The organism is Nostoc sp. JL33 (assembly GCF_017114985.1).
Classification (GTDB): domain Bacteria; phylum Cyanobacteriota; class Cyanobacteriia; order Cyanobacteriales; family Nostocaceae; genus Nostoc.
Window position 1 is genome coordinate 1 of record NZ_JABXKP010000098.1, and the last position, 57,671, is coordinate 57,671.

The window sequence follows — 57,671 nt, forward strand, 5'->3', positions numbered from 1 at the left end:
CGGCTCAGATCGTTGAAGCAGGAATCACGCGACTTCAAGTCGTGTGAGGTTCAATAGCATTCATCAACAATATCAAATAAAACTCACTGCCAAATATAAAAATTTCCTTAAAATAGTGATGATTACAATGCCTGCTCATGTTTCTTAACAGAGCAAAAGAGGTCGTCTGACCGTTGGGCATCTTATATTGAGTTTATTACGAGGTATGTTGACAGCTCATGATTTGGCCGTTTAAGCCCAAGTTTAGAAAACAAATTGCGCGGATTGAAATTACTGGTGCGATCGGCGGTGCTACTCGCAAACGCGTCCTAGAAGCCCTGAAAACTGTAGAAGAAAAAAAGTTTCCGGCATTATTGTTACGTATCGATAGCCCTGGCGGTACAGTCGGAGATTCCCAAGAAATCTACAGCGCCCTGAAGCGTTTGCGCGAAAAAATTAAAATCGTCGCTAGCTTTGGCAATATTTCGGCATCTGGAGGAGTCTACATCGGCGTGGGAGCCGAACACATCGTCGCCAACCCAGGTACGATTACGGGTAGTATTGGTGTGATTCTGCGTGGGAATAACTTGGAACGCTTGCTAGAAAAAATCGGTGTTTCCTTCATGGTAATTAAGTCTGGCCCTTACAAAGACATTTTGGCTTTTGATCGGCAACTGACTCAACCAGAAGAAAACATCCTGCAAGAGTTGATTGACACAAGTTATCAGCAGTTTGTTCAAACGGTAGCTGATGGTCGTTCTTTAACAGTAGAAGCTGTGAAAAGTTTTGCCGATGGCCGGATTTTTACTGGACAGCAAGCCCTAGAGTTCGGTGTTGTAGACCGCCTGGGCACAGAAGAAGATGCCCGCCGTTGGACAGCAGAACTGGTCGGACTTGATCCGGAAAAAACTCTCTGCTATACCCTAGAAGAACGTAAACCCTTATTGAGTCGCGTTCTACCAGGAAGTCGTCAGTTTTCATCAGGAATTGGGGCTGGCATTGATTGGCTGGAATTTGAAATGTCTACTAGTGGTTTACCGTTGTGGTTATATCGACCCTAATATGAGTTAGGAGGAGCCAGTGCGGTCTTCTCCCAAGGGGAGACGCTAAAAGCGATGGGGTTTCCCTAAGTGGAGCAACTGGCGTTTATGAGTGAGGAGTTATGAGTTAAAAATCTTAACTTCTCGTTCTTAACTCCTAATTCCTTACTTTTTTGTTTTAAGGAGGATTTTGGCGTGGAGTGGCAAATGCGGGCTATTCGCGGAGCAACAACCGTTTCAGAAAATACCGTTGAGGCAATGCGAGAGGTAGTAACAGAACTACTAGATGAACTAGAAAACCGGAATCAATTCCAGCCGAGGGACATGATTAGTGTGACTTTCTCAGTTACACGCGATTTGGATGCTATTTTTCCAGCTGCGATCGCTAGAGGGCGTCCTGGTTGGGATAATGTGGCCATGTTGGATGTGCAGCAAATGCACGTCGAAGGTAGCTTACAGCGCTGCATTCGCTTCTTAATCCACGCTTATCTGCCAGCTTCCGCCTCAATTCATCATATTTATTTACGCAACGCTGCTAGCTTGCGTCCCGACTGGAGTTTGCCCCAGTCTTTACAAACATCACAGCCAACAGTTAAGTCAAAAGTGTAAATTATTTAAATAAAATATATTTAACAAACAGCACAAAAATACCATTGTGTGCTGACGCGGCTGATCAACCTGCTGCTGGTGGGAAAATATTACTAAGTTTGCCGTAGTGATTTAAGGTCTATTGGTGAGGCGATCGCATCCAAAATCAAGATGTTGAGTTGTAAAGGGAGTTTGCAATGAATCATCAAAAACAACTCACTGCAATGCTTGTTCCGTTCTACTTAGGGGAGCAACGAGATTCAGAAGGTCGAACAATTCAAGAAATGTGGACTTGGGATTTTGAAGAATTGGAGTGCATCCACAATTACATTCAGTGGTTGTTTCCTTTGCCTGGGCGAAGTGCATTCAATCCTGATTCACCCATTGTTGATCAGGAAGTAATTCAAGCATTTCAAAGCAACCCACACCTAGGTCAAAATTTGCTGCACTCCTTCACTGTCATGCTTCAGTTTTATGGATTGCAACGCCACGAGAGTAATGACGGAAAAATAGCTGTCAGCCAGTCAGAAGACTATCCGAATCGTAAACGCGAATGGGTCTGTATATTTAACCACAATTATCTTCGCATCACCCGTATATTAAAGTGCTTGATGACATTTGGATTGGAGAATGAAGCCCAAGCATTTTATGAATGCTTGGGGCAAATCTACCGTGAAAATAGTGATCAGATTGGAAGTGAAACATTTCAGTATTGGACAATTGCAGTCAAACCCAATGCGATAATGTAACAATCTCCTTGAATGCCGATGGGATTGAGATGCTTTGCTCAGACTGAGAGCCTGATGTACTTTGAGGCTATCTAACAGGGCGCATCTTGGCTGCAAATCCTAAATCGGCTAGCCATACTTCACCAGATTCTTTTCTTGCACCACAATAATGTATAAGAACAGGAAAGAATGCGATCGCTGATGGAGCAATATCGAGATATCCCAATGGATTTAGCAGATGCTTCATTGGTAGCTACTGCTGAAACCTTAAATCAGAGACGAATTTTTACCCTTGATCGAGATTTCCATATCTATCGATTTCCTGGTAATCAATCTTTTGAAGTTGTACCTTGAGGGATAAATCAGTAGAAAAATAGCGATCGCAATTTACTACAAAAATAGATATTACAGTGAAATGGGTCTTTTAGATCCTAGACGATGAGAGCTAGGATTTGAAAGTAGTCTGTTGCAGACAAGCTAACTATATGACATCCACATCGCGTGTTGTTCATAGCGACCCCGATATATTGGGGGGAACCCCTGTTTTTGTTGGTACTCGTGTGCCGATAAAAACCTTGCTCGATTATCTAGAAGCGGGTGACTCACTGGATGAGTTTTTAGATCACTTTCCCAGTGTCAGCCGTGAGCAAGCGATCGCCGCTCTTGAATTAGCAAAGGAAATGCTGACCGCCTATGCGAATTCTGCTTGATGAGTGTGTTCCACGACCCTTGATGCGTGAACTCACAGATTATGAGGTACGCACAGTTGTGGAAATGGGATGGTCAGGTAAAAAGAATGGCGAACTGTTGCAACTGATGATGCAGGAGAGTTTCACGATTCTTCTCACAACAGACCAAAACTTACGATATCAGCAAAACTTGCAACAGACTGGAGTTGCGGTCGTTGTTCTCGTAGCGTCTAGTAATCGCCTCCCTGATTTACTTCCATTGATCCCCAGTGTTCGCAGTGTCTTAGCAACGATCGCTCCGGGTGTGGTTGTTGAAATCAAATAGCACTTACGCAAAACTACACGCGGTAGGGGCAATTCATGAATTGCCCCTACCTAAAAATCACTCTTTTCAGTTATTGTTTGCGTAAGTCCTGTCAAAGATTTTTGAGGCGTTGGCGCAGCCCGCCTTCTCTACGAGACGCTCCGCGAACGGCATCGCTTTCTCAACTCTATTCTTTTTGATGATGAAACCGAATTCCTAGAAAGATGTCATAAACAAACTCAAAGAAGTCCTTTTTCTGCAACAATCCTGAAGTTTGATAACACCCTTTTTCATCTAACAGGGGCTTCATCAGATAATATGCAGGCTGGTAATTATACCAAGGAATCGAAGGCCACAAATGATGAATTAAGTGGTAATTCTGTCCCATAATCAGAATATTCAGAATTGGGTTAGGGTAGACGCGAGCATTTTTCCAGCGATCGCGCTCTGCAAAAGGACGATGGGGCAAATAGTCAAAAAATAATCCCAGTGCTATCCCCACCACAAAAGCCGGTATAAACCAAAAATTGAGAATGTAACCCAAAAAGTGGTATTGCACTGATATATAAACAATTACACCGACAATTAAGCGGCTGATGAACCATTCTAATAGCTCATATTTACGCCACAGTTGCCGTTGAAAGAAAAATACCTCGTGGTACAAAAACCGCACCGCAATCAACCATAGCGGGCCACCCGTAGAAACATAATGATCTGGGTCGTCTTCGGGATGATTAACATGGGCATGATGCTGTAAATGCACCCGCGTAAACACTGGAAAAGCAAAAGCTAGCATTAATGCACTCCCATGCCCTAACATCGCATTAATCACCCGGTTGCGATGGGCAGATTGGTGACAGGCATCGTGAATTACCGTCCCAGCACAATGCAAGGCAATCGTATTAACGCTAAAGCACAGCCAGTGCGGCCATTCCCAAAGCCAGTAACCAAAGCTTGATAACACCAGCATTGCCACAGCTACCAAAAACAGCAGTAGCGTGCGATTGAAATCACCAGGAGGCGCTAAAAATTCCTTGGGTGGGATTATCAGTGGCTTTTGTGCCTCCGATGTGATCATTTTTGACATTGACTCCTTCTTTACCAAACATTACGAATATACGATAAAAGATTCGGCAATATTAAAGTTTTGCAAAGTTTTGTATAGGAAGATTTATCTACAGCTTTGCATATGACTAGATGAATAACGCTATGATTCCAGACGAGGCCAAGTCTTTACTGATAAGTGGGGTATGACAATTGGCAAGAAGTTGATCGGAAAAACTCCTTCGTGGGGAGGATCGATACAAGATTAATGTACTATATCTAGTCTATCCCACAGCCCCCACTCTCCCATAAACCCTCTCTAACTGCTTAAATCTATTAAACTTATCCGTAAATTAGGTTTTAGCCCCTGATTTATAAACCTTTGAGGTTAATTCGCGGATATGTCTATTGATATAGCAGTAACTGAAAAGGAGATGCCACTTAAGTTACGATGACTTCCCAGATAGCTCCCTAACTTCAGCCCCTATGCAATTAAGAGATTCTCTACGCCGGACAAAAATTGTCGCTACTATTGGCCCCGCCACTAGCAGTCCTGAAATGCTTAAGGCGATTATTGAAGCGGGAGCCACGACGCTGCGGCTAAACTTCTCCCACGGAACTCATGCCGACCATCAGCGTAGTATTCGCTTAATTCGGCAAACCGCCTTTGAATTAAATCAGCCAGTGGCTATTCTCCAAGATTTGCAAGGCCCAAAAATTCGCTTGGGAAAGTTTGATAACGGATTTATAGTTTTGGCAAAAGGCGATCGCTTCACCTTGACAAATCGCCCGATTGTAGGTAGCCAGGATATTAGCTGCGTCACCTACGATTATTTAGCCGAAGAAGTCCCGGTTGGTGCAAAAATCCTCCTCGATGATGGACGAGTAGAAATGGTGGTAGAGGAGATTAACCGGGACAAAGGTGATTTGCATTGTCGCATCACCGTGCCTGGGAAACTTTCTAACAACAAAGGCGTAAACTTTCCCGGCGTTTACCTGTCAATTAAGGCAATGACCGACAAAGACCGAGAGGATCTGATGTTTGGTCTGGATCAGGGTGTAGATTGGATAGCACTTTCCTTTGTCCGCAATCCGCAGGACATGATCGAAATTAAAGAGCTAATTTCCAGTACAGGCAAGCAAGTGCCAGTGGTGGCCAAAATTGAAAAGCACGAAGCGATCGAACAAATGGAGGCGATTCTGGCTTTGTGTGATGGCGTGATGGTTGCCAGAGGCGATTTGGGCGTGGAACTGCCAGCAGAGGATGTCCCCGTACTCCAAAAGCGGCTAATTGCTACAGCAAATCGCTTGGGGATTCCGATCATCACCGCCACCCAAATGTTAGACAGCATGGTGAGCAATCCCCGTCCCACTCGTGCTGAAGTATCGGATGTGGCAAATGCGATTTTAGATGGCACGGACGCGGTGATGCTCTCCAATGAAACCGCAGTGGGCAGCTTCCCTGTAGAAGCAGTGGCGACGATGGCACGGATTGCCGAGCGCATGGAGCAGGAAGAAGTCCAACACTTAAACTTACGTTCTTCCAGAGATGCCCGACGCTCTATTCCCAATGCAATTAGTCAGGCTGTAGGTCAAATTGCCGAACAACTAGGCGCGGCAGCAATCATGACTCTAACCCAAACCGGGGCAACAGCTCGCAATGTCTCTAAGTTCCGTCCCCAGACACCGATTTTGGCAGTGACACCCCATGTAAATGTGGCGCGGCAGCTACAGATGGTGTGGGGAGTAAAACCGCTATTGGTATTAGGATTACCTTCCACTGGTCAGACATTTCAAGCTGCGATCAACGTAGCTCAGGAACTTAAGTTACTGTCTCAGGGAGATTTAGTAGTGATGACTGCTGGCACACTCCAGGGAATTTCCGGCTCCACAGATTTGATTAAGGTTGAGGTGGTGACGGCAATACTAGGCCACGGAATTGGACTGGGACAAGGTTCAGTCAGTGGTCGCGCACGCGTGGCTAATACTGGCATGGATGTTAGTAACTTTAATCCTGGAGACATATTAGTTGCACCCCGCACTAGTGCCGATTTTGTCGAGGCAATTCGGAAATCTGCCGGAATTATTACGGAAGAGGGAAGTCTCACAAGTCACGCAGCAGTGATTGGTTTACGTCTCGGTGTGCCAGTGATTGTCGGCGTAAAGCAGGCAACGCAGGCGATTCGGGATGGGGCGATTATAACGCTGGATGTACAACGGGGTTTGATTTACTCTGGGGCAGTGAGAACGGCTTAGAAGTGGGGAGTGGGGAGTGGGGAGTGGGGAGTGGGGAGTTAGGAGTAGGGGGAGCAGGGGAGGCAGGGGGAGCAGAACAACCAATGCCCAATGCCCAATTCCCAATGCCCAATTCCCCTTTATGAAACAGTTGCGATCGCAACCCCAAGCCATCCAGCAAAGTTTTGCTGCTGTGTGGAGTCAGGATGCTCAACAGGTTTTACTTGATATCGAGTCGGATGTGGTGAGGCGAGGGTGATGGAATAGGTACGCAGTTCGTCTTGGTGGAAAACTGTGACTTCGATGGTATCGTTTGGTTGGTAATCTTTGAGGCGATCGCTTAAGCTATTCCCCGTTACCTTAATCCCATTAATTGCTAACAACTCATCACCTGCATCAATTCCCCCGACTTGTGCAGGTGAACCAGTCTCTACAAACTTAATAATCTCCCGCCCATTCTCAGTATTTATTCTCACACCCAGGTAAGGTTCTTCTTGCTGATCTGCTACCAACTGCAAACCAAAGGGTTCTAAGTACTGATTCAAGGGCAAATCCTCAGTGCCATCAATGTAGCGTTTAAAGAAATCAGTCAAATCGATTCCGGCAACAGATTCTATAACTTCCTGCAACTGTTCTGGGGTATAGCCAATTTCAGCTTGTCCAAATTGCTGCCACATTTTCTGCATGACGTTATCGAGCGATCGCTGATTGTCATGAGTAGAGCGAATCAGTAAATCCAGCAATAACGATACCATTTCTCCTTTTAAATAGTAAGAAATTTGGGAATTACCGCTATTGGCATCCGGGCGATAAAGTTTAATCCAAGCATCAAAACTCGACTCGGAAACAGGTTGTACCTTGCGCCCCGGTGTCATTTCATATCTGGTAATTTCCTTGCCCAAGTTATTTAAATACGACTTAACATCATAAATTCCCGCCCGCAAAGGAATTAACAAGTCATAGTAACTAGTAGTGCCTTCACAAAACCACAATGATGGTGTATAGTTTTCCTGGTCGTAATCAAAAACCTCTAATGCTTTTGGGCGAATTCGCTTGACATTCCACAAGTGAAAGAACTCGTGTGCAACTAATTGGATAAAGCGATCGTACTTATCCTGAGCGCGAAACCCAAAACGCTGGTAAATTAAAGAGCAAGAATTTTTATGCTCCAAACCGCCAAAAGCTTGGCTAAATAAATGTAGCAGAAACACGTATCGTTCATAGGGCAAACCGCCGAACATCTGTGCTTCTACCTGAACAATTTTTTGGATATCAGCAATCATCTGCTGGGCTTGGAAATTTCCCTGTCCCCAGATTGCCAGTTCGTGGGGTTTTCCCAAAACCTCAAATTTATACAATTGGTGACGACCAATCTCAAACGGAGTATCAACAAGAGTATCAAAATCACCAGCCAAGAAAGTATTCGTTTCCTCAGCAACGGGTGGTAAGGCAGTAGTTACCTGCCATTCCGGGTGTGGTGGTACGATGGTGACGCGAATAGGTTGGTTCTCCCAGCCCGGTATTCTAAAAAATAGTGCCGCACCGTTAAAATAACCGTGGCTTGGATCTAAGTGATTTGTCCGTACCGATAGCTCATTCGCAAAAATGCGGTAACGTACAGTTAATTCTGAAACACCTATTTTGTCTACCTGCCAGTGATTTTTACTGATCTTCCGCCAAGGTAAAGGCTTATCCTCCGCAAAAGCCCCAAAATCTTGTAAATTCTTGGCATATTCCCGGACTAAGTAGGAACCGGGTGTCCACACCGGCAATTTTAAATTCAGAATCGGTGAGGGGTAATCGACAAGGTGTAAAGTCACCTCAAACAGATGGGTTTCTGGTTGGGACATTCCCACCAGGTAATGAATCGTTGGCCCGGTTTCCTGGACGTAGATGTTGGGACGAGCTGCTGTTGCTTTAGTCATCTTGCGTGCTGAGTTAATAGTCGATAGGTAATTTCTCCCATCATGACAAATTTTGCCTTTTAACTTTTGACTTCAAATGGAGACGGGGGCTATTTGCTGCGGTTGGTAGTCAGAACCAAGTTTGTTGGCACAAAAGCCGGTATCCCGTACTTGATTTGGTTCAATTGTTTTTCCCCAGTCTAAAGGAGTCACTAGATACTGTATCGCTCCTTGCTGCTTAAAATCTGCGTTCCAAGAGTTATTAATCTGAGCTTGATTCATATTAAATGCCAGTTGCCAATTGCTAATCTTGGTATTGCCCTGATTTGTAATTTTGAAACTGACACAAAATCCAGTTTTCCAATTGGAATTGATGTCAGTACTCACTTTTAGTTGGGCAGTGGTAGTCGGAGTTGGGGAGACAGAAGGAGTCGGAGATGGGTATACAGGAGGATTACTCGGTTGGTCTGTCGGTTGAACTTGTAGAGGTGAGAGCAGTTGCGACAGTAATTCCTGCTTGGGTAGATCAACACTTTGCCAATCATCTAGTAAAATTCCGCCTGTATCACTACTATCAGGATTCCAACTCCAGTAAGTAAAGCTCAAGTTATTTTTTTGAATGTATTTCACCAACTCATTTTGCCAAATTCCTTCTTTGGAATTTAAGTCTACTTTCCGTCCGCCAAACTCCCCAATCAAGATGGGAGCAATATTCTCACTAGCGATATAGTTAAATCCTATTTGCCAGCGTTCAATTAGATTTTTAGGAAAGTTAGAGGCAGAAAAGTAGGGCTGATTGTACACCCCAGCGCCGTACTCATGAGGAGAATAGACTAGCTTGTTAGAACGAGATAAACGTACTGGGTAACGCTTTACACCTTCTAAATTTCCCCCATGCCAATGCTCTAGCAGTTTTTGACCGGGGACATTCTTTTCTACTCCTTCAACGACAATCAGCCAATTAGGGTTGACACTGAGAATGGCATTACCTGCGCGTTCTGCTGCTAGTCGCCAGTCGGTATTGATGTTGTTATCACCCCAGCTAGCTTTGCCGTGAGGTTCGTTTTTTAAGTCTGCGCCAATGACGTTAGCTTGATTTTTGTATCTGATGGCTAACATTTTCCAGGTATCGATCCAGTCTGCTTCCGTAAACCCATCTCCATACCATAATTCTGGAATTTGCTGGTCGTTGAGGCGGTGGCTGTCGAGTAGGATTAGTAATCCTTGGCGTCCTGCTTCTTGAATGATTAAGTCCATTACCTCTAAAGGGCTTTTAGCTTGGAGTTCTATGTTGCTGCCAATTCCAAAGTCAATGCCACTTACATTAGGCGATCGCAATCCTGCCACAGAATAAGGTAGCCGGATCAAGTTATATCCCAAGCTTTTAATCTGCGCCAGCATTTCTTTATAATCTCGTTTCCATAAACCATGAGGCGCGTGTGTATCAGTTTCCATACCAAACCAGTTAACACCTCTGGGCAATACAACCTTGCCTTTCGCATCCACAATTGTTTTACCAATCGTTGAAAGCGGTAACTCTATGGGCGTCGCATCCACAATTGTTTTACCAATTGTTGAAAGCGGTAGCTCTATGGGCGTCGCAGCTGTAGAAGCATCTAGCTGGATACTAACAGGTGCTTTAGTCAAAATAATTACTAAAAATACCACTAAGCTTAAGGAAAATATCAGGAATTGCTTGTGTAACCTGAATGTTATTGGTTTACTTTTAAAGATCAGTCGCATAATTTTATTACCTTTCCTGAAGATCAATATCTAAGCTTAATTACTTAAAAAAATCTGTAATTTTTTTAAGTAAGACTATATATTCACAGTATCTTCACTTAAATATTATTTTTATATATCTAACTATTTCATCAAGCATAAATTTTCGTTCTCTGATTAAAATCATTTATTTTACAGCTTTTTAGTTATTAAATTAACATTCCAAACATCTAACTATCCTATAGCAATCCTAAATCATTTATGAGACAGAAAAAGACTGAAAAGCCGATAAATAGGTACTTTGAGCCTCCGTATTTTCTCGCGATTCAATTCGGATTGCGATAGTAAGCTTAGAGCAATATTTAGCTACTATTGTTTCTGTATCCGTAAAAATTGGCTAGTGCAAGTCAAGAGCGCTAAAATCTTTACCTAGTAATACGTATAAACTTCTGTCTATATTTTGCATTTCCCTTTATATAATCTACGTTAGTTGCTTAATTTACACAAAGTTTACGTATTTTACTGACTTCTTCATGAGTTTTATATTGAAAAAATCTTGTATAGAGAATAATTTAGATACTAAGGCAGTACAGATATTGAGTGACCGTGAAAACTCTAAACAAGATTAGATGTTACAAGCGGTAATTAGATCTGCTGCAATCTATCCATAGTCTTTTATTTGACAAAAGTTTTCTGATTATGACACTTTCTGCACTGCAAAAATTTTTACTACCACCTGCGATCGCTTCTCTAAGTGTATTTTCTTTAATGGCATTGCCCCTTGCAACACTAGGCGATAAACAAATTGCCATCAAATTCCAGGAAGAACCTATTTTTTACGGCAAACTTAGAGATATTGCTATTCCTTACGTAGTTTTTGCAACTGTACTTAGTATAGGGTCTGGAATTTCAGCACTCGCTCTCTGTGGTTGGCGAAATTCTTCTGACAAATCAGCGAAAATTCAGGAGGAATTATCTAATCTAGAGCAACACCTAGGGCAAAAAGAAGCATTACTAAAAGAATGGCAAGTGTCTGAGCCTCGGCTGCAAATTTCTGGATTGAGCGCTTTTTTAGATGACGAGATCCCTTTTGACCAAGCTCTCAGTTCAAAAAGCTCTGCAATAACTGCATCTCAACCTATTGCAGCGCAAACCCCGACATCGATGTACACACAGCCAGTAAATCCTGTACCAAAGGTTGCAACTCAAAAAAATACCACTACGACTATGAGAAATGTTGCTGCTACTTCTGCATTTGCATCTGCTCAAGCTTTCCTTAGCTATGCTCAAGAAAATCCTAATAACATCAAACAAACTACTCCTGATGAAGTGAATCAAACAGCAATCATGTCATCAGAATTTGAAGAGTTGCAAAAACAAATTAAAGAGATGATGTTACAGATGCAGGCAATGCAGAACAATTTGCAACTAACGCCCCAAGCAACAATTGCTGAGGTGGAACCCACAGCTAAATTTCAGATTTACTACAATACGGTTATTTGAAATCTACTCAAATCTGTTTATCAAAGAGCAAAATCTGAAAATAAACAGGTTTAATATTCATTACTTACATATTCGCTTCATTTAATATCTGGATGCCAGCACTCATATTGAGGCTGGTATTCCAGTTTTTATCTATCAAAAAGAGAGGATGGAGGGCTACACTACCCTCCTTCTCAATCATGAATTGTTAAGGGTTTGATGCCCATCTTAATTCTCACCTAAGAAACTCTGAAGGAGTCACAGAGGCATTCGTCTGCCTATTTTTAGCCGGTGGAAGTAAGGTAGTTTTAGAAGCTATAGATTGCGGCGGGATTTGATATCGGTTTCCCCAGCCACCATTCAAGTCTTCCGGTTGCGGACGAGGTGGTATTGTTTTCCCCGTAGGTAGAGGTATTGTTAAGCTTTGGCTAACTTGTAAATACTTTTCACCTTCGTTAGTAAAGCGAATCAACTTACTTTCAAGCTTTTCAAGCTGTTGATTTTCTGACTTTAACTTTTGAGGGTTTTGATTATCTGACTGTTCCCACTGACTAGCAGGATCGAAAATAGCTACAAATGTAACGCCATCTTCTGGAAACAGTCGTATTTGTGCTGGATTTCGTTGCCAGGCTTCCTGAAAACTACCATTGGGTGAAACTTGCCAGAGATTTAGCGCGGCCTCCCATTGTCCCTGTTTCACTTCCACAATTTGACGAGCCAGAATTGAACGGTTAGTATTCGTGTCTGAGTTGGGCAAAGTTTCTGCTTGTCCTGAGACTGGACGCAAATAACGCACAGCCGCCACTGTAATCTTACTAGACTCAGGCAGATTGCTACTACCGACGACGTTGTATACGCCTTTACTTGATATAGGTTGTACATTTTCAATTTGCATCTCCACCTTTTCTTGTGCTTTTTGAACACAACCATAACTGGCAGCTAAAAGCATTAGGCAAATGGCTACCTGGAGATTAGCAGTAGTTAAAGCTTTAAATTTGGGAATAATAGTCTTTAAATGAATATTTTTCATGATAAAAGGCAATATTTTGGGCTTTTTCTAATTAAGTCTAGCTTTTTACCTATTATGCCCAATTTATTCTTATAAATAACAAGTTTTATGACTCTTAACCTAATTAATTGGAAATTACAAAGTTTATGTAATCTAGTGGCTAATACTCATTAGGTTTGCTAAAGTTGCGACAATGAATCACCTAAATATGTAGTTGTTACTCAACTAGGCTGATGAGGCAAACAGTACTCGATTGTTATAAATTTACTTTTCCAAGCCAGTACCACAAGGTTTATCCACTGCTTTGCACTGTCGCCATTTCGATTTGCTGGGTACTGGCAGTGAGCGAAAAGTCTTTAGCTCAAGTCAACCCATCTCAGGTACAGACTAGCGAGTACCAATTGGGTTTAACAGAACCGCTACCAGTACCTCAATCGCAGTCAAGGTCGCAAACATTGCCTCCTTTACCCGCGACGACTGGTGTAGCAGTTGCACCGATCGCTAATCCAGTGCCGAAATTTGTACAGCAGAAACCAGCCAACGATCTCCAACAACTGGAGAGTGTCTTCATCCAGCAGCAAGTGACTGGAAAAGCCCCGCCAGTAGCACGTCGTTCTGTTGCCCCACGAGTGGTAGGAGGTGGGGACACTTCTGACAACTCGTCTGCAACCCAAGAATTCACTGCACCAGCAGCACCAACTTTTAATCAACTACTCAGTTCTCAAGCAGATCCTTCGCCACCACTGGCCAACTCGTCTGCAACGCCAAAATCAACTGCACCAACTTTTAATCAACTACTCAATTCTGAAGTAGCTCCGCTGCCGCCACTTCCTAACTTGCCTGCAACGCCAGAATTCACTGCACCAGCAGCACCAACTTTTAATCAACAATCACTCAATCCAGAGACAAAACCATCAGTCCCTAGTACTACTCCCACTCCAATCACAGCACTACCAGTTACGCAATCAGTAACTACTCAACAACGCCCTCAGCTTACTAGCAATAGTTTAAGGGAACCCTCTTTGCAATTCCAAGGAGTTTATATCAACCAAGGCGGTGACACTACAGCACGGGCGAGAGTCACGGGAGTCTACCCACTTTCTCCCCAAACTTTGGTTGGAGCAACCCTGGATTTAACCAGCCAAGGCAGCTTGTTGGATGACTCTCGAAACGACGGTTTAAACCTCAACGAGCTTTATTTGGCGACTTCTCTGCCAGGAGTGCCTAATCTACGGTTTGTGATCGGTCAAATAGATTTAACGTCTTACTTCGATCGCAACAGCTTTGCTAAAGATGGGGCAAGTCAATTCTTTAATCCGGTGTTTCAAACTAACCCAGCACTGGCGGCGACGGGGATTAGTTCACGCGCTAGTTTATTAGTCGATTGGAGTGTCACCGACAATATTGAAGCCAAAGCAGCTGTCTTTTCATCAGCCAACAAAATCGGTGACTTTTCCTTAGATGGATTTGCTGGAGAAATCGGTATCCGTTACGGCAATGCAATTATTCGTGGTACTTATGCCAGCGATCGCGATGCTGGTGTTGGTGATAGCTTCCTTGAAAGCTACAGCATTCCCAGAGGTAACAATCAATTTGGCACTCAGAAAGACGATCGCGAAGAATCATATGGCCTCAACGCCGAAGTCTTTATTCCTAATCTGAAATTAGGTTTGTTTGGGCGCTATGGTCACTACGAAAATAGTACATTACAAGAGGGTGGAAATACTTATCTACTGGGAGCCAGCTTATTGGATATGTTTACCCCAGATGACCGACTAGGCATAGCTTATGGTCGTCCTCTCTCCAGCGATAGCCTCCGTCGTGGAGACCGTCCAGATGTATTGGAAGTGTATTATGATTTTAAGTTTCTTGATAATCTACGGCTAGGCTTTTCGATTCAGGAACGTGATAATTTCTCCGATACAGTCTTCGGTATCAGGGTGAAATCAGAATTTGATCTGACTCCAAGAGGGAGAATTGCTCAATGAGTCAAAACAATATAGATAAAAGCCAAAAGCTAAAAGCTAAAAAAATTAAATATCGTTCTCTTTTTACTTGTTCATTTTTGCTTTTTACTTACTTGATAACTGTGCCACCTTTGGGTAGCATTGCCCCTGCTCAAGGACAGAACATACCTGCATCGGCACAAAAGGGTTTTGCATTGTTAAAAAAGGGCTTAATTAATGATGCGATCGCAGCCTTCCAGCAAGCCCTGAAAAGTCAACCGCAATCTTCGCAAGTTAGGTTAGGATTAGCGATCGCTTATCGCAAAGCCGGACGTATTCCCGAAGCTTGGAGTGCTTATCAACAAGTACTGGCGCTAGACTCCAACAACCAACTAGCTTTAAAAACGGTTGGTCTATTGGCAACTTATCGTCCTGAGTGGAATTTAAAAGGAATTGAGGCCCTGACAACTTTATTAGAGTTGAATCCCAATGACTCAGAAGCTCGCGGTTATCGTGCTCTACTCTACTCCTATCAAGGACAATTAACCGAATCCCTGGCAGACTACCAAATTCTGTTGAGCAACAACCCGACACCAAAGGCAGTCCTTGATGCAGCTCAAACTTATAGTTACAGTGGGGATTTTCCGAAAGCACTGGAGTTGTTTAACCGCTACCGCACTACTGGCAAAGCCATTACAGGGTATACAGCACTAGCCTACGGTCGCACCTTACGAGAAACAGGTAATCCTGCGGGCGCAGTACAGGTGTTAGAAGCGCAGTTGCAGCGCTCCAATAAGCTTGACCAAATCGGGATTGAAACTCGTAAAGAACTGGCTGTAGCATACCTTGTCAATCAACAACAAGCCCAAGCATTGGCGGTCTTAGATGTATTACAGGGAAGACCAGATGCGATTTTGCCCTTAGCGCGATCGCTCAATGAAATTCGCAAGTACACTAATAACCCCACCATCACCCAACAAGTTTTCAATCTCTATCGTCAAGCCCTGCAAACCGATCCCAACCCTTCCCCAAAATTGCTGCGCGAAGTCGCTGATGTCTTTAGTGGGTTCCCCGAAGGACGGCAAACAGCACTGCAACTATATCGACGGGTGGCGTTAGAATTTCCCAACGATCAAAGTTTGCTAGTGCAGCAATTAGCTTTGGAAAATCAGCTAGGTTTACTCGGTAAAAATGACTTGAAACAGCGCTTGGCGATTGCAATCCAATCACTACCGAGCGATCGCGTACAGTTACAACAGCTAGCTAATGCCTTAGTAAACATTGATGCTCCCGACCCAGAATTTTTACCTGCATACCAAAATATTTTGCAAACAGGGGTCAACGTACCGTTTTTGAATTTCCGGGTGGCGCAAATGTATGTGCAGCGACAAGACTTGAATGGCGCAAGGCTTGCCTTGGCAGCTTACACAGCTACCCCCGCAGCTGCTAAAGACCTCGCACCCCAGTTACTAGCAGCAGAAATTGAGCGTCGTGAGGGTAGTCTCGAACCTAGTGCCCAGCGTTACCAAGCTGTGCTTGCTAGCAAGCCAAATAGTAGCGATATTATTGATGCTGCTTTGGGCGGACTGGCTGGAGTGCGACTGCAACAAAAGCGTTTTGATGAGGCTGTGACAGTTTATGACCAGCTAATAGCTCGTAATCCTGAAAATTTATCGATTCAACTAGGGCGTGCTAGTATTGCCTATCAAGCCAAGCGGATCTCCCAACCAGAAGCAGAGGCAGTTTTAAACAATTGGTTAGCTACACAACCTGCAACCAATACTCCTCCAGAACTATACAGTTTGCTAGGAACGCTGCCTACAGATCCGCAAAGAGAAGCTTTATATAGTTACCTGCTAGAAACTGACCCTAGTTCCATACCATTACAACTGCGCCTATTACAGGTGATCGCAAAACGTAATCCAGCCCAAGCACGAGCGCGGATGAAGCAGTTGATTGCTCGCATTCCCAAGACTTCTGACTCATACCAATTGCAGGCAGAGTTGGCTCGATCTGTAGGTGATTTTAATTTGGCTAGCAGTACCTATGAGAATATTTTGGCGCAGCAACCAGATAACATCGATGCCCTAGCCGCTTTGGGCGGAATTCGCTTTGAACAGCGCCGCTTTGAATCGGCACAGGAAATTTATGCTCAAGTGGTGGCACAAAAACCAGAAGATAAAGGCGCACGCCGCGCCCTCGCTGGATTGAATGCGATTTTAGATCAGCCTTTGACGGCGTTGGCACAGCTAGAGCAATTGCAACTAGAAGCCGCCGCCGAAGGAGGAATTGATCGTGATGCATCTCGGCAAATACAGCAAATCCAAACAGACTTTCTGCAACGACGAGGATTTCAACCCCCTTGGGAAGACTATCAACGTCGAAACCGGAATTAGCGATCGCCTAAATTGCTTCATGAAAGTTAATTTTCAACAACAACTCGGCTAATGTTTTACAAATCAAACTGTTCTTAGGATGTGGCACTTCCCAAGAGTGGCAGCTATTGCCAGCCTGATCGGTTTATCTGCCTGTATCTCTAGTTATTCGGCAGCAAAACCCAAAACACCGGATAATCTAATTCCGGTGGCAAACCTTCCCACTGAAGGTAGTAGTCAAAATCTCACTAGATTTTTAGCGGATCTTCCTGAATCCACCCCTAACCGGGAATTACTAGCCCAAAGCTGGGATAGCTACCGCCAAAGATTTATTCAGTCAGATGGGCGGGTGATTGATTATGAAGCAAGCGATCGCTCAACTAGTGAAGGTCAAGCTTATGCTTTATTACGAGCAGTACTGATTAATGATCCGGCAACTTTTGCCCTAACCTTACACTGGTCGGAAAATAACCTCCAGCGTCAAGCAGGCGGTAAACGCACAGATAGTTTGTGGGCTTGGAAATGGGGACAAAAGGAAGATGGTAACTGGGGTATCATCGATACCAACTTTGCTAGCGATGCAGATATAGATGCGATTACCGCCCTGATTTTGGGATCACGGCGTTGGAATCGACCCGAATACTTGGAACTGGCAAAACTTAAATTGCAAGATTTATGGAACCTGTCCACGATCTCAGAACCCCAAGGTAAGCGTTACCTGTTACCAGGGTCTACAGAGGCATTTGTCCCGAATGCATCTACCTTTTACCTCAATCCCTCTTATTTTGCTCCCTATGCTTTTCGCATCTTTGCACAAGTTGACCCCCAACATGATTGGTTGAGTTTGGTAGACAGCAGCTATCAAGTGCTAGAAAATTCCGCAAAGCTTTCTAGCGTGGGTTTACCCAGTGACTGGGTAGCTCTAAATACCAAAACAGGACAATGCCAAACCTTACCAGCATCTAGCACCCTGAAAAGTTTGTATGGCTTTGATGCCTATCGAGTCTGGTGGCGTTTGTCATTGGATGCTGCCTGGTTTAATTCACCCCAAGCGCAGCGCTATCTAGCGACATCCACTCAGCACCTACGAAAACTGTGGAGTAAACAATCGAGTTTACCAGCCCGCATTGATCTCCAAGGGAAAGCATTAGTGAATTACGAAGCTACATCCCAATACGCCATGTTGTATGCCGCTATGCAATTGGTAGAACCAGCAACAGCTAAAGAACTGCTTGTGAAAAAAATACTGCCTCAATACAAGCAGGGAGTTTGGGGAGATCAATCGGCTTATTATACCCAGAATTTGGCTTGGTTAGGATTGCTACCTCCAAAGACAATACCCCAGCGACTGCTTATCGGCAAATGACATCCTCCGATGCTGAATTAGAGTACGGGCTTGCCAAACTCATCATTGAGTATTTGGCTTTTATTCCCGGCAGACTGACTCCGATTGATTTCCTTTAGAAAATATCAGGAGATGATTTTTAAGTTCTAAAAGCAACTAATTATTTCTCGTTTTTACGTAAAAACCCTGAATAAATTAACATTAAAATCACGCTCTACCATGAAGCAGTTGTTTCACCTTTCCCAAATTAGTAAAAAAGCAATTATTGTTACTTCTTGCTTTTTTTTGTTCCCTAGTTCATTATTGAGCGCCCAAGCTCAAACCAAAGGCGAACTGCGACAGCAAGTAACCTTATTAGCTCAAGCAACAACATCAGAAAAAAGTAATAAAGCAGACTTAGAAACTGCTAGCGCCAAAAAACTAGCAACCTACATCCTAGAATTTAATCGTAGCCCGATTGTGGGCAACCGGATGCGCTTGCGCGGCGTTTACTCAGAAGGTCGTCTTGCTTTTACCCGTCCGCGTGGCTGGAAACTAGATCGGGGTAAAGTACAAGCTTTAATCCGCTTTCAACACTCACCAGCACTGTATGCCAATCGCTCCAACCTGACCGTGCTACTCAATGGCACCAGTGTTGGTAGCGTACCACTCAATCGCAAAGATTCCCAAGTAGGTCAAGTACTGTTCAATATTCCACCAAAGCTGGTTCAAGACTACAACGAACTCGTATTGGTGGCACAGCAGAATAACACTCTCGAATGTAGCGACCCCAGTAGTCCCGACTTGTGGACAGAGATTCTGCCAGATTCCAAATTAATCTTGAACTATGAACGGCAGTCGATTCCCCTGAATTTCAGCCGCTATCCTTATCCTTTCTTTGACGAACTCGGCTTAGAAACTAACCAAATTGCTTACTTACAACCGAGTCAAGTTGATCAATCCTGGCTGACAGCAGCAGCTCGTTTACAAGCCGGATTGGGGAGAATCGCAGATTTTCGCCCGATTCAGACGAGCTTGGTGTCTGATGTGGCAAATGTGAAGGCAAGCGATCGCTTGGTAATCATTGGCACTCCCACCGAGCAACCAGCCCTAAATACTTGGAAGAATTTGCCCCTGAAAGTTGTCAGTAATCAAATTCTGGATCGTGATAACAACCCCGTACCTGATGAAACAGGGGTGTTGATTATAACTAAAACTGAAAAGAGCGCGGTTCCGGTTTTAATTGCCACTGGCAACAGCACAAAAGCTGTGGAAAAGGCCATCCAATTTTTATCACAGCCAGACTTACGGAAAATGGGAACTGGTCAAGTAGTTTTTGTCAATACCCTCAAAGAAGGCTCGACACCAGGACTCCGCCAATGGCCTCGTTATTTGCCAGAGCAAAATTCTTTTAAACTCAGCGACATCAAAACCCAGGTAAATGGTGAGCCGTTTAATGATGTCACTGTACGCGGAATGGCAGCACCGCCAATTGAAGTTGATTTTCGCGCTTTACCGGATGATCGATTTCTCCGGGGTAGTTCGATGAATTTGATGTACAGCTACGGGCCGCAGCTTAATCCCCGAACTTCTGCGCTCGAAGTTTTACTGGATGGAGTTTTCATCGGTGGGGCACGTCTTGATTCTGAGTCGGGAGAAACTCGCAAAAACCTCAAAGTCAATTTGCCGGAAAACTTGATCAAACCTAACTCGAAACTGCAAGTTTTCTTTCGGATGAGTCCCAGAGAACCGTTTGATAAACAGAACTGTCTTCAGCCACCAGATCAACAACTCACAGGTACGGTGCATTCTGATACTAGCTTCGATCTAAAGCGGGAGATATCTACACAACTACCAGACTTGAACCTGCTGAAATTTGGTTTTCCCTTTACTGCACCACAGGATTTATCCCAGACAGCGATTGTCGTGCCACAAATCCCCTCAAAGACAGATATTTTGACCTTGTTAGCTTTTAGCGAACGCTTAGGCAGGCTCAGTCAAGCAGATGCCGTCAAACTAGAAGTTTATACACCGGATGCTTTGCCAACAAAAGTCCGCAAAAATGACCATTTGGTAGGAATTGGCACGCGGGAGGAGTTTCCTTTCCCGGAAGTGTTTAATTCCAGTGGCTTTAACTTGAATCAAGCATTTTCCCGCTCCTCTGCCTCTGCTGCGGTTCAGACCCCGCAGGACACACAAGGGATGATTAAACAAATTATCTCTCCTTGGAACAGCGATCGCGTCGTTCTAGCTTTAACATCTCAAACCGAAACTGGTTTAGAGCGAGTGCGGCAAGTCCTTAATCAAGACTCGTGGTTCTTCCAACTCAAAAAGGATACGGTGCTTATTAGTAGCGATCAAAAAGACTCAGTTTCTTACGATGCTGATGCCTATCAACTACAGTTTTTTGAAAGCGCCCCGAATAGTCGTCGCTGGGAAAATACCAGTCCCCTCAGTAAAGCATCACGTTTTTTACAAGAAAATTGGCTATTGCTACCTGTAGGCATTTTGAGTGTTTCTCTAATTCTTTACGGGATTGTTCAGTTGTATCTGAAGCGGCTAACTGCTGACAAAAAGTAGACACTTTTCGTCAGGTATCGCCAATCTTAAATTTAAATTTCAAAATTGAGATCCAAAATGTCTTCTTCCCCCGACACATTGCCCCGGAAATCACGCGATCGCCAGCGCTTAAAATTGAGCAATTGGCTGATTGATATTACCCCCCGATTTTTTGACCGCACTCTCCGAAGAGTGGGTGTGAAACAGTTTAAATGGTTTATCCTGCTGCTATTGGTGCTATCAGTCCCACTGATTGTTACCCCGATAGAAGTTTGGCAGCAAGGATTGGTAGCAGTATTTCTGGTGCTACTCGGTCAACTGATCATACACGCAGAGTTTCAAGAGGACTCTCCAGAAATCAGCCAGTATTACCACTTGTTTATGGTGTGGCTGAGTATGATCACAACGCTGCGTTATTTATTCTACCGCACCAGTTACACCCTCAACTTTGATGGTTGGCTCAACAGCATCGCTTGCGTATTGTTGTTCCTCGCCGAACTCTATGCCATCCTCACCTTGGTATTGGCATACTTTCAAACTCTGAAAATTCAAGAACGCCAACCAGTTAATCTCGCAAACATTCCTGAACAGGAATGGTTCAAAGTCGATATCTACATCCCCACTTATAACGAAGACGTGGAGATTGTGCGTAAGACTGCCGTCGCAGCCTTAGCCTGTGATTATGCTGCTGATAAAAAAACCGTTTATGTTCTTGATGATGGTCGTCCAGAAAAGTATAAAGAAAACGACCCACGCCGAGAACAGTTTAGTGCCAGACGGGAACTGCTACGGCAAATGTGCGAAGAACTCGGCTGTATACACATGACGCGGGACAGTAATGACCACGCTAAAGCGGGTAATATCAATACCGCCTTTGAGAAAACCGACGGCGATTTAGTATTGATTTTGGACTGTGACCACATCCCATCGCGGCAAATTCTCCTGCATACAATGGGTTTTTTCTTCGATCCCAAAGTATCCTTTGTGCAAACTCCCCACTGGTTCTATAACCCCGATCCCTTCGAGCGTAATTTGGTCACAAAAGGTAGAATACCCGCAGGCAATGAACTGTTTTATAAGGTGCTGCAAAAAGGTAATGATTTTTGGAATGCTGCCTTTTTCTGCGGTTCAGCAGCATTGATCCGTAAATCCCACGCTTTAGAAGTTGGGGGAATTGCGGTGGAAACAGTGACAGAAGATTGTCACACCGCCTTGCGATTGCATTCGCTGGGTTACAAGTCTGTCTACTACGACAAAATTATGGTGGCTGGTTTAGCACCAGAAACGTTTTCTTCTTATGTGGGGCAACAAGTGCGCTGGGCAAGGGGGATGGCGCAGATTCTGCGATTGGAAAACCCCGTTTTTAATCGGAAGTTGAACCTGACATTTGCCCAGAGGATTTGTTATTTTAGCGCGACTTCGCACTTTTTGTATGGCTATCCTCGACTAACATATGCGATCGCACCGCCGCTATTTTTATTATTTGGCGTTAACTCTGTTCAAGGTTTGGGTTTAGAAACTCTAGCTTATGCCCTACCCCATATTCTCCTCTCCCTTTTTACTAACTACATCATTTACAAAAACGTCCGATTCTCCTTCTGGAACGAAATTTTTGAATTTGCGATGGCTTTCCAGGCTGGGTGGGTGACGATGTTGGCGCTGTTTAACCCCAAGCTGGGTTCATTTAACGTTACCGACAAGGGAACATCTATTAGCAAACGCATCTTTGATTGGGAATCAATGCGTGGTCTTTTGGTAGTGACAGCATTTGTAGTCTCTTCCTTACTGGCTGTTCCCTATTGGCTGCTGCTACGTCCTGAAGATTGGCAGGCGGTCTTAGTCAACACCATGTGGTCTATTTTTAATCTGGTTTTGCTCTCAGCTGCTTTGCTGGTTGGCTTTGAACAACCCCAAGTACGTACTGCCCACCGTTTACAGCGTCGTCTGCCCATCTTAATTACCAGTAACGGTCAAACAATCATGGGCAAAACCGTGAATATTTCCGAAACTGGCGCCTTAATTTCTTTGGAAACCTGGCCCAATTTACTCGATGAAGTAGAAGTTGAGGTGATGGGAGATTATACTGCTAGCGCCTCTTTAACGGCGCAGATTGTCCGAGTTTCTCCGATAAATGACACACAAACGCTTTTGGGTGTTGATTTTGTGAAGCTCAACAGTGCCCAACGCGATGCTTTAACTATAGTTTTATATTCTGATGTCCGCGAGTGGTATTCTCAGAAAGCCCAGTACGTAGACCAGCCCCTAGCTTCTCTGGGATTTTTAGCCACCAGTCTGACTCGGGCCTTGCGTGACCTCAACCAAACTAGCCGTAAAAAGGTACGCAAACAGGTAAATACCAATAGTCAACTCTACTGGGATGGTAACTTCTTCTTTGGAGTAGCCACAGAACTAGGAACAACGGGTTTACGCTTGGAAATAGAGGATAAAAAAGCCGTGTCTTCTCACAAAATGATCGGAGAACAGGATTTGCATACGATGCGAACTGTTAAACCACTGGTTGGTTTACTGTTAAATCAGGATGCCGATAATTTGTCATCTAACCGATTTGTTGCCGAAATTTATGCAATAGAAGAACAGGCAAATGGCAAGATTGCGATCGAGTTAATTTTTCCAGAAAAATTCAAGGAACGCCAAGACAGCAAAATTAAACAACTGTTGCAAGTTCTGTAACAACATTGGTGTCAATTTTAGCTAAAACACTTTGAAAATCTAGTTTCCAGATAGAACCTGGAAATGCTCAAATATAGTACCCAGAACCCCGACTTTTCACCAGAAGTTGGGGTTCTATATCCTAAGCGTTTATCAAAAATCGAAAATCCATGACACCTTCTAATCTAAAAGCATATTTAGACAACCTTATCCGTAAAAACTTGCAAATTAGTACGATGATTTGGGGACCTCCTGGCATTGGCAAATCAAGCATCGTCGGACAGATAGCTCAAGAGTATGATATGGACTTTGTGGATGTCCGCCTCAGTCAACTCGCGCCCACCGACTTGCGCGGTTTACCCGTTGCCGAAGATGGTATCTCCAAGTGGTATCCGCCAGAATTCCTCCCCCGTGGCGGTAAAGGCATCCTGTTTCTAGATGAACTAAATATGGCACCGCCAGCAATGCAGGGAGTCGCTCAACAGTTGATTTTAGATCGAAAAGTCGGTTCCTACGTTGTACCATCAGGTTGGTTTGTCTGGGCTGCTGGCAACCGTAAAGAAGACCGTGCGGCTGTATTTGATATGCCTACACCGTTAGCAAATAGGTTTTTACATCTGGAGGCACTAGCTGATTTTGACAGCTTTAAAGCTTATGCTTTAGAAACAGGAGTACACGAGCAAATAATAGCCTTTCTTTCCTTTCGCCCCACATTGTTGCACAAAATCGATCCCCAGCAACCCGCTTGGCCTTCACCTCGTTCTTGGGAAATGGCAAGTGCGCTACACCATGCAGAATTAGATATTACTCCGGCGGTAGGGGTTGCTACAGCGACTGAGTTTCAGGCTTTTATTCAGCTTTACAAGACACTACCGAATCTGACACCTATTTTGACAGGTAAAGGCGATCGCATTCCTTGGCCTCAAGAACCAAGTACTAAGTATGCCACAGCAGTTGGTTTAACAGTGCGGGCTGCTGATGCCAACCAAGCCTACAACGCTTTTATTTGGCTCAGTCAAGTTGCAACAGCCGAATGGGTGCAGTTGTTTGCTGTGGATTTATTTCGAGTCATGCGGAGTAAAGGACATCTGGGTGTTTTAGCGCAATTAGTCCAGAAAGACGCAAAATTGCAGCAGTTTATGAAAGATTTTCAACAGCTAATGGGTTTGTGAGCGAGACAAAACAGATGAATAATGAAAATAGCTCCCGGATTATCAGTGCTTCTGTGCTGCGTTTGCGGATGAAGTCGCCATTTTTCGCTACGCTGGCATTGTTTGCTCGCTTCGTTCCTTCGCAGCAATTACCAACTGCTGCCACTGACGGCAAAGATATATTTTTTAATCCAGAGTATTTGCTTTCTTTACCCACCACTCAACAGGATGGACTGCTACTGCACGAAGTTTTACACGCTGCACTGCTGCATGTGCCGCGTCGGGGTGTGCGAGAAGCAGAACTGTGGAATATTGCCGCAGATATTGTAGTCAATGGCATTATTAGCCAACAGAGTGTATTTGAACTGCCTCCGGGAAGACTGCGAGAACCTAAGCTGGAGCATTTGAGTGTAGAAGAAATTTATGAGTTGCTGTTAAAAAATACGAATAATTCCGTAAAACTACTGCATCCTGATTTACTCAATGAAGCCCCTTTTGATGTCTCATCCTCTACTACTCCTGATATTAGTAACAATCAGACAGCAGAGACTCAGGAAACAGGTAACAATCAGACACTCTTAAACTCTGAAAAAGCAGACGAAAAGACAGCACACCCTAACGAATTTGCTCGTCCGACTGCTGAAACTTCTTCCACAAACAGCGATAGTCTGTCAGAAGCAAGAAAAGCAGCATTAGAGGCACACTGGCGCAATGCTTTGCAACAAGCTGCTGTTATTGCTCGTACAGTTAATCAAGGCTTACTACCAGCCGGGATAGAACGGGAACTGGGAGCATTAACCACTGCTCAAATTAATTGGCGTAGTTACCTTTGGCGTTATTTGGTACAGACTCCTACAGACTTTGCAGGCTTTGACCGTCGCTTTATTGGGCGGAAACTGTATTTGGAAACTCTACAAGCAGAAAATGTCGAGGTATATGTAGCTGTAGATACTAGCGGTTCTATTGATAATGAGCAAATGTGGATGTTTTTAGGCGAGGTGCAGGGAATTTTGAGCGCTTATCCTCATTTAAAATGTGAGCTTTATTACGTTGATGCAGAAGCTTACGGGCCATACAAACTCAATCTCGATTTGACCCTGCCAAAACCCCAAGGTGGTGGTGGCACGTCATTTGTACCGTTTTTTGAGAAAGTCGCAGAAAGTTGGGATGGACAAACTCAAGGCGTTTGTATTTATTTAACAGATGGTTATGGTACTTTCCCTGATAAAGTACCGGAATTACCTGTGTTGTGGGTGGTAACTCCTGGTGGTTTGACTTTGGCGGAGTTTCCTTTTGGGGAAGCGGTGCGGTTATTGTCGGTTTGAAAAATGCCTATAATTGCGATGTTCGCTTTAATTTCCACAAACGAATGCTGTTTTTGTTACTACTGGCTAACAATTTTCCGTCTGGACTAAATTTTAAATTGATTACTTCTTGTTGATCGGTTTTGAAACTATGAATTTCCTCCATTGTCTCTAAGTCCCAGAGTCTGATTGTATTGTCTTGATTGGCACTAGCTAAAATTGGTTCTAAAGGGCTGAAAGCTAGAGCTTGAATACAAGCATAGTCTCGCAAAGTTTTTATTTCACAATTTGCTTGCAAATTCCACAGCTGAATTGTCTGGTAATTACCCCCACTGGCAACTATGCGATCGTCTGGGCTAAAGACAATTTGCTTTATCCATTCAGAATCATGTGTAAAACTATTAATCATTTTGTTTGTTTTTACATCCCACAAGGCAATTTTTCCCCGATCCACAGCCGCAAGCATAGTTCCAGTAGAATTGAGTGCCAGTGGAAAGCCATAATCACCATCTAAATTTACAACACCTAATTCTTCGCCCGTTTGTAAATTCCACAATTGAACTGGTTGCTTGTAATAGCATCTTGCTAGTACTTTTCCATCTGCACTCTGGGTAACGTCAGAGCCACAAGACCAACCCGATCCTCCAGAGTTCCACTTCTCTCGGTCAGTTTGACCTCGTGCAGCTTTGCGTTCTTCAAATGAAGCATAGAAATCGCTGCTAATTAACGCTGGATTTGATTGGTGATTTGCCTGGGTAAAAACAATATTAGGGTAGTTCATGCGTTGCGATCGCAAACAACTATATGTTTCCTTCTTGATGCTAACTCTCCACAGCTTGAAATCTTCAGCACTTTTGCTGGCTAGGGTCTGACTATCAGAGCTAAAAGCCAAAGATTGCACTGCTGCTGTGTGTCCGGTGAGAAGGCAAATTTGTTTACCAGTTTGTCTGTCTAGCAGTTCTATCTGACCGTTTACATCCGGCGCACTTCGGGCGGTGAATTGCCCATCTGGGCTATGTGCTTGAGTGAGGATACCGCTCGAATAACCCTTTAATGTTCTTGTCTCATGACCAACGTCAAAAATCTCGAAAGGTTCTCCTGTACCCATCATGCCTACACCTTTAGCATTGCCATCAAATACAAAAGAGGCATCCAATACAAAAGAAGTATAATTGGCGGAGTGGTTTTTGAGATTTTGAATTAACGCCCCCGTTAAGGGATTCCATAGTTTCAACTCATTCACATATAAACTCTCACAGAGAGTTTGTCCATCTGCACTGAAAACGACTGAGACAACTGGTTCTGATTGCAAATCTATTTGATTAATTTGCTGACCAGTGTTGGCATTAACCAAGATAATTTTTTCATTCCAGTCAGTATATACCAGCATCTCACCATCAGGACTGAAGGCAAAAGATGACCCCCATAGCTTATTTAGCTCTAAATGTAGAGACTGTTTAATTACTTCATTCAGTTCGCCCAAAATTGCCAATTCCAAGTTAGCCTGCTTTGCCTGAGCAATTTCTGCTCCTCGTAGGTCAGCCCGTGTTAAAATCGCTCCTTCTAGTTCAGTCTTAGACAAATCAGCTTTCTGCAAATTGGCATCTGTGAGGTTTGCTGCTTGTAATTTACCTTCCTGCAAATAGACTTTTTGGAGACTGGCTTGTTGTAGTCGCGCTTTTCGTAGTCTAACTCGCTCTAGATTAGCCCGATCTAAAACACATTGTTCTAAATTAGCTGCTGTTAAATCGGCACGCACTAATTCAGCTTTTTGGAGGTCGGCCTGCACTAGCTGGACACGAGGCATATAAGCATAATTGAGATTAGCTCGTGTCAAAACTGCACCTTTCAAGTTAGCTGCATCCAGCTTTGCTTCGTTGAGATTGGCCTCACTCAGATTAGCTGCACTCAAATCAGCGCCTTGCAAATCAACTCTTGCTAAATTCGCTCCTCTCAAGTCTTGTTCGCTGAGGTTTGCCCAACTGAGATTAGCTCGATAAAAATCAACCCGTTTGATTACTGCTTGTCGTAAATCACTACCATTGAGATGAGCGCATCTTAAGTTGGTTTGAGTCAGGTTTGCACCACGCAAGTCTGCTTCTATCAAATTGGCTTCGCTCAGATTTGTCTCTGATAAATTTGCACCTTTGAGGTTAGCTTTTTCTAGGTTAACTCCTGTTAAGTTGGCTTGACTCAGATCAGCATTTTCGAGGTTCACCTGAGTGAAATCACGCTCTCCAAGTTGATAAGCTGCTAGTAATCCCTCAGCACCGCCAATTTCTCGGAATGGTTTTAAGTCAGATGTTTTGGTAGTTTGCGCCTGTTTTTCTGGAAGCATAATTATGAATCTTTAATTGCGAATATCAGATTAATGGTATTGGTGATTAAGAGGATGAATTTAAGTAAGTCGGCGTAAATAATTAAAGGTTTGTAGTGAGGACTTTAGTCCTCAAATGAGGGCTTCAGCCCTCACTACAAACTAATCTCAATATTTTTTACATTACTTAACCTAGTTTGATTTATTCTCGCCTACTTACTTACTCTCACGCAGAAGCACAAAGAAGATTTAGAAAACGCAGAAGGAATTCTAATCTAAAATCTAAAATTGATGGTATGAATTTTAAGATTGGGAGAGATTCTGCAATCTATCTTTTGCTGCTGCCCGAACTAGCTGATTGCTATCTTGTGCCAGTTGAATAAGGATTTGTTGAGTAGCTTGAGGATTTTGAGCTATGGCTAGCCGTTCTAACCAAGAGATAGAAAGGCTTTTTTCTTGTAGTAATTCCTGGGAAATCTGGGGTTGATTTAAGGCAATAAAGCTAACTAAGGGAAATTGGGACTTGGCATAATGATTGAGCGTCATAGCAAGGCTATCAGGATGACGTGATAGAAAATCAGGATTCAGTTTCAAATACCCTGTAGCATATTCACCACAAAGAATACGCTCTACAGCCTCTTTTGGCAAACTCGGATTCAGCATTGCTTTTTCACGCACTTGGTCTGATTTACTACCCGCCAGTTCTTCTAAAATCTCTGGTGATAGGTTAGTTTTTTGTGCAATGTGTAGCAAAACATCATAGTAATTATCTTTGCTTAGTTGTTCCAGGATACTTATTGGCGTATTCGGGTTTTGGGCTACTGCTTCACGAACTTTTGTTTCTGGTGATTGAGCTAGTTTTTCCAAGCTGCTTACAGGGGTGTTGAGGTTTTGCGCTACACCCTCACACACCTTCACTTCAGTTGATTCAGCAAACTGTGTGAGAAAATTAGCAGGCAAATCAAAGCGTCGAGCCAGAAAAAGACGAGCCGCTTCTCCTCCATCCTGTGATAATCGCTGCAAAATGGTTTCGAGGGGACTGGTACTTTCTTCTGCTAGGATATCTAAGATACTCTCCGCTTCAGGGTAGTTATATTTTTTGCTGGACATTTGATAAGCGATCGCACTATTTACCCATGTGTCTCTAGCTAATTGTTTAAAGAGAAGGCTTATTGGTACATTAGGATTTTTGGCAACCCCCCGACGAACTTCCCAAGATTCATCATCAGCCAACTGTTCTAAAATTCTGACTGGTGCATTGGGATTTTTAGCCACAGATTCACGCAGTCGTTCATCAACGCTTTTGGAAAATTCTAAGAGCAGTTCTGGCGGTGTATTTGGGTGTTCGCCAACAGTCCGGGGGTCTTTTTGTGCTAACTTTTCCAACACATCAGGAGGGGTTTTAGGATTCTTCCTAACCGCTTCGGCAGTATATTCTCCTTTTTGTTCTGCTATTAGCGTAGCCGCAGTCTGAGCAACATGTATATCTGTATCGTTTGCCAGTCCTTTCACCACATTTAGGGGCGTATTGGGATTTCGGGCGACCCTAATACGAACTCTTTGGTCTTGATTTGTACTCAAACTCTCCAAAACATCAGTAGGTGTATTTAAATTACGAGCAAGAGTAATTGAAGCTTGCTTTTCAGTGAACAATTTTCGTAGAGTCTCTGTGGGAGTATTGGGATTTTCGGCTACTCCTAGCCATGTCCAACCATCAGTATGGTTGGCTAGGTGTTTGAGAACATTGGGAAAGGTAGCAGGAGAATAAGCAAGCTTTCTACAGAAAAAGTCTTTGTAGCTTGAGTCTTGCACCCAATGTTCAACCATAAATTCTGGAACAGGGCAAATCTGAGTTAGAACTGCTAAAGAACCAGTACCAGCTTGGCGAGCAGAAGGAATTATTCCTTTAATCACCTCTTTAATTCTTTGTTCGTATTTCTCTGTTAATTCTCCAGCCAGATTGATGTGTAGACGTGCAGATTCCACAACTTGAGGATGTCGGCTTTGAGTTAATCGATTTAATACACCTTTGGGAGTTTGGACATTTTTAACTAAGCCCAGTTGCACTTCCAAGTCCGCCTGATCTGCTGCTTGTTCCAAAATATATACTGGAACATTTTCCTGCTTGAGAATGCTTCGCAAGGTAGGTAAAGGAATATCTGCAACTAGATTGAGATTTTCCAAAAGCAGTAATGGAAACACAGGATTATCTAGCAATTGGGAGGGAAATTCTGCTCCCAAACGCAACAGGACATCAACTGGAGTGTTAGGATTGCCTGCAACAGACTGACGGGTTTGTTGGTCGATAGATAATCCTAATTCGCGCAACAGTTCCGGATCAGTACTAGGGTCTGCTGCTACTAATTGTGCCTGTGTGACGTTTTTTATCAGCGCAGTGATAGAGTTATGGGGTGTAGTGATATTATCCATTACGGGGTCTAAATTCGTGAAGTTAGTTGTTAAATATACAACTTGCATTATTAGGGCGGGCAAGATGCCCACCCCACAATCAATCATATTGAAAAAAATATTAGTGCAAATTAAAGGCGCAACAGCTTACCTACATATCTAATAAACAAGTCAACCGAAGCGTATTGTCAGTTGACTTACTTAATACCAAAATTTGTATCGCTGAATAAATAAAACAATCACAGTTTGCCAGCTAAGTTCATCAACTGTTTGAAGTTGACAAGATAAGTGATGTTGTTGGCGCTGTCAATTTTGATCCACCCTTTCTCATGTAGCTTTTCCATGATTTTGGTGGTTTCTTCAACGCCGATTTCTGTCACCTCTGCTAAATCTTTAAAGGGAATGTTAAAAATTTCCTTCCCCAAATTTGATTCCTGACCATAACTTTCGCCTAAAGTGACTAGGGTATGGGCGAGTTTGACTGCTGGTGGTGAAGACCGCATTTGTAAGCGCACGTTAATTTGCCGCAATCGCCGCACCATCAGTTGCAACATCCGGTGATGTAATTGCGGGTCTTTAAATAATATTTGAATAAAACGCTCTCTGGAGATACTAAGCAACTTCACGGGTGAAAGGGCAATGACATCCGTTGAACGTGGAGATTCATCCAAAATTGCCATTTCTCCAAAAAAATCGCCACGGCCAAAAATTGCCAGAGCCACTGAATCTTCACCCACGGTACGCCGAACTTTAACCCAACCAGAAACCACGAAGTAAACGGCGTTACCCCAGGCATCTTCCATCACAACAGCTCGCCCAGATGGGTATTCATGTTCAATTGCAACGTTGAGCAGCCATTCCAAAGTCTGGGGAGTGGCTGTACTCATTAAGGGGAAAAGTTCACTAAAAACCTCAGTTAGCATGAAATATTTGCAACAAATGGATTCAAGAGTGGGAAACTAACTTTGCTACTATAAGTTTGTTTAAACCGTAATCTTACTCAGATTGCGATCGCAAAATTTGTATTTATTTGAGATGAACCTAATCAGGTTGATTAGTCTAGGGTTCGATTACAACATAACAATTATGTATGCGATCGAAATCAGCGTTTTCACTGACAGACCTAAGCAATTCAAAATGAAAAAACACAATCTTAGCCAGCGTTTTGGCAATTACTAATATGCAAGTTGAATACATGTTAGCTTATGATTTGCTGTTTGTTGGGGGATTGCTTTCCAGTACCAGTATTTTGATCTGTTGGTCTAAATTTTTCACTAATTGATTCAGGGCTACCATTGCCTCTGATTGCTGGGAGTCAAGGCTGGAATTCAGTAAAAACCGTTCTTGTAGTTCATGCAACTTGAAGCTTAGTTGCTGAGAAATTCCTAAGGCATCGCGGCTCAAACGCGCCAACTGTTGTTGTTGATAGAACTTTAATGCTGCTCCCCGCAATACTTGGAGTGTTGCCTCTTCGCCGTAGATTCCCGGTATGACTCGCAAGCGTAATAACAAGCGGTTTTTTTGATATACGTATTCCTTCTCGACCTGTTTTGGTTCTCCAACTGTGGTCAGAGGCAGGGAGGCAAAGCGCTTTAATTCATTAAGTACTCCTTGGAAAACCGAGAGGGGCAGTTTGTCTAATACAGACTGCAAGACTCCATTATCACTCCACAGTATCCTGCCTTCGTAAGCTTGTCTTTCTAAGTACAGCCGACCAATTCCCCCAGCCAGAATTCGCCCTAGTAATTCTTCTAGTAATTTCTTGGGTGGTAGTGTTGGCAACACCTCAATCGGACTAAATAATTCGGGAAGTTGTGTAGACAAAATAGGTAAATTGTTTGGTGCTGCTTGGGAAGTCTCGCCCTCTTGACCTGTGGAAATAGGGGTGACGAATGTCGTAGTTTGAGATAATTTATCTAGCTCTGGGATAGGAGGCAAGTCTACGCGCTGCCAAGAATGTTGACGCTTTTGTGCCTGAAACACCATCGATATTGGTTGGTGATTTGATTTTGAGTCGGCATCTAGAGAGGGAGTAGATGTGTCAGCAATACTAGCTGCGCTATTTGTTGGGCGATACACAAGTTTTGCATCTAGCTGAGATGTATTCTTATAGTTGAGGTAGGCTGACAGTATTCTGCGGTGAGCGTCGGCTGCGATCGCCTGAGTTATCGTTGTGCAATTGATATAAGATAAGATGCGACCAACGTAATCTAGTGCCTCGCTATCTTGTAGATGAACCATACCTAGCAACAGGTTGTTGTCTTCTAATTCAAAAGGCAAAATTTGGTGGTAGAGGCAAGCTTCAAAAGACAAAGGACTATCAATCAGCTGGAATATTTGCTTGCGAATGTCTACTCGCTCCCAGTGGCTTTGTGTAGCAGTTAGCACTTGCTTTCTATTTCCTGCTGTATCTGTTAGTTTGCCCTTTGAAGACAACATAGGTTTGATTTGCTTGGTGTTTGCTTGTATACTATCTTTCCTCTAATTTAGGAAATCAAGATCCTTTGTTAAATTCTTAAAAATTAAATTATCTATACATAAAATAATGAATTTTGGATTATAGTTCAGTGAAAATACTGAGTTAGGGATGAGGGGGATGAAGAGGCAGAGGGGAAGAACTTGTATCTTCTCCATCTCCTACTCTTCCCCACGATCTCAGTAAATTAACTAGATACCTTACAGCTTACTCCTGGGTTCTTAAAGCTTGGGCTGCAAGATAGACTTTTGTCCATTCGCCTAGCACTTGATGGGTTTTGAGTTTTAAGTGTTGAGCTATTGCTTCTATTGAGTTACCTGTTCTTTGTAAATTTACGATCTGCCGCCCCAGAGGAGTCAATTGTTCATCAAGTTGCTGCCATTGGTTTTGTGTTAATCCCAAGTTATGTTCTTGCAAGGAAATTGAGAGCCAACTGTCTACAAGTTCTGGTTTTCCTTTCAGGGCAAAAACACGTACAGCGTGGTAACTAATTTTTTCTCGCAGACGGTATACTTCCTTAGTCTGCTTATTCAGTCTCTGGGCAATCTCTTCCTGGGACTTACCTTGCAGATACAGCCGTAGCCATTCCACTGCGTCTGTTCCCAGATTTTCTTGTAAATAATTTTCAAATTCTTTTTGTACTGACTGGCGCAGTGCTTGTTGTTCCTCTAGTTGTTGTGCTTCTTGATATTCTGCGATCGCCTGACTATCGACTAAGTTAACTCGATTATCACTGTCGTCTGTGAGAAATTCTTCCGACACCAGTCTAATCAAGTCACGGACTGGCACTTGGGTTAAGCCACCGCGCTGAGTGCGACGCAAGTAATTCACAAATCGGTAAGCTAATAGGGGTTGATTGCGTACTGGTCGCAGAGAATATTCTTCTACACTGGCAAATAGTAGAGCATCCCTTAATCGTCGATCGGTTGTATATTTGGCAATATCAGCCATTTGCTGTTGCATGTGGCTATCGCTTTGCAGTAATTCTTGGAGTACTTCTTGTAACACATCCATCACACTGCGCTGGCGATCGCGGCTAAGGGCTACCCAAGTCTGAATCTTATTCCGTAATGTTACTAAACTCCCCAGTCGCATTATCAAGTTGCGATAAGCACGTTCTCGCCCTAGCCCTAAGTAGCGTTGACGTAAAATTCTCCAGCGATATTCCATCGCTTGCTTGGCAATATCGAATTCCTTAGCGTTAAACAGATCAAACCGTTTTGAGTCAGATCCAAATAGCCAGAGAATAATACTTTGCCTAGCAGCTTCATTTTGGTCTGGACATTCCGCAGCCAAGCGCTTTCGCCAATCTAGAGCCAGTTGTTCTACATCCTTTGTCATAGTGAGATTGCGTTCCTCGAAACTCAATTTTGAAGTTTGCATCACAACCCCCATTCGTCCCACCTAATTGTTTAACTGGCAACTTCCGCGGATTTCATGAGTTTCATGAAAATAGCTCAGTGATTCCACTTTTATTACGTCTTAATTCACTAGAATTATGCAGAAATTTCTATATTGATGTTTTGCTGAGAATTTCCAAATGCCCTAAACCCATACCTATGAAGCTTTTGGGGCTATTTCTTAATTTAACCTTTTTGTAAAGTTATGTTTTCTAACTGAGATAGAAATCTGCCTAGAGTCGTGGGGATACACCTTTGCACGAGATGGGTTGAGGAAATCTGAACATTTTGTAACCGAGCCGAGGAATGAATATAATTTAACTCAATATTCAGACGTTATTTCAGCCGTATAAGTTTCAAGGCTCTACAAGCCCTTACGTAGAAAAATACTTAGTTAAATCTCAATACGCTTGCTGTTAGTGATATTTTCCCCCGGAAGATTCCCCCAACCCACGCCACCCGCTCATGGGGCAGCCCTGCCGTGGACGGGTTCCCCAGAATAAAGTAAGTGCGTGGAAACCCCCAGAATCATATTAAGTTAAACTTCGTAATATATTTTTAGTTTATTAAGCGTATATACGTAAATTAGCGTTTAAGAGAATGTTTGGTAAGCCCTTATATAAAACCTTAAATAAATTCTTGGATAAATACTATCGCTATAGCGTGGAATCAGACGCAGTATGCCAGATGGCGATGTCTACTTTAAGGGGCTACGCTTACGCTATTCTGGATAGTAGGGATTGATAGGTAAATTTATCGTTTCTAAACTAGCTTCACCGACAACTGTGCCTCTACCATTGGCAAGTTATTCTTAAAAGTTTTACATTTCTAAAAATGAATAGTCAACAGTCAATATTAATTTTGACTATTGACTTTGACTGTTGCTTTCCCTCTGCTTCAAAATCAACTTATGCAAAATATAAAAACAGAAAAGTTTGCAACCCTCAAAACATTTAATGGTCAGAAGCCTTACAACAGACTTCTCTTTAAATTCATTTATGGAGATTCTTCGTTTGGAATTTTGAATTCTCCCGCAGGGGGTTGACTCTATAGACCATTCGATGATCTAACAATGGGATTTTCTACAGATTCTCGATACCCTTGGACTTGTTCTGTGTAAGCAATTGGCAGAACAGCTTCAACGTTTTCATGGGGACGAGCAATAATCACCCAGGATTCTAGGGTACCGCCATAAACATTTTCTGCGGCTTCAATACCAGCAGCCATAGCGGCTTTTACTTCAGAAACATCACCACGAATATTAACTGTAAAGCGAGCACTACCTACTCTGATATAACCAACCAGGGTGACTCGACCAGCTTTTACCATAGCATCTGCTGCTGCTAGCACCGCAGGAAAACCTTTGGTTTCAAGTGCTCCAATTGCCTGTAATGACATTATTAATCTCCTGTATGAATAAACATGGGGGGTACAAATTAGTTGTACGAAGCTTCGCTACAGATTTTAATAGCAAAATTCGTTAGAACATGCGGTAAGGTTCTGATGCTTCAGTGAAATGGATTGGTAATATAGTTTCTACATTTTCCGGGGGATTGGGAACGATGTAGTACGTGATTACTGTACCAACCTTTACTTGCTCTCCAGCAGCGATTCCGGCTTCAACAGCTCTATTTACCTCAGAAACGTGTCCCCGGACAGCGACTAACAAGCGAGCGCTTTCCGCTTGACCATAATACACAATTGTGACTGCGGCAGCTTTGACCATTGCATCTGCTGCTGCTAAGACACTAGGAAAACCTAAAGTTTCAATTACGCCAACGGCCATTGGCATGGCATTAGCTCCTGGATTAAGGGATAGGCGATATTAATTGTACGTGGCTTTAGTCCCAATTGTGACATTTTGCTAAACTTTCTTTGATGCCATAATTTTTAGGGGAGTGGGAAGAGACGCGATTAATCGTGGGAAGAGACGCGATTAATCGTGGGAAGAGACGCGATTAATCGCGTCTGTACAATTAGGTGTTGGGAGTTGGGAGTGGGGAGTTAGAATGTTTTGATAGTCGCTGGACTATGTTTTATATATTAAAATTAATACTTTAGGGTGTTAGTTTGTGTAATTTTGTTGTTTAAGAAAATCAGCGATGCCTGGAAGCAAGCTAGTACGATAAACTGAAATTTATGTTTCCGAATTTTCTTCCTACATCTGTTGGGCAACTGACAGAATCTGCCTCGATCGCACTAGCTCAAAGTATTCAAACAACTGCGCTCGCTACTCCTTTAATTAATCAACCACTTACCACAACTTATGTCAAGCAAGGGAGTGGTGGAACTCCTATTTTATTAATTCACGGCTTTGATAGTTCTGTATTAGAATTTCGGCGGCTTTTGCCACTACTGTCTGGAGATAATGAAACGTGGGCTGTGGATTTGTTGGGTTTTGGGTTTACAGATAGACTCTCAGGAATTGCCTATAGCCCAACTGCGATTAAAACCCATCTTTATTATTTCTGGAAAAGCCTGATTAACCAACCTATAATTTTGGTGGGCGCTTCGATGGGGGGTGCGACGGCAATTGATTTTACGCTGACTTACCCGGAAGCAGTAAAAAAGCTGGTGTTAATTGATAGTGCTGGGTTGGCGGGTGGTTCCCCATTAACTAAATTAATGTTTCCCCCCTTGGATTATTTAGCAACTCAATTTTTGAGTAATCTGAAAGTGCGCGATCGGGTTTCCCGCATTGGATATAAAAATCAAAGTCTTGCCTCTGTCGATGCGCTATGTTGTGGTGCATTACATCTACAAATGCCGAGTTGGAATCAAGCTTTGATTGCTTTCACTAAAAGTGGTGGTTACAGTGCCTTTAGATTTAAAAAAATATCACAAATTGTGCAACAGACGCTAATTTTATGGGGTGATTCCGATAAAATTTTGGGGACTGGAGATGCCATGAGGTTTAAAAGAGCAATTCCACACAGTACCCTTGTCTGGATTCAAGATTGTGGCCATCTTCCACATCTGGAACAACCACAAATTACCGCACAGCATATTTTAAGCTTTCGATAATTGTAGTTGAAATCCAAGAAATCTGATGCATCTTTTGCACTTTATTGGATGTATTTGGGGAGAACGTCTGAAAAAAATACTTTAGTATACTGTGGCGTCAGTTTGCCTACCTTTTAACAAGGGGCTTAAGCCCCTTGTCTGGTTAATCCTAGCTAGCGGGATTTGCGCCAAGCTGACTAGTCAAGTAACCACATCTCATTAGAACTATCAGGATACTCGTTTGGTTGATTTTGTGGTTGACTTTGAGCTAGTGTTTCCGATGAACGATGTGATTTTTTGTAGTTCATTGGATTGTAGTGTTCTTTTACGGGTTTTATAGCACTAGTTTCTTTGACAGCTACAGCAAGTTTAGACTTATCTTCTGCTGTTTGTTTTAAAGCATTAATTTCTTCGATAAGCAGGGAATTCGCTTCTGCTAGTTGCAGCGCTGTTTTTTTGGTTTCCTCAAGTTCTTTTGCTACCTGTTCTACTAATAATTTTTGTTCCGATGCTAATGTTTTTTGTCTAGATAATTTTGATTGCAAATCAGCAATTTCTTGCCCAAGAGATGCTTCATTTTTATGGCTTTTTTCCAGATTAATTGTCAACTCTTTGACAGTTGTTTCTAAATCAGCCTTAGTTGGACTTGTGCGCTTAGTAGAATTTTGATCAGGTGTTTGTGCTGAGGATTCTTCATCCGATAAAGCCTGTTCTTCGGCAATTTTTTCAGCTGTAACTTCGATCACAGATTCACCTTCTGGGGGTGTAAATTTTTGCGCCTCTTCTTGTAGTAAGTCAGAGAGACTTTGTTTCCTAACCATTATTATTTTCTCCAATCACGCTGTAATTCATCAGCTGCACGGCGGTAATCTAATTCCGCCTCCCGTGCGTTACTTCCTCGCCATTGAGTAATTGCTACACCTTCAAGCGCCGCTCGTTCATGAGCTTTATAGGCACGGATGAAGGTATTAAAAGCAGGAATACCTAAGCGAGTCAGAGTGTTTTTTGCTTCTAGTGCTTCCCCCAGACTGCGCGTATCGACTTTGGTAAGCAATACCCGATGGGGAGTTCCCAAGGGGATGACGGCTTCCTTGACTGTTTCCACGAGGATAGCTAAATCCATTGCGGCTGGGGGTGTAGGCAAAACTAGATAATCTGCGATCGCAACTACCGCAACTAATGCTTCAGAGCGCAGCGCGGGAGGCGTATCCACCACTACTAAATCGTAACCTGTTATCTTTCCTAAATCACCTAAAAGTGCCGGATCTGTTTCTTGAGATAAATCAAATCCCATTCCCTGCTGACTCCGCCCAAACCACCAGCTGGCAGAACCTTGAATATCTGCGTCAATCAAAAGCACCTTGTTTTTCTTCGCAAAGTTTGCAGCCAGATTGACTGCGGTAGTCGTTTTACCGACTCCTCCTTTACCGTTGAGAATAGCGATGATTTTTGGCACTGCTTTAGCTAGGAAAAGGGAGTGGGGAGTGGGGAGTGGGGAGTAGGGTAAGAAATCTTTTTCATGTTTGGTTGTGGGATTTTTTGATGGTGGACTGACTTGAAAGAGTGTTGAGTACTGAGTTAATCATTAGGAATTATTAGTTATTATCCTTTTCTTTTCTCCCATTTTCTACTCCCCACTCCCTACTCCCTACTCCCCAATCATGAATATACCGCTTTCTGTAACCCTAAATAACATGAAAACTCGTAACAATAAAATTCATCAGCGATCAATTCCCCAAAATTCTATGACAGCAACTTACAATCTGCCTGATGGGCCTGAAATGCCGCGCTGGCTAAGGATGATCAAATTTATTAGTCAGCCGATGAAATATGTGGATGATTTTGCGAAAATCTATGGTGACACCTTTACGATCAGGAGTCGTCGCTCTGATAACCATCTTGTGTACTTTAGTCAACCCCAAGCACTTGAGCAGATTTTTACTGCTGATTCCAGCCATTTTGAGGTTGGCAGGGGGAACATAGGACTAAGATTTTTGCTTGGCGATCGCTCCTTTATGTTATCAGATGGCGATCGCCACCAGCGTCAACGGCAACTATTAACTCCTCCCTTTCATGGCGAAAGGATGCGGGCTTATGGTGAGGATATCCGTCAAATAACCCGAGAGGTGAGTAATGAATGGCAAATTGGCCAGCCTTTTAATATCCGTGAGTCGATGCAAGAAATTACCTTGCGTGTTATTCTCCGGGTTGTATTTGGTTTGAATGAAGGACAGCTTTTTGAAGAACTGAGGCGATCGCTAAGTGACTTACTAGACTTCATCAGTTCGCCCGTAATGTCCAGCGCCTTCTTTTTCCGGTTCATGCAAAAAGATTTCGGGGCGTGGAGTCCGTGGGGTTGGATTCTGCAACAACGGCAAAAAATTGATCAACTTATTTATGCTTTGCTTCGAGAACGTCGGGCTGAATCTGATCAAAATCGCCAAGATATCCTGAGTTTGATGATGGCGGCTCGTTACGACGATGGTCAAGGGCTGTCAGATGAAGAATTACACGATGAGTTAATGACGCTGCTAGTTGCGGGACATGAAACTACCGCTTCGGCATTGACATGGGCTTTTTACTGGATTGACCATTTACCAGAGGTGCGTGAGAAGTTGCTACAAGAACTCAATACCATTGGAGTTAACCCCGATTTGAGTAGTGTGGCTAAATTGCCCTATTTGACAGCAGTTTGCCAAGAAACACTGCGAATTTACCCAATTGTCATGACTGCTTTCCCGCGGATAGTGAAGACTCCAATTACAATTATGGGCTACGAACTGCGAGAGGGAACGGTAATAGTCCCCAGTATTTATTTAGCGCATCATCGGGAAGAAGTTTACCCACAATCCAAACAGTTCAAACCAGAACGCTTTTTAGAAAGACAATATTCACCATACGAATATTTACCTTTTGGTGGCGGTAATCGTCGTTGTATTGGAATGGCATTTGCCCAGTATGAAATGAAAATCGTCTTGGCAACTGTTTTGTCAGAATTTCAAGTATCGCTAGTGAATAAGCGTCCTGTGCGTCCTGTGCGCCGTGGGTTAACTTTAGCTGCACCGGCAGGAATGCGGATGGTTGCAACACCTCAAGTTAAGGGTGCAAATACACCAGCGCTAGTTTAGGCAAGTAGGGTGGGGTTTAAAATACCCACCCTACTGTCGTGTAATAATTACGAATTACGTTAGCGTAGCGGGGCGTAGCCCATTACGAATTAAATTCGACTAGTATATCAGTAGTAAATTAAATGGAAGCTTTACCCAATAATTGGGAAGATATTCAACCTAATACTGTATATTTGTCAACCAGTGGTCTACTAGTTTCATTTGCAAGTGAACAAATAAAGTTCGCATTAAAATATGATCACAATAGCAAACATTTAAAAGCCATTGAGAAAGGGCAAGTACCTCCTCGCGGTAATGCAGGGCTGGTGACTTCCCAAGAATCCGGCTACGATTTTAAATCTAAAGTCTTAGGTAAAGGTGGCGAGCGCCGATTTCATGCAAAATTTATTGATGGTATATTACACTTCTCCGGTTTGGTAACAGAACATTAAACCCGCACAACTATGACAAAACTTGAATTAAAAAATCATCAAGTTTGGCGAGATTTAAGTGAAATATTAGAAACTTTAGATGCGAATACACTTGTTAAACAACATTTGGAACTATCTGATTATAAAATATGCGGCTACTGGGATGAACAAGATAAATATTATGAGACAATTACTTTGCCTCGTCTCCTAGAAGCCGAATTAGTTAGTAGTTCTATTGGCGTTACCCACAAAGAACGCTTTCTACAACTAAAGTTTTTCCTTATAGCTTCTGCTGTTGATGGCACACAGACGGCAAGTAATAACGCTCAAAAGCTCGGCGAGTTGGTTCTTATTTACAATGAAAATTTAGAGTTTATTGATGAAAGTTGGCTTTTAGATATCGATTCTTCAATGCTTGAGATACAACTCTGAAGTCTAGCAAAATTTACAGATACTTACCTATCAGGATCTTGCGGTTGAAGAATATGAAAATGAAAATTTATTTCCTTCAGAGTGGCTATCCTATGAATCCTGTCTTTTAGATATAGCTGATAATTTGACAAGCATCATCCAAAGCGAACACTTATCACAAGTAGTCATAACCCTAAAAGACTATCTGAGTGAACAGTTCTACAAAAACAGTTCTTATCGCTACGAAGCCGTATTTAACATTATCTGGCATTGTGCCGAAAATCTAACTTACCCAGATTTCCACAAAGCAATCAACTAAACAACAAGCGCAGAGTTCTTATCTTCCTCCGCATACCTCTGCGCTTCCCTCCGCGTCCCTCTGCGTTAAAAAACAATCTCCTCCCTCATCCTCTCTTCCAGCACATCCAACAACCCATCCACATCCTTCCCAGCTTCCTCAAAACAAATCGGTGGTGCTGGTGACGGCGCAAACTGAATTAACTTAATTTCCCCCTTCCCAATCCCAATCATCACAACTTCTATTTCAGGCTGATGATTCTCAACAATCCCCAAAATTTCCTGAAGCCGATTATCAACTTGATTATTTAACTTATCTATCTGCTCTTTCGGACAATAAACAAAATGCGGCGTTGGTTGCAAATCAATACCAACAGTACCTTGACTGTCACCATTTGCTAACCACAATCCCCAAAAAAGCGCCGCCAATTCCTGCTGATTTGCTTTGACAAACTTATCCAACTGGCGACGCCACTTAGTATCACCTGATTCTGGTTGACTATTACCAAAAAACATAAATAATTCGTAATGAAGACACAAAACTTTGCGCGAAAGTTATCTCAAACCTGACTGTACACGCCAGAGGCCGGAATAAATACCATCTTTCTCCAACAGTTGCTCATGGGTTCCCGACTCTACTAATTTCCCATGTTCCATGACATAAATGCAATCGGCATTGCGGATAGTGGAAAGACGATGAGCGATCGCAATTGTAGTTCTATCTACTGTAATTCGTTCGAGCGATCGCTGGATTGCCGCTTCTGTCTCATTATCCACCGCCGAGGTCGCTTCATCTAAAATCAGAATGGGCGGATTCTTCAAGACTGCACGGGCGATCGCAATCCGTTGTCTTTGTCCACCAGATAACTTTTGTCCTCTTTCCCCCACAATTGTCTCATAACCTTCGGGCAATTCAATAATAAATTCGTGCGCCTCCGCTATTTTCGCCGCCGTGATGATTTCTTCTTCTCTAGTTTCAAAGCTGCCATAAGCAATATTCTCTGCTACAGTGCCATGAAATAGAAAGACATCTTGACTCACCAAACCAATACAGCGCCGTAAATCTCGTAAATTCAAACTTTGCAAGTCAATGCCATCGAGAGTAATGCTTCCCGTTTGCACTTCGTATAACCGCAACAAAAGTTTGACTAAAGTGCTTTTACCAGAACCAGTTGAACCGACAATTGCAATCGTTTTCCCCGCCGGAATATCCAAAGACAGATTTTTAATCACTGGAAATCTATCTTTATAGGCAAAATAAACATTTTTAAATTGCACTTCACCGCGCACTTCATTCACAGGTAACGATATATCACCTGTATGAATAGCGATAGGAGTATCTAACAAATTCATGACTCGATTAGTAGAAGCCATTGCCCTTTGATATTGGTCAAAAGTTTCGCCTAATCTTGTTAAAGGCCACAGCAAACGCTGGATTAAAAACACTAATACGCTGTAAGTACCTACAGACATTGTTCCAGAAACTGCTGCCATCCCGCCATATAAAAGTAATGCTGTGAAACCAACTAAAATTAGCATCCGAATTAACGGCACAAAAGCAGCAGAAAGAGTAATTGCTTTAGAGTTACTACGGCGATAAGCTTCACTATCTAATTCCAAACGAGAGGCTTCATAAGCTTCAGCAGTAAAACTTTTAATCGTAGTAATTCCACTAATATTGTTTGACAAACGCGAATTAAGAAAACCTACCTTTTCTCGGACTTCGGCGTAACGAGGTGCAAGTAGTCGTTGATAAGCAAAGGAACCCCAGAGGATAAATGGCATCGGTGATAAAGCCATCCAGGCTACACTTGGAGCCAAAATAAAGAAAGCAGCGCCAATAATTAAAACAGTTGCGGAAACTTGGATAATATCATTCGCTCCTCCATCTAAAAACCGCTCTAATTGGTTAATATCATCACTGAGAATAGACATTAAACCGCCAGTGCTGCGTTCTTCAAAATAAGCCAATTCCAACTCTTGCAAATGTTTGTATGCATCCAAACGCAAGTCATGCTGAATATTCTGAGCCAAATTACGCCAAAGTCGCGCGTAGGCGTACTCAAAAACAGATTCTAGTATCCAAATGATCACAGTCAGGAAGGAAATAATCAAAAATTGTTGAAAGACATCGCGTACCCCTAACTGTGCAATTATGGAATCCTGCTGTTTGACTACCACATCCACCGCCACGCCAATTAAGCCGGGTGGTGCCAAGTCGAAAAATTTATTGAGCGTAGAATAAGTAGTCGCCAGCCAAATTTGTTTACGATACTGGTGTCCATACTCAAGCAAGCGCTGGAGAGGATGCGTTGAATCTTTACGCCTTCTTGATGCCCGATGAGATTTTAATACAGTAGCCACGGCTTTTTGCGGTTTCGTGCAGTTGATATTACCACAGAATAAAGCCCTGAGTCGTGAGTCTGAAGATAAGCAATTACCTACGGCGGGCTTTGCCTACGCAATTTTAGTTCTATCTACTGTAATCTGTTTGAGCGATCGCCAGATTGCCGCTTCTGTTTCATTAGGGACTGACAAATAAAAAAATACTCAACTACTTCTTGTGGGGTGGGCATCTTGCCCGCCTTTCTATACGGGCGGGCAAGATGCCCGCCCCACAAGATTGGGACAAGATTGGGTAATTTATTTGTTGGAAGTCCCTTATCCACCGCCAAGGTAGCTTCATCTCAAATCAAAATGTCGCACCCTACAAGTTAATCACAATATAATCTTGACTTTTTTCCGAGATGTCTATAATGAAAGGGTTTTTTCCCGCAGGCTGTTTGGGGTTCCGGGTATTATGCTTAATTGCCCGGATATCAGATGACATCTATCTATGTATCAGCAAATTATGTATGAGAGTTGAAACCAAATATGGCAATTTCAGATATCCTCGAAGAACCACAACGTCTGAGTCGCTTGTTTAGTGGACTGCGTGGCGATTTGACGGGAGGGCTGACAGCAGCAGTAGTAGCCTTGCCTTTAGCTTTAGCCTTTGCGGTGGCAAGTGGAGTAGAACCAAAAGCTGGACTTTACACCGCGATTGTAGCGGGAATTGTCGCGGCAATCTTTGGTGGTTCGTCAGTACAGATTACAGGGCCAACAGGTGCAATGGCTGTGGTTTTGGTGGGAATTGTCGCCAAGTACGGCATAGAGAAAGTTTGGATTGCTGGAGTGATGGCTGGGATTATCCAGATTGCTTTGGGGGTTGCCAAACTTGGACAGCTAGTGAAGTTTATTCCCTATCCAGTCACGGCAGGCTTTACTAATGGTATTGCCGTGATTATATTTTGTGGTCAATTAAATAATTTCTTTGGTTTACAACTACCGCGCAGTGAACATTTTGCGCCGGGACTTTGGCAAAGTCTAACTCATGTAGAAGCTTTAAACTGGGCTGCTGTTGGGTTGGCAATAGTGGTGATTGTAACCACGGTTATGTGGCCCAAAATTAATTCTACAATACCGGGTTCTTTAATGGGCTTGGTGTTGGCAACAGCGATCGCTTCTTATTTCCATCTGCATGTACCGACAATTGGCAGCATTCCGCAATCCTTACCGATGCCCCAAGGTATTCCCCACTGGAATGATTTTAGCGTGATTCGGGAACTGATTAATCCGGCTTTGGCTTTAGCAGCACTGGGAAGTATTGAATCGTTGCTATCGGCGGTGGTGGCTGATGGGATGACGGTAAGCGAAAAACACAATAGCGATCGCGAATTAATTGGTCAAGGATTAGCAAATATGATTGTGCCATTTTTTGGTGGCATACCCGCAACAGGTGCGATCGCTCGGACTGCTGTGAATGTCCGTTCTGGCGGCAAAACCCGACTATCTGGGGTAATTCACGGCGTTGCCTTAGCGATTATTGTTTTAACTTTAGCACCTCTAGCAGCCCAGATTCCTCTAGCAGCACTTGCTGGCATTTTGATGGTGGTTAGCTTGCGGATGATTGAGTGGGATGGCATTGGTTTATTGATGCGTGCTACCTACTCCGACTTTGCGGTGATGATTCTCACCTGGCTAGTGACAATCTTGTTTGACTTAGTTCTGGCTGTCGAAGTGGGATTGATTGCAGCCGGAGCCTTATTTATTAAACGGATGAGCGATTTAAGCCTAGTCAAAATACCTGAAACCGAAGTATTTCCCCCTGGTACTCCTCTGGAATTAGGTAAGGAAATTGCCGTTTATCGGGTAGATGGCCCCGTATTTTTTGGTGCTGCTGAACGGTTTGCTACCTTTCTCCGCGATGAACCGGAAGTGAAGTATTTAATTCTGCGATTGCGGTTTGTGCCAAATATGGACACAACTGGATTAGTTGCCTTAGAGGATATTTATCATGACATGGAACGGCACAATTGCCGCTTAATTCTCACAGGTTTACAACCCGAAGTCAAACAACTACTAGAACGTTCAGGATTGTTAAAAACAATTGGGTTATCAAATTGTTTTGAAACAACCACAGATGCGATTTGCTCTATCTCTCCTGAGATTGCAGGATGTTCTCTACCGATAGCGGCTGATTTGAAAACGAAAGAATTGATGGAATTAAATGACTGACAATATTTTGCGATGAAGGCAGCTTTGTTGAGTTTGTTCCGCCAGATTAAACTTGCATCGACTGGTAATGCCATTGCATCGACTGGTTATGCCAATGCATCGACTGGTTATGCCAATGCATCGGCTGGTTATGCCAATGCATCGACTGGTTATGCCAATGCATCGACTGGTTATGCCAATGCATCGGCTGGTTATGCCAATGCATCGACTGGTTATGCCAATGCATCGACTGGTTATGCCAATGCACACTCTACGTTACTTAGCAACTCTATAAAGCACTTGTGTATACACGGTAGCGTTATAGCGGAGGGGAATGGAAGCGGGTTTCCCTTAATCCCCTCCCCGCAGGCGGGGAGGGGAGACAACGCGCAGCTTTGGCGGGGTGGGGTTCTTCGGGTTTAATAAGTAATCAAGCCGACATGATATAAGTCGCACATCGCGTGATATTTGGTTGTTTCAACCATTGCGATCGCATCCTGTAATATTAGGCTGAATCACTTTAAGATCAACAACAATAACTATCATGGGCATTATCGTCTTCGGCAGCATCAATATAGATTTAGTAGCAACAGCCCCCCGATTGCCAGTTGCCGGAGAAACATTGCTAGGAGAAGACTTTTTTCAAGTTTCGGGAGGTAAAGGAGCTAATCAAGCCGTAGCATTAGCAAGATTGGGAATTTCTACTCAAATGGTGGGGCGTGTAGGTGCAGACGGTTTTGGTGTAGAACTTGTCAACAATTTGCAAGCATCTGGTGTACAGATTGACAATATTTTCGTGGATAAGACTGTTAGTTCTGGAATCGCTATCATCGCTGTCAATCATGCTGGTGAAAATCAAATTATTGTAATTCCTGGTGCAAATGGGTGTGTCAATCAAGAAGATGTCGAGAGATTGTCCCATTTATTACCATCAGCGACAGCACTGCTTTTACAATTAGAAATTCCGATTACTGCCGTGGTTGCAGCTGCTAAAGCCGCCAGAAAAACCAAAATAACCGTAATTCTCGACCCTGCACCCGCACAGTCTGATTTCCCAGATGAACTTTACCCGTTAGTGGATATTATCACCCCGAATGAAGTTGAAGCCGCGCAGTTAGTGGGTTTTCCTGTGGATGGAGAAGAACTTGCAGCAAAGGCAGCTGAAGTTTTATTGCAACGGGGTGTGAAATGTGCGATCGTCAAACTGGGTGCTAAAGGTGTTTTTTGTGCCACTGCTGAGGAAAAATTTTTTATACCGGCGTTTCCAGTTCATGCGGTTGACACAGTAGCTGCTGGTGATGCTTTTAATGGCGGCTTAACGGCGGCACTTTTTGAAGGACTTTCTTTACATCAGGCAGTTGTTTGGGGTGCAGCCGCCGGTGCTTTGGCGACAACAAAACCAGGCGCACAAACTTCGCTACCGGATAGGTTTACATTTGATGCCTTTCTTAGTACAGCATTCCATTAATTCGTAGCAAATTAAATTTGGCAATATCCTACAATCTTAATGCGTCAGCTTGCATTGTTAATGCGTTGGCTTGCATTGTTAATGCGTCAGCTTGCATTGTTAATGCGTCAGCTTGCATTGTTAATGCATCGGCTTGCATTGTTAATGCGTCAGCTTGCATTGTTAATGCATCAGCTTGCATTGTTAATGCGTTAGCTTGCATTGTTAATACGTCGGCTTGCATTAAAAACGCCACGCTTTTACGCAAAACTGTACTTAGCATCTGTGAGAGTTTAGAATAAAGCACCTTTTTTGAATTAATTAAAATACTCAAAATATTCTTAACTTAGTAATAAGGTGTAAGCTGTTCCACATTTAACTTGCTCCCATTAGGGCGGGCTTTCCGGCCCACCCCACAAGAGTTAGGTTTAATTAGGTTATGCAATTTAGATGTTTTTCAGCTTACCAATCAATGCCAATAAAAAGCCCTCAAGGCAATATGAGGGCTTGGCACTTTTTTGTTAGATATCGGCTCAGTCTCTTCTAACCACGAGCAAGAGTAATCTGAGTAGCGTCAAAGTCTTCTAGCGGAGTCATGTTTCCACTGTTCTTATCTACACTATACACAGTATTAGGTGTTTGATACCTCATCGCTCCAAAAGCAAGCAGTTGACCTGTTCCAGAGCAAATTAAGCTTTGTAAGCCATTATTCCATGCTTGACCATTAACTTTCAATTGTCCCAGTCTGATCGGGTCTTTTTGATTTGAATCTAGCTGCACCAGAATTGTATCACCATCTGATTCAACTAAGGACGTATAGAGTTTTCCATCTGGGCACTCAGCTAGATTGCTGATCCGCTCATCCTCCGGGAATTTAACCTTACTAATGAAACTGATCTCTCCTGTTTCAACGTTAATATCTACCAATCTGATCGGCGGTGTACCGTTTTTCTTACCTACTAAACCGATGAGTCGCCCATCATTAGTGCCTAGCAAGCTCCCAAGCTGTTGATTCTGTTTAAGTCCTGAGACTATCAAAGTTTTTACAGGTGAACTCAAAAATGTAATGCGAGTAGGTATTGCCTCTTTCCTACTAGTGCTAACAGGAGTAATGGCTACGACAAGTGTGCCATCGCTTAAACAAGTGAAGCCACTCAATGTCTCGTTAGACTCTACTAAAGGTACACTTTTATTCGCAAGCATCTGAGCCTTTCCTGTAATTAAGGATTGCAAGATAAGTCCTCTAGGCTTAATATCTGTGGGTACGTTGTTTGGGGTAGTGCTCTCTAATTCAGTGGTGTTTACCTCTGGAATAGCCGTTTGATCAGTGCCGATCATAGAGCCAGAACTTATACCGATAATTTTTAAACTTGGTGTTTGTGCCAAGGCTTTGTTGGTTAGACAACTAAGCCCAGATACTACAGTTCCAGCAAGTGCCAGCTGGCCAAATTTTCGACGTGATAGCTTGTAACTCATATTTCCACTCTTAGAATTTAGGTAAAGTGCGGTGTATTGAACGTAAAGGCGTTAGGGACTGACAAATAAAAAATACTTAGCTACTGATTGTGGGGTGAGCGACATGAGCGCCCTTAGCCAAAGGCGGGGTTTTCGGACAACCCTACAAGTAGTAGTAATTTATTTGTTGGAAATTCGTAAGGCTAAGATAATTGCGTCCAGGTTGCTACTGAGGGTGTGCCATTGTTGTCAGTAATAAAAAGCATGTACCAACCTGGTGGTGCGATGTTTCGATTGTTTGTTAGCGTGACATTGAGAGAAGTAGCGCCCCTAAAATTAATCGGTACATCCACTAACCTTTGTTCTGTATCGCAGGAATGGGTGGTTGCCATTGGTCTAATCAGACTAACCCATTTAATATTCCTAGCCTGGGGTGTCTGAATCGTAAATTGCAGCCCGTAGCTCAATGCTTTAGGAGCGCTATTAATGACTGGTCGTGACCGCGACATATACGCAGGACTGTAGATTTCTAATCGCAGTTCATTCACCCGCCGTTTAGGGTTGCCCCCAGCTGTGGCTACTCTACCATCTGGCAGGAGTAAGGCCACCGAGTGATATACGCGGGGGATATTTTGTTTAGCTACTGCTGTCCAGATATTTGTGGCTGGATTGTAAATTTCTGCTGGCAGCATTGATTTTGTTGTGTCCTCATTCATTTTGCTGCCATTGCAAACAAACACTGTGCGATCGGGCAACAAAACTGCGCTGACATGCATCCGAGGAGATTTTAGAAACCTTGCTCCTACGTAAGTTGGGTTAGTAGCTTTTAGATTTACAATATTCACCCTGTTTGTTGCCTTATTACCATTACCCCCACCGATAATCATCACCCTTTGGTCTTGTGCAGGTGGTAAAAGCACACTGGTAGCTTGATCACCGAAAGCTGGGTCTTGCAGCCCTGGCACCACTTTTTCTGCAATGGATTGTGTAAATGTCCCTGACAGGGTTAATATCCTTGGCGTGACTCCACTGCTACTCATCTGAGCACCTGAATAAAAGATGTTTCCACTACTTAGTAGAAACAGATTTGCGTATGACGGTAAGCCACTAGTTTTTGGAAAAGCATTCCAACCATTTGCAAATGTAGGAGAATAAATTTCTGGTTGTTTGTTGAGATTGCCATCTTTATCCAATCCAGACAGTGCAAAGATCCGACCGCTGCCTAGTGTTAACAAAGTAGGATACCAGCGGCCATTATTCATTGATGGCTTGTTGACCCATTTCTCGGTAATGGGATCAAACATCACAACAGAGGGTGATCCATAAAATGGGTCGTAGCGCAGAGTTCCACCCGCAACCATTAACATACCATCAGGGGTGAAGGAATGACCGCCGCAAAAAAGGTCAATAGGTTGATTATTACTATCCAATGGAGGCGCTTGACGGGAAAAGGTTCCCTTATTTACATCCCAGACCACACTGTCATAGGGAGTATTTAACCGACTGGGATCATTACCTGAACCACAGAAAAAGAATACCTTACCAGTACGAAGTAGGGCGGCATGTACAGGTAGGATTGGAGCACTGTACGACAATACTTGCCATTTGTCTGTAGTAACACCCTGAGCGATAAAAGTCCCTAAATCGGTTTCCTCTAGAAGGTTAGTCTTGTTATTAGGTTGAGTCACTTTATTTACAACTATTCCTACGTAATTTTTATCTTTTTGTTTTTTCTTTCAGTAATTTCTTTCTAGAATTATATCTATACTTTTTTTGGCTTACTTAGTGTTAAGATGTGATGTGTTTTATAACAAGGTAATATAAAATCCAGTTTTTAAACGGTAATTACCCTGTCAATTACCATGCTACTGAGTATCTAATTACGCCTTTTACTGATTCTTTTTGGGTAACAATGAACGATGCTTTTTAATATGATGCGTAGACGCAAAGAGAAGTTTGAGGGTCAGTTTCCTTTGCTGATAAATAACTTTGAAAGCAGCTTGCTATTGGGGATCGCTGGCTTAAAAATTGTGTTTCTGACCGGGATTTGTGATTAGGTTTGAAACATTATTACTTAAATGGTTGAGCACTGTTTGGGTGATGTAATAAAGGGTACATATACACAAAGATGCAATTTGCATGACGATTAGCTTAAAGCTGAGAGATTTTTTATAATGAGCATGATAAAAAATACAACCAAAGCATAGTAAAGTAAAGTAGTAAAACTCAGAGTGGCTTGTAAGCATGAAAACCTACTCTGGAGAAACAGTGGTAAAGTCAATCCTTGTGAAAGCAAGATTGTCGCCATGAGCAACTTAACTCCAATGGATGACGAGAAAAATCTCCCAAAGAAAAAGGGCAGGACACTCCCTCCCAAGCTGATCATCTGGCTGGGAAAGTATGTCTGGACGACTATGTGGCAGATCATGATGTCAAAGCTTGCTCCTAGCAATCAGTCGGGAGCGTATATTCGTCCTAATAGCCAGTTTCGGAAGTTCATTGGCACAGAGTCAGGGAATCTGTACCCACCAGCAGAGGGGCGCTACAAACTCTATGTTGGGCTGGGCTGTCCTTGGGCACACCGAACCTTGGTTGTGCGATCGCTCAAAAAACTCGAAGCGGTAATATCAGTGTGTATCGTTTCTCCTTCTCCGATTGAAGGCGGTTGGATATTTAACCAAGAAGAACAGGGTTGCAGCACACTAGCTGAATTTTATCAGTTGGCAGAACCTGGTTACAGTGGACGCTCTACAGTGCCAGTACTATGGGATAACCAAACAAAAACTATCGTCAATAATGAGAGTTCAGAGATTATTGTGATGCTGAACTCTGAGTTTAACGAGTTCGCCAACAATCCCACACTCGATCTCTACCCAGAAGAACTCAAAGATAAAATTGACTGGTGGAATGAGAAGATTTATCACGCCGTAAATAACGGTGTATATCGCTGCGGCTTTGCCCAAACTCAAGAAGCATACAATCAAGCCTGTAATGAACTGTTCGCAACTCTCGATGAGATTGAGATTGCATTGCAGACTAATCGATATCTGTGTGGAGACAATCTCACACTCGCAGATGTCCGTTTATTCACGACGTTATTTCGTTTTGATAGTGCCTACTACGGGTTGTTTAAGTGCAATAGGCGGCGAATTCAAGACTATCAGAATCTAGGAGGTTATCTACGTGATCTATATCAGCTTCCAGGTGTTGCTGACACCTGCGATGTCGAGAGTGTGAAGCGGGATTACTACGGGAACCTATTCCCACTCAATCCGGGCGGGATCATTCCTGATGGGCCTGATATATCTTATCTTGATCAACCACATGGCCGCGATCGCATCGGCAAAGTCAATGCTTCATAAGGTACATTGAGAACTGATACCTCGATGGCTGCATTCGGCAGTTGCTGTAATCGTGAACCAGATTAATCGAGTTGCAATTGTTGGTGGAACTCATGGCAATGAATTTACCGGGGCTTACCTGATCAAAAAATTTGCCCAGTTTCCCCATCTAATTACTAGACCAAATTTTGAGACAGTCACTCTGTTAGCAAATCCTAACGCTTTTGCGGTGGGGAGGCGATATGTAGAAAAGGATTTAAATCGCTGTTTTCTCAAGCAAGATTTAGAAGATCGGACTCTGAACAGTTACGAACAATTGCAAGCTAAATCAATTCAGGACATACTAGGATCAAATGGGGATAAACAAGCAGATTTCATCTTAGACTTGCACAGCACTACAGCTAATATGGGTCTGACAATTATTTTGGTAAACAATCATCCCTTAAACTTGAAATTAGCTGCTTATCTGAGCCAAATTAATCCTTTGGTCAGGGTTTATCGCTGCTCTTTTAAATCAGTTGAAGAAAACCCATTTGTAAATTCTCTGTGCGAATTAGGCTTTGCGATCGAGGTTGGCCCCATTGCCCAAGGTGTATTAAAAGCGAGGCTGTTCCAACAAACACAAGAACTTGTTCACACGGTTCTGGACTATCTGGAACAATTTAATCAGGGTGAAATTCCATCAACTAAAGAAACGTTGATTGTCTATCACCATTTATCTAATGTGGACTATCCAAAAAAACAGGATGGGACAATCTTTGGAATGATTCATCCAGAGCTTCAGGACAAGGATTATCAAGCCTTGAATCCAGGAGATCCAATTTTTCTAACTTTTGATGATCAAACAATTGTTTATGAGGGAACATCTACCGTTTGGCCGATTTTTATTAATGAGGCAGCTTACTACGAAAAGGGAATTGCAATGTGTTTGACTCAGAGACAGCAAATCAATATTTAGTGCTTAGAAGCCCTGAACCGAAGTCCGAAACTTGACCGATAAAGCCCAAACCTAACAGTAGAATTTACGCTTAAAATTGTCTTAATATTAAACTAATAATGGCAACTAAACGACCACTAAACAAACCAATAGCCAGTCTTTCTTTAGATTTGGATAATATTTGGTCTTATCTAAAAAATCAGGGTGTTCCGGGTTGGGAGACTTTTCCTTCTTACTTGGATATCGCAGTACCTCGTTTCTTAGATATTCTCCAGCAATGGGATTTGACAATCACAGTGTTTATTGTCGGTCAGGATGCAGCGCTGGAAAAGAACACCAAGGTATTACAAGCGATCGCTAGCGCTGGTCACGAAATTGGCAATCACTCATTTTACCATGATCCTTGGCTACATCTGTATTCAGAGGATGAGATTGAACAAGAGGTGGTCTTGGCCGAAGAACATATCAAGCGCGTTACTCATCAACATCCTATCGGCTTCCGGGGGCCTGGATACAGTTTTTCGCCTGCGGTATTGAAAGTTTTAGCACGACGGGGATACAAATATGATGCTTCGACTTTTCCCACATTTTTGGGGCCCATAGCACGAGCATACTACTTGATGACCTGTAAACTGAGCAAGGAAGAACGCAAGAAACGGGAAGCCCTGTTTGGCGGTTTCAAAGACGGTTTGCAGCCTCTAAAACCTTACCAGTGGCACATGGGTAAGGATAAACTGATTGAGATTCCCGTTACCACCATGCCAATTTTCAAGGTGCCAATTCACTTCAGTTACATAATGTATCTGAGTACATTTTCTTCGGAAGTGGCATTACTCTACCTGCGAATTGCCCTGTGGCTGTGTAAACTTACACGCGTCCAGCCTTCTTTGCTACTCCATCCTACAGACTTTTTAAGTCAAGAAGATGTGCCAGAACTATCATTCTTCCCTGGTATGAGTGTCCCCACCTACAAAAAGCTAGCAATAGTGAACAAAAGTTTAGAACTTATATCTAGTCAGTTCAATGTTTTGACTGTTGGACAACACGCCAAATTCGTAGCCGATACCCGTCAACTGCCTGTATTAGTGCCTCAAAAGAGGTAAAAATATGTATGATCTATGCGATTTAAGTAAGCCGGCAAGAAAATTTAAATGTATGTAAACAAATCAGGACTTACGCAAACCTGACTCCTGAATTCTTTCTTGATAAGATGCTTATTATCTTTTAACTGTTGATACCAAAAAGATTTTTTAACTTGCTCAAATCAAAGTTTGACATTAATTTTAGCTATGAATTTAGTTGGATTCTAGGAAAGATATCACAGTCTACTGCTCCTATCTTTATGCAATAAAATTTTTGTCTGTAAAAATCGGGGCCTTTTCAGGGGAGCCAGTTCTTTTGAAACCAGCTGACATTTGCTAGCAAGAATGTGTATATTAAGTGAGAGTCATTTACTATATTCAATCTTTGAAACATCTATCTATGGTTAGAAAAAATAAACGTCTTTTGCTGCTAGTTATTTGCTGTAGTATAACTGGTGTAATTTTAGGAGGTACTGCCAGTTGGGCAGAAAGTAGTCTCTGTTTGGAAGACAGTAAGGTTACAAGTGAGTGTCTAACCCAAGATCCAATTCAAAAAACTATCCAAGGGATGAGTACCGGATTGTTAGCTGGGGCTGGGGCCGCTTTCGGTGCAGTATGGCAGTTACGGCATGAAGATTGAGCGTGAACTACCACTAACCCGGAGTTCCGGGTTAGATTAGGTTTCTGTAGTAATTAGCCAGTGCCTCTACTTAGACTTTCGCCCAGCATGAGGTCTTACCTCCCCTTTTACAGCAGAGACGGCTGAACCTTCCCCCAATAGCCATCTGATACCTCCCGGTTCGCTGATTTTTTTTGGAGTTCGAGAAATTGCCGAAAAACAGAAAATCTAGGTTTAGTAATGGTTTTAAGCATTCCCCTAAATTTACCTTGAACTACCACCCTGCTCTAAAAACTCTATTTTTATGCGATGCCTACGGCGGCAAACTACGCGCAAAGTCGGCGTTATAGTACATCTGTATGACAAACTGGAACCCCTATTAAATCGTTCAGCTTTTTTCTAACTCAATTTAAAATGGGCGAACCGGGAGTCATAAGTCTGGGTTAATCGCCTGGATTGGTGAACGAAATAATCAGCTTTTTGGTCACTTACGTTGTTTTATTGACATTTTGCAACGCAGTCACAGCGCTACAGCTAACTCTCCCGATTGAGCCTTAACCCTTAATGGAGTTGTCGCCCTAAATGCGTAAGCAATTGGCCAACTGCTAACTCCTGACTTCCACCAGCTAGCAGGTCAGGTTGTAAGTTGAAGTCGGAAGTTACCGCTTTCGTTTAGCGCTGCACGTTGCCATCAACGATTGGCTTGCAAGGGGGTGTTGACACCCGCTCAGAAAATATGTATCTTCAAAGTATATACGTCAGAGGAATTTTTCAAAGTGTTTCACTCCGAAAATCTCAAGTTCGGGCGTGTAGATCACTAACAAAATATTTGGAGATAGCTATGACCGCAGTTGTTGCTAAATGGGGAAATAGTTTAGCTATTCGGATTCCAAGAGCGGTAGCTGAACAAGCACATATAACTGAAGGGACAGGTATGGATATTACTGTAGAAGGTAACAGTATTATTGTTACACCACGAAAAAGAAAAAAGTATACGCTTGATGAATTGCTTGAAGGTATGACTCCTGAGAAATTTCATCCAGAATTTGAAACTGGAAATGCTGTGGGGAATGAGCATTGGTAGTTAATCAATACTTTCCCAAAAGAGGAGATATTATCAAATTAGAATTTGGATCAAAACAGCAGTTTACGGTTGATTCAATTCAGCGTGCATTTGCCCTTTATAACTCAGGAATGTCATTTGATGACATTGCTAGGACAATGAACAATGAACTACAACAGCAAGGGCGGGAGCAAATGGGCTACCGCCCTGTTCTTGTTATATCTCCAATTCAATACAATCGAATGGCTTCTTTAGTTTTAGCGTGTCCTATAACCAGCAAGGCAAAAGGGCTTAGTTTTGAAGTTCCACTTGTTGAGGGAACGCAAACAAAAGGAGTTGTGTTAGCCGACCAAATTAAAACACTCGATTGGAAAGCTAGAAAGGTAAAATTTGTTGAAAGTGTTTCACAAGATATAATAGAAGAAGTACAGGCAAAGCTCGAAACATTAATTTTATAAAACTAATTTTATTGCTCCTTTTATACATTTATAACCAATGATTTCCATGCTTTCTGACAAGCCAATTGTCTAACTGTGCTAACACTTCGCTGCAACGGACTGAATCGATATCTGGGTTGGGATGCAAAGAAGCAAGCGTATGGGCGCATTTGCATTCTTGGTGGGTTATAGAGAATAATCACAGATAAAGCAGCTTTGGCATCTTCGTGCGAGAGAATAAATATAAAATATGGCGATCGCAATCGATTTTGGTACTAGCAACACAGTCATTGCTCGTTGGAACCCCGTAACCCAACAGCCAGAAACCCTGAATCTACCAGGCTTATCAATTAAACAAAGTCTCAATCCGCCACTGATTCCCAGCTTGGTTTATGTTGAAGACGCAACCCAAAATAAAGTCTTAGTCGGGCAACAAGTACGCGATCGCGGTCTTGACCTCAAAGGCGAAACGCGGTTTTTCCGCAGCTTTAAGCGCGGTATCGGTGCAGATATCCAAGGTTTCTTACCCGAATTAGATGGGCAACTTGTCACCTTTGAACAAGTCGGGCAATGGTTTCTCACCAAAGTGATTGAGGAACTAGCACCTCTGCAAGGTGGCTTAGATTCTCTAGTGTTAACGGTACCCGTAGACAGTTTTGAAGCCTATCGTCACTGGTTGGGGAAAGTTTGTCAAGCCCTTCCCGTCGAACAGGTGCGGATGCTGGATGAACCCACAGCCGCCGCTTTGGGTTATGGCTTGGCAGATCAAGAAATTCTCTTGGTGATTGACTTTGGTGGTGGTACTTTGGATTTGTCCCTTGTGCGGTTGGATCAAGGGGTGCAAGCAAGC

49 protein-coding genes (1 of these 49 running past the window's edge) are annotated in these 57,671 nt (G+C 43.0%); 30 read left to right on the forward strand and 19 right to left on the reverse strand.

The features are described 5' to 3' along the window. Nucleotides 1-218 precede the first annotated feature (218 nt). The 3 genes from sppA to HWQ23_RS29515 all read left to right on the forward strand — a co-directional run bounded on the left by sppA (nucleotide 219) and on the right by HWQ23_RS29515 (nucleotide 2,356). Nucleotides 219-1,040, forward strand: coding sequence for a signal peptide peptidase SppA (gene sppA, locus HWQ23_RS29505; protein WP_292836783.1), 822 nt, complete (start codon nucleotides 219-221; stop codon nucleotides 1,038-1,040). 174 nt (nucleotides 1,041-1,214) lie between these two features. Then, the gene (gene aroH / locus HWQ23_RS29510) at nucleotides 1,215-1,628 is read left to right on the forward strand and encodes a chorismate mutase (RefSeq protein WP_292836786.1); all 414 of its coding nucleotides are present in this window, start codon (nucleotides 1,215-1,217) and stop codon (nucleotides 1,626-1,628) included. 176 nt (nucleotides 1,629-1,804) lie between these two features. Beyond that, nucleotides 1,805-2,356 carry an opioid growth factor receptor-related protein gene (locus HWQ23_RS29515; protein ID WP_292836789.1) on the forward strand — a complete coding sequence of 184 codons (552 nt, stop codon included), beginning with the start codon at nucleotides 1,805-1,807 and terminating at the stop codon, nucleotides 2,354-2,356. 67 nt (nucleotides 2,357-2,423) lie between these two features. Here HWQ23_RS29515 and HWQ23_RS29520 read toward each other — a convergent pair whose 3' ends face one another. After that, nucleotides 2,424-2,582, reverse strand: a complete 159-nt coding sequence (locus HWQ23_RS29520) for a hypothetical protein (protein ID WP_292836791.1) — start codon at nucleotides 2,580-2,582, stop codon at nucleotides 2,424-2,426. A gap of 238 nt (nucleotides 2,583-2,820) precedes the next feature. Between HWQ23_RS29520 and HWQ23_RS29525 the strand changes: the two genes are divergently transcribed. Both HWQ23_RS29525 and HWQ23_RS29530 read left to right on the forward strand, forming a co-directional pair. After that, complete coding sequence (locus HWQ23_RS29525) at nucleotides 2,821-3,045, forward strand: DUF433 domain-containing protein (protein ID WP_292705834.1); 225 nt, start codon at nucleotides 2,821-2,823, stop codon at nucleotides 3,043-3,045. Then, nucleotides 3,029-3,349, forward strand: a complete 321-nt coding sequence (locus HWQ23_RS29530; protein WP_292836793.1) for a DUF5615 family PIN-like protein — start codon at nucleotides 3,029-3,031, stop codon at nucleotides 3,347-3,349. Before HWQ23_RS29525 ends, HWQ23_RS29530 begins: the two co-directional genes overlap by 17 nt. A gap of 166 nt (nucleotides 3,350-3,515) precedes the next feature. Here HWQ23_RS29530 and crtR read toward each other — a convergent pair whose 3' ends face one another. Further along, nucleotides 3,516-4,406 carry a beta-carotene hydroxylase gene (crtR, locus tag HWQ23_RS29535; RefSeq protein WP_292836898.1) on the reverse strand — a complete coding sequence of 297 codons (891 nt, stop codon included), beginning with the start codon at nucleotides 4,404-4,406 and terminating at the stop codon, nucleotides 3,516-3,518. Nucleotides 4,407-4,858: 452 nt separating this feature from the next. On the opposite strand from crtR, the gene pyk reads away from it, so the two are divergent. Continuing rightward, nucleotides 4,859-6,628 carry a pyruvate kinase gene (gene pyk, locus HWQ23_RS29540; protein ID WP_292836796.1) on the forward strand — a complete coding sequence of 590 codons (1,770 nt, stop codon included), beginning with the start codon at nucleotides 4,859-4,861 and terminating at the stop codon, nucleotides 6,626-6,628. Nucleotides 6,629-6,747: 119 nt separating this feature from the next. Here the strand turns inward: pyk and HWQ23_RS29545 are convergent, their stop codons facing one another. Both HWQ23_RS29545 and HWQ23_RS29550 read right to left on the reverse strand, forming a co-directional pair. After that, nucleotides 6,748-8,532, reverse strand: a complete 1,785-nt coding sequence (locus tag HWQ23_RS29545) for a M61 family metallopeptidase (protein ID WP_292836799.1) — start codon at nucleotides 8,530-8,532, stop codon at nucleotides 6,748-6,750. Nucleotides 8,533-8,604: 72 nt separating this feature from the next. Beyond that, nucleotides 8,605-10,254, reverse strand: coding sequence for a cellulase family glycosylhydrolase (locus tag HWQ23_RS29550; RefSeq protein WP_292836802.1), 1,650 nt, complete (start codon nucleotides 10,252-10,254; stop codon nucleotides 8,605-8,607). Nucleotides 10,255-10,932: 678 nt separating this feature from the next. Between HWQ23_RS29550 and HWQ23_RS29555 the strand changes: the two genes are divergently transcribed. Further along, entirely contained in the window at nucleotides 10,933-11,736 is an 804-nt protein-coding gene (locus HWQ23_RS29555) for a hypothetical protein (RefSeq protein WP_292836805.1), read from the forward strand. A 214-nt stretch (nucleotides 11,737-11,950) separates the two neighbouring features. Here HWQ23_RS29555 and HWQ23_RS29560 read toward each other — a convergent pair whose 3' ends face one another. Then, nucleotides 11,951-12,745 (reverse strand): hypothetical protein, encoded by a 795-nt coding sequence (locus tag HWQ23_RS29560; protein ID WP_292836808.1) that lies wholly within the window; start codon nucleotides 12,743-12,745, stop codon nucleotides 11,951-11,953. 320 nt (nucleotides 12,746-13,065) lie between these two features. Here HWQ23_RS29560 and HWQ23_RS29565 point away from each other — a divergent pair, with 320 nt between their 5' ends. The 7 genes from HWQ23_RS29565 to HWQ23_RS29595 all read left to right on the forward strand — a co-directional run bounded on the left by HWQ23_RS29565 (nucleotide 13,066) and on the right by HWQ23_RS29595 (nucleotide 26,074). Then, the gene (locus HWQ23_RS29565; RefSeq protein WP_365743136.1) at nucleotides 13,066-14,712 is read left to right on the forward strand and encodes a porin; all 1,647 of its coding nucleotides are present in this window, start codon (nucleotides 13,066-13,068) and stop codon (nucleotides 14,710-14,712) included. Then, nucleotides 14,709-17,066 carry a tetratricopeptide repeat protein gene (locus HWQ23_RS29570; protein WP_292836814.1) on the forward strand — a complete coding sequence of 786 codons (2,358 nt, stop codon included), beginning with the start codon at nucleotides 14,709-14,711 and terminating at the stop codon, nucleotides 17,064-17,066. The genes HWQ23_RS29565 and HWQ23_RS29570 overlap by 4 nt, the downstream gene beginning before the upstream one ends. A 79-nt stretch (nucleotides 17,067-17,145) precedes the next feature. After that, the gene (locus HWQ23_RS29575; protein WP_292836817.1) at nucleotides 17,146-18,411 is read left to right on the forward strand and encodes a family 8 glycosyl hydrolase; all 1,266 of its coding nucleotides are present in this window, start codon (nucleotides 17,146-17,148) and stop codon (nucleotides 18,409-18,411) included. A gap of 198 nt (nucleotides 18,412-18,609) precedes the next feature. Then, entirely contained in the window at nucleotides 18,610-20,949 is a 2,340-nt protein-coding gene (locus tag HWQ23_RS29580; protein ID WP_292836820.1) for a cellulose biosynthesis cyclic di-GMP-binding regulatory protein BcsB, read from the forward strand. A gap of 57 nt (nucleotides 20,950-21,006) precedes the next feature. Then, nucleotides 21,007-23,619, forward strand: coding sequence for a UDP-forming cellulose synthase catalytic subunit (bcsA, locus tag HWQ23_RS29585; protein ID WP_375466633.1), 2,613 nt, complete (start codon nucleotides 21,007-21,009; stop codon nucleotides 23,617-23,619). Nucleotides 23,620-23,768: 149 nt separating this feature from the next. Further along, nucleotides 23,769-24,770 (forward strand): ATP-binding protein, encoded by a 1,002-nt coding sequence (locus tag HWQ23_RS29590; protein WP_292836823.1) that lies wholly within the window; start codon nucleotides 23,769-23,771, stop codon nucleotides 24,768-24,770. Between the two features lie 14 nt (nucleotides 24,771-24,784). After that, complete coding sequence (locus tag HWQ23_RS29595; protein ID WP_292836826.1) at nucleotides 24,785-26,074, forward strand: vWA domain-containing protein; 1,290 nt, start codon at nucleotides 24,785-24,787, stop codon at nucleotides 26,072-26,074. A gap of 7 nt (nucleotides 26,075-26,081) precedes the next feature. On the opposite strand, the gene HWQ23_RS29600 is transcribed toward HWQ23_RS29595, so the two are convergent. The 7 genes from HWQ23_RS29600 to HWQ23_RS29630 form a co-directional block, all read right to left on the reverse strand. Beyond that, nucleotides 26,082-28,391 (reverse strand): pentapeptide repeat-containing protein, encoded by a 2,310-nt coding sequence (locus HWQ23_RS29600; RefSeq protein WP_292836829.1) that lies wholly within the window; start codon nucleotides 28,389-28,391, stop codon nucleotides 26,082-26,084. A gap of 282 nt (nucleotides 28,392-28,673) precedes the next feature. Next, a complete protein-coding gene (locus HWQ23_RS29605; RefSeq protein ID WP_292836831.1) occupies nucleotides 28,674-30,848 on the reverse strand; it encodes a hypothetical protein in 2,175 nt (724 codons plus the stop codon). Between the two features lie 170 nt (nucleotides 30,849-31,018). Next, nucleotides 31,019-31,702 carry a Crp/Fnr family transcriptional regulator gene (locus HWQ23_RS29610; RefSeq protein WP_292836834.1) on the reverse strand — a complete coding sequence of 228 codons (684 nt, stop codon included), beginning with the start codon at nucleotides 31,700-31,702 and terminating at the stop codon, nucleotides 31,019-31,021. Between the two features lie 280 nt (nucleotides 31,703-31,982). Then, nucleotides 31,983-33,218 carry a pilus assembly protein PilB gene (locus HWQ23_RS29615; protein WP_292836837.1) on the reverse strand — a complete coding sequence of 412 codons (1,236 nt, stop codon included), beginning with the start codon at nucleotides 33,216-33,218 and terminating at the stop codon, nucleotides 31,983-31,985. Nucleotides 33,219-33,462: 244 nt separating this feature from the next. Beyond that, nucleotides 33,463-34,650, reverse strand: a complete 1,188-nt coding sequence (locus HWQ23_RS29620; RefSeq protein ID WP_292836840.1) for a HetZ-related protein 2 — start codon at nucleotides 34,648-34,650, stop codon at nucleotides 33,463-33,465. A 1,052-nt stretch (nucleotides 34,651-35,702) separates the two neighbouring features. Next, entirely contained in the window at nucleotides 35,703-36,053 is a 351-nt protein-coding gene (locus HWQ23_RS29625) for a carbon dioxide-concentrating mechanism protein CcmK (protein ID WP_292836843.1), read from the reverse strand. Between the two features lie 82 nt (nucleotides 36,054-36,135). Continuing rightward, the gene (locus tag HWQ23_RS29630; RefSeq protein ID WP_292836846.1) at nucleotides 36,136-36,447 is read right to left on the reverse strand and encodes a BMC domain-containing protein; all 312 of its coding nucleotides are present in this window, start codon (nucleotides 36,445-36,447) and stop codon (nucleotides 36,136-36,138) included. Nucleotides 36,448-36,794: 347 nt separating this feature from the next. Here HWQ23_RS29630 and HWQ23_RS29635 point away from each other — a divergent pair, with 347 nt between their 5' ends. Then, nucleotides 36,795-37,679 (forward strand): alpha/beta fold hydrolase, encoded by an 885-nt coding sequence (locus HWQ23_RS29635; protein ID WP_292836849.1) that lies wholly within the window; start codon nucleotides 36,795-36,797, stop codon nucleotides 37,677-37,679. Between the two features lie 176 nt (nucleotides 37,680-37,855). Here the strand turns inward: HWQ23_RS29635 and HWQ23_RS29640 are convergent, their stop codons facing one another. Together HWQ23_RS29640 and HWQ23_RS29645 are read right to left on the reverse strand one after the other, a co-directional pair. Further along, nucleotides 37,856-38,479: a hypothetical protein gene (locus tag HWQ23_RS29640; RefSeq protein ID WP_292836852.1), complete on the reverse strand. Its 624-nt coding sequence runs from the start codon at nucleotides 38,477-38,479 to the stop codon at nucleotides 37,856-37,858. A 2-nt stretch (nucleotides 38,480-38,481) separates the two neighbouring features. Continuing rightward, nucleotides 38,482-39,114 (reverse strand): ParA family protein, encoded by a 633-nt coding sequence (locus tag HWQ23_RS29645; protein ID WP_292836855.1) that lies wholly within the window; start codon nucleotides 39,112-39,114, stop codon nucleotides 38,482-38,484. A 289-nt stretch (nucleotides 39,115-39,403) separates the two neighbouring features. On the opposite strand from HWQ23_RS29645, the gene HWQ23_RS29650 reads away from it, so the two are divergent. The 4 genes from HWQ23_RS29650 to HWQ23_RS29665 all read left to right on the forward strand — a co-directional run bounded on the left by HWQ23_RS29650 (nucleotide 39,404) and on the right by HWQ23_RS29665 (nucleotide 41,926). After that, nucleotides 39,404-40,786: a cytochrome P450 gene (locus HWQ23_RS29650; RefSeq protein WP_292836858.1), complete on the forward strand. Its 1,383-nt coding sequence runs from the start codon at nucleotides 39,404-39,406 to the stop codon at nucleotides 40,784-40,786. A gap of 122 nt (nucleotides 40,787-40,908) precedes the next feature. Further along, complete coding sequence (locus HWQ23_RS29655) at nucleotides 40,909-41,217, forward strand: hypothetical protein (protein WP_292836860.1); 309 nt, start codon at nucleotides 40,909-40,911, stop codon at nucleotides 41,215-41,217. A gap of 12 nt (nucleotides 41,218-41,229) precedes the next feature. After that, on the forward strand, nucleotides 41,230-41,628 hold the full coding sequence (locus HWQ23_RS29660) for a hypothetical protein (protein ID WP_292836862.1): 399 nt from the start codon (nucleotides 41,230-41,232) through the stop codon (nucleotides 41,626-41,628). Nucleotides 41,629-41,752: 124 nt separating this feature from the next. Then, a complete protein-coding gene (locus tag HWQ23_RS29665) occupies nucleotides 41,753-41,926 on the forward strand; it encodes a hypothetical protein (RefSeq protein WP_292836864.1) in 174 nt (57 codons plus the stop codon). A 65-nt stretch (nucleotides 41,927-41,991) separates the two neighbouring features. On the opposite strand, the gene ccmS is transcribed toward HWQ23_RS29665, so the two are convergent. Together ccmS and HWQ23_RS29675 are read right to left on the reverse strand one after the other, a co-directional pair. Next, nucleotides 41,992-42,420 carry a beta-carboxysome assembly chaperone CcmS gene (gene ccmS / locus HWQ23_RS29670; protein ID WP_292836866.1) on the reverse strand — a complete coding sequence of 143 codons (429 nt, stop codon included), beginning with the start codon at nucleotides 42,418-42,420 and terminating at the stop codon, nucleotides 41,992-41,994. 39 nt (nucleotides 42,421-42,459) lie between these two features. Beyond that, nucleotides 42,460-44,268: an ABC transporter ATP-binding protein gene (locus HWQ23_RS29675; protein ID WP_292836868.1), complete on the reverse strand. Its 1,809-nt coding sequence runs from the start codon at nucleotides 44,266-44,268 to the stop codon at nucleotides 42,460-42,462. Between the two features lie 16 nt (nucleotides 44,269-44,284). On the opposite strand from HWQ23_RS29675, the gene HWQ23_RS29680 reads away from it, so the two are divergent. The 4 genes from HWQ23_RS29680 to rbsK all read left to right on the forward strand — a co-directional run bounded on the left by HWQ23_RS29680 (nucleotide 44,285) and on the right by rbsK (nucleotide 47,908). Further along, entirely contained in the window at nucleotides 44,285-44,446 is a 162-nt protein-coding gene (locus HWQ23_RS29680) for a hypothetical protein (RefSeq protein ID WP_292836870.1), read from the forward strand. A 332-nt stretch (nucleotides 44,447-44,778) separates the two neighbouring features. Then, entirely contained in the window at nucleotides 44,779-46,461 is a 1,683-nt protein-coding gene (locus HWQ23_RS29685) for a SulP family inorganic anion transporter (RefSeq protein WP_292836872.1), read from the forward strand. Nucleotides 46,462-46,473: 12 nt separating this feature from the next. Continuing rightward, on the forward strand, nucleotides 46,474-46,863 hold the full coding sequence (locus HWQ23_RS29690) for a hypothetical protein (RefSeq protein ID WP_292836874.1): 390 nt from the start codon (nucleotides 46,474-46,476) through the stop codon (nucleotides 46,861-46,863). Nucleotides 46,864-46,984: 121 nt separating this feature from the next. Further along, nucleotides 46,985-47,908 (forward strand): ribokinase, encoded by a 924-nt coding sequence (gene rbsK / locus HWQ23_RS29695; protein ID WP_292836876.1) that lies wholly within the window; start codon nucleotides 46,985-46,987, stop codon nucleotides 47,906-47,908. Nucleotides 47,909-47,936: 28 nt separating this feature from the next. On the opposite strand, the gene HWQ23_RS29700 is transcribed toward rbsK, so the two are convergent. The 3 genes from HWQ23_RS29700 to HWQ23_RS29710 form a co-directional block, all read right to left on the reverse strand. Beyond that, nucleotides 47,937-48,221, reverse strand: a complete 285-nt coding sequence (locus HWQ23_RS29700; protein WP_292836878.1) for a hypothetical protein — start codon at nucleotides 48,219-48,221, stop codon at nucleotides 47,937-47,939. Between the two features lie 209 nt (nucleotides 48,222-48,430). Further along, nucleotides 48,431-49,363 carry a hypothetical protein gene (locus HWQ23_RS29705; protein WP_292836880.1) on the reverse strand — a complete coding sequence of 311 codons (933 nt, stop codon included), beginning with the start codon at nucleotides 49,361-49,363 and terminating at the stop codon, nucleotides 48,431-48,433. A gap of 182 nt (nucleotides 49,364-49,545) precedes the next feature. After that, complete coding sequence (locus HWQ23_RS29710) at nucleotides 49,546-51,030, reverse strand: galactose oxidase-like domain-containing protein (RefSeq protein WP_292836882.1); 1,485 nt, start codon at nucleotides 51,028-51,030, stop codon at nucleotides 49,546-49,548. Nucleotides 51,031-51,648: 618 nt separating this feature from the next. Between HWQ23_RS29710 and HWQ23_RS29715 the strand changes: the two genes are divergently transcribed. From HWQ23_RS29715 to HWQ23_RS29745, 7 genes are all read left to right on the forward strand, one after another. After that, nucleotides 51,649-52,704, forward strand: coding sequence for a glutathione S-transferase family protein (locus HWQ23_RS29715; RefSeq protein WP_292836884.1), 1,056 nt, complete (start codon nucleotides 51,649-51,651; stop codon nucleotides 52,702-52,704). Nucleotides 52,705-52,756: 52 nt separating this feature from the next. Continuing rightward, a complete protein-coding gene (locus tag HWQ23_RS29720; RefSeq protein WP_292836886.1) occupies nucleotides 52,757-53,641 on the forward strand; it encodes an aspartoacylase in 885 nt (294 codons plus the stop codon). 98 nt (nucleotides 53,642-53,739) lie between these two features. After that, complete coding sequence (locus HWQ23_RS29725; RefSeq protein ID WP_292836888.1) at nucleotides 53,740-54,723, forward strand: polysaccharide deacetylase family protein; 984 nt, start codon at nucleotides 53,740-53,742, stop codon at nucleotides 54,721-54,723. Nucleotides 54,724-55,102: 379 nt separating this feature from the next. Beyond that, complete coding sequence (locus tag HWQ23_RS29730; protein ID WP_292836890.1) at nucleotides 55,103-55,342, forward strand: hypothetical protein; 240 nt, start codon at nucleotides 55,103-55,105, stop codon at nucleotides 55,340-55,342. Nucleotides 55,343-56,162: 820 nt separating this feature from the next. After that, nucleotides 56,163-56,405 carry an AbrB/MazE/SpoVT family DNA-binding domain-containing protein gene (locus tag HWQ23_RS29735; protein ID WP_292836892.1) on the forward strand — a complete coding sequence of 81 codons (243 nt, stop codon included), beginning with the start codon at nucleotides 56,163-56,165 and terminating at the stop codon, nucleotides 56,403-56,405. Then, nucleotides 56,399-56,842, forward strand: a complete 444-nt coding sequence (locus HWQ23_RS29740; protein ID WP_292836894.1) for a type II toxin-antitoxin system PemK/MazF family toxin — start codon at nucleotides 56,399-56,401, stop codon at nucleotides 56,840-56,842. The genes HWQ23_RS29735 and HWQ23_RS29740 overlap by 7 nt, the downstream gene beginning before the upstream one ends. A gap of 229 nt (nucleotides 56,843-57,071) precedes the next feature. Continuing rightward, a protein-coding gene (locus tag HWQ23_RS29745; protein ID WP_292836896.1) for an Hsp70 family protein crosses the window boundary here: on the forward strand, nucleotides 57,072-57,671 show its beginning. The gene runs 999 nt beyond the window's last position; only the first 600 of its 1,599 coding nucleotides appear in the window; it begins with the start codon at nucleotides 57,072-57,074; its stop codon lies off the right edge, out of view.

Excerpts from the sequence above, each read along its gene's own strand:
- HWQ23_RS29545 (WP_292836799.1), bottom strand. The coding sequence starts at position 8,532 with ATGACTAAAGCAACAGCAGCTCGTCCCAACATCTACGTCCAGGAAACC.
- HWQ23_RS29705 (WP_292836880.1), bottom strand. The coding sequence starts at position 49,363 with ATGAGTTACAAGCTATCACGTCGAAAATTTGGCCAGCTGGCACTTGCT.
- HWQ23_RS29610 (WP_292836834.1), bottom strand. The coding sequence starts at position 31,702 with ATGCTAACTGAGGTTTTTAGTGAACTTTTCCCCTTAATGAGTACAGCC.
- HWQ23_RS29650 (WP_292836858.1), top strand. The coding sequence starts at position 39,404 with ATGACAGCAACTTACAATCTGCCTGATGGGCCTGAAATGCCGCGCTGG.
- HWQ23_RS29715 (WP_292836884.1), top strand. The coding sequence starts at position 51,649 with ATGAGCAACTTAACTCCAATGGATGACGAGAAAAATCTCCCAAAGAAA.
- HWQ23_RS29595 (WP_292836826.1), top strand. The coding sequence starts at position 24,785 with ATGAATAATGAAAATAGCTCCCGGATTATCAGTGCTTCTGTGCTGCGT.
- HWQ23_RS29685 (WP_292836872.1), top strand. The coding sequence starts at position 44,779 with ATGGCAATTTCAGATATCCTCGAAGAACCACAACGTCTGAGTCGCTTG.
- crtR (WP_292836898.1), bottom strand. The coding sequence starts at position 4,406 with ATGATCACATCGGAGGCACAAAAGCCACTGATAATCCCACCCAAGGAA.
- HWQ23_RS29635 (WP_292836849.1), top strand. The coding sequence starts at position 36,795 with ATGTTTCCGAATTTTCTTCCTACATCTGTTGGGCAACTGACAGAATCT.
- HWQ23_RS29625 (WP_292836843.1), bottom strand. The coding sequence starts at position 36,053 with ATGTCATTACAGGCAATTGGAGCACTTGAAACCAAAGGTTTTCCTGCG.
- pyk (WP_292836796.1), top strand. The coding sequence starts at position 4,859 with ATGCAATTAAGAGATTCTCTACGCCGGACAAAAATTGTCGCTACTATT.
- bcsA (WP_375466633.1), top strand. The coding sequence starts at position 21,007 with ATGTCTTCTTCCCCCGACACATTGCCCCGGAAATCACGCGATCGCCAG.
- HWQ23_RS29580 (WP_292836820.1), top strand. The coding sequence starts at position 18,610 with ATGAAGCAGTTGTTTCACCTTTCCCAAATTAGTAAAAAAGCAATTATT.
- HWQ23_RS29600 (WP_292836829.1), bottom strand. The coding sequence starts at position 28,391 with ATGCTTCCAGAAAAACAGGCGCAAACTACCAAAACATCTGACTTAAAA.
- HWQ23_RS29555 (WP_292836805.1), top strand. The coding sequence starts at position 10,933 with ATGACACTTTCTGCACTGCAAAAATTTTTACTACCACCTGCGATCGCT.
- HWQ23_RS29660 (WP_292836862.1), top strand. The coding sequence starts at position 41,230 with ATGACAAAACTTGAATTAAAAAATCATCAAGTTTGGCGAGATTTAAGT.
- HWQ23_RS29615 (WP_292836837.1), bottom strand. The coding sequence starts at position 33,218 with ATGTTGTCTTCAAAGGGCAAACTAACAGATACAGCAGGAAATAGAAAG.
- HWQ23_RS29735 (WP_292836892.1), top strand. The coding sequence starts at position 56,163 with ATGACCGCAGTTGTTGCTAAATGGGGAAATAGTTTAGCTATTCGGATT.
- HWQ23_RS29515 (WP_292836789.1), top strand. The coding sequence starts at position 1,805 with ATGAATCATCAAAAACAACTCACTGCAATGCTTGTTCCGTTCTACTTA.
- HWQ23_RS29630 (WP_292836846.1), bottom strand. The coding sequence starts at position 36,447 with ATGCCAATGGCCGTTGGCGTAATTGAAACTTTAGGTTTTCCTAGTGTC.
- HWQ23_RS29620 (WP_292836840.1), bottom strand. The coding sequence starts at position 34,650 with ATGGGGGTTGTGATGCAAACTTCAAAATTGAGTTTCGAGGAACGCAAT.
- HWQ23_RS29725 (WP_292836888.1), top strand. The coding sequence starts at position 53,740 with ATGGCAACTAAACGACCACTAAACAAACCAATAGCCAGTCTTTCTTTA.
- HWQ23_RS29525 (WP_292705834.1), top strand. The coding sequence starts at position 2,821 with ATGACATCCACATCGCGTGTTGTTCATAGCGACCCCGATATATTGGGG.
- HWQ23_RS29575 (WP_292836817.1), top strand. The coding sequence starts at position 17,146 with ATGTGGCACTTCCCAAGAGTGGCAGCTATTGCCAGCCTGATCGGTTTA.
- rbsK (WP_292836876.1), top strand. The coding sequence starts at position 46,985 with ATGGGCATTATCGTCTTCGGCAGCATCAATATAGATTTAGTAGCAACA.
- HWQ23_RS29590 (WP_292836823.1), top strand. The coding sequence starts at position 23,769 with ATGACACCTTCTAATCTAAAAGCATATTTAGACAACCTTATCCGTAAA.
- HWQ23_RS29640 (WP_292836852.1), bottom strand. The coding sequence starts at position 38,479 with ATGGTTAGGAAACAAAGTCTCTCTGACTTACTACAAGAAGAGGCGCAA.
- HWQ23_RS29690 (WP_292836874.1), top strand. The coding sequence starts at position 46,474 with ATGAAGGCAGCTTTGTTGAGTTTGTTCCGCCAGATTAAACTTGCATCG.
- HWQ23_RS29560 (WP_292836808.1), bottom strand. The coding sequence starts at position 12,745 with ATGAAAAATATTCATTTAAAGACTATTATTCCCAAATTTAAAGCTTTA.
- HWQ23_RS29605 (WP_292836831.1), bottom strand. The coding sequence starts at position 30,848 with ATGCAAGTTGTATATTTAACAACTAACTTCACGAATTTAGACCCCGTA.
- HWQ23_RS29550 (WP_292836802.1), bottom strand. The coding sequence starts at position 10,254 with ATGCGACTGATCTTTAAAAGTAAACCAATAACATTCAGGTTACACAAG.
- HWQ23_RS29730 (WP_292836890.1), top strand. The coding sequence starts at position 55,103 with ATGGTTAGAAAAAATAAACGTCTTTTGCTGCTAGTTATTTGCTGTAGT.
- HWQ23_RS29655 (WP_292836860.1), top strand. The coding sequence starts at position 40,909 with ATGGAAGCTTTACCCAATAATTGGGAAGATATTCAACCTAATACTGTA.
- sppA (WP_292836783.1), top strand. The coding sequence starts at position 219 with ATGATTTGGCCGTTTAAGCCCAAGTTTAGAAAACAAATTGCGCGGATT.
- ccmS (WP_292836866.1), bottom strand. The coding sequence starts at position 42,420 with ATGTTTTTTGGTAATAGTCAACCAGAATCAGGTGATACTAAGTGGCGT.
- HWQ23_RS29530 (WP_292836793.1), top strand. The coding sequence starts at position 3,029 with ATGCGAATTCTGCTTGATGAGTGTGTTCCACGACCCTTGATGCGTGAA.
- HWQ23_RS29570 (WP_292836814.1), top strand. The coding sequence starts at position 14,709 with ATGAGTCAAAACAATATAGATAAAAGCCAAAAGCTAAAAGCTAAAAAA.
- HWQ23_RS29520 (WP_292836791.1), bottom strand. The coding sequence starts at position 2,582 with ATGAAGCATCTGCTAAATCCATTGGGATATCTCGATATTGCTCCATCA.